The following is a 57671-nucleotide window of genomic DNA, read 5'->3' as shown; positions in this document are numbered from 1 at the left end:
GGATTACCCGTAAGAACCTTCACATCCTTTTCCCACGCTGCCAATGAGGCTGCAATAAGTAGATTATATGGTGGAATTCATTACCGTTCAGCCGTAGAAAATGGTATTATTCAGGGAAGAAATCTTGGCAACCACGTGGTAGAAAACCTCAACATTAAACCCCTCACCTACTAATTTAATGTTCAAAAAATTCTGGCTACTGCTTGTTACTGGCTTACCTGTGCTCTTTCTGCTATGGTATTTCGTAATTAAAAATGATGATTACTCTATTAAGTTCGAGGCGAAGGCGCTTCCCGGGGAAATAGTTTACAGGATAGATGCTCCTATTTTCGATCAAATGGAGGTGAAAAATTCTGAAATTAAATCTGATTTATCGCAGGTCATACAGGAAGCAGAGTTAAATTCAGAAAACTATGAACTCAATTGGATTATTAAACCACAGAATGATTCTGTCACACATGTAAATGTAGAAATTACTAATAAAAATAATTCTTTTGAAGACCGTTTCTTGTTACTGATAGGCCAAAACGATTTTCAGAAAGAAATGAAAGCTGAAATCGCCTATTTTAAAAAAGCTTTAACCACCAATCGCGAATTATACACACTAAAAATTGAAGGGGAAACTGTATCTCCTGAAAATACCTGTGCCTGTATTACAACCGATAGTAAAGTAGATCAAAAAGCTTTTGAAATGATGAAGACCATAGATATACTTTCAAATTATATCCTGGAGAACAGTTTAGAGACCCTGGGCAGGCCTAGAATCCTTATTAATTCCTGGGATAAAACCACTAAAAATATCAACTTCAGTTTTTGTTTTCCTATTGCAGAAACGAAAACCTACCCGAAGGATTTATTAATTAATATTCAAACAATTCCTTCAGAAAAAGCTTTAAAAGCAAGTTTCCACGGCAACTATATGTTTTCACATAATGCGTGGTTTCATTTACTGGATTATGCCGAAAAGAATAATATTGAGGTAAAATCTGAAAATATGCTGGAGGTCTTCAAAAATAATCCCCAAATGGGGGGTGATGAATCTCTATGGGAAGCTGAAATATATTTGCCTATAGTAGAATAAACTCCAGATTATTTTTAAAAATTTAAAATTATAAAACCTCACAGGTTTTAAAAACCTGTGAGGTTTTATAATTATCCTAATACTACCTAAAACTTAAAGCGACATAGCCTTGCCGCCGCCCAGTTCGTCTAAGGGGCCACAAGGAATGTACTCCCCTGGAATTGGATCGTACCACATTACTTCTTCCCCTATTTGTTCACTGGTTTTGTAAGCCCAAATTCCCATACTTCTCACTTCTTCTAAATAAGCTAAAGTACCTGCATCAGCATCTAAAGTCACTTCCTGATCTTTATCCTGCGGATCCTGGGTTTCTGTATTTCGTTTAGCTATTTCATCTCTTTCTGAAGGTGTTGCTCTAAGGTATTTTGCTACAATTTGCTCATATTCTTCCGCACTACCTTCACCTTCGTCTTTATCAAATTCATTTTTGAAAGCCCTGGAAAAAGCATCGGCCGATTGTTTGAATTTCTCCTGTCTGTCTTCAGGAGCAACCTCTTCCATATAAGAATCTATAAATTCGGCTATATTTAAATCCTCTGCACCCGGAGTATCAGTTGTTGGAATAATAACTTCTAAAACCTGTTTTAACGCAAATCCGTTAGAAGCGCTTAAAAAAGTGGGTTCCCAGTTATAAGAAGGATCATTTTTACAGCTTTGCAAAAGGCTTAATGTACTGGGACCTACAATAATAGCCCCCGCTCCAAGTCCTATGTTTCTTAATGCCTGTCTTCTATTCATAATCCTGATAATTAAGCGTTAGATTTTTTAAAGTTTTTAGAAGCGTGGTCCGCTGCCCTCGCAGTCATTGCCATATAAGTTAAAGACGGGTTCTGGCACCCTGCAGAGGTCATAAAAGAACCATCGGTAACATATACATTAGGAACAGCGTGCACCTGGTTGTTTCCGTTTAAAACCGAAGTTTTAGGATCCCTACCCATTCTGGCAGTTCCCATTTCGTGAATTCCAAGTCCCGGTGCGCCAATATCATCATAACCTTGCACATCTTTAAATCCGCCTTTTTCCAACATTTCTACCGCCTGGTCTACCATATCCTTTCTCATTTGAAGTTCATTTTCCTTAAACTCTGCATCAAAAGTTATTGTTGGCAAGCCCCATTCATCGGTTTTATCGTAATCAAGGGTCATTTTATTCTCGTGGTAAGGCAGAGTTTCACCAAAGCCCATCAAGCCCATAGTCCAGCCTCCCGGCTTTACGATTGCTTCTTTTAATTCTTTCCCATAGGAAGCTTCAGCAATGCCTTCGCTCCAGTCTCCACGGCTCGCACCACCCTGGTAGCCATAACCACGGGTAAATCCTAAATTATCGCTTCCATTTATATTCCTAAAACGTGGTAAATAGATTCCGTTAGGCTTTCTTCCTTTATAATATTGATCTTCAAAACCATCATATTTTCCTGATGCTCCGGCTTTAAAATGGTGATCCATTACATTATGGCCAAGTTCTCCACTATCGTTCCCCAAACCTTCCTCAAATCTATCAGATTTTGATTGCATCAGGATGCTTGTAGAAGCAATTGCAGAAGCGCAAAGAAAAATAACGTTGGCTTTAAATTCTATTTCCTCTTTAGTTTCGGTATCTATAACTTTTACGCCTGTAGCCAATTTGGTTTCAGGATCGTAGATTACCTGATTTACCACAGAATTAGGCCTTAAAGTCATATTGCCGGTTCGCTCTGCCGCCGGTAATGTAGAAGAGTTACTGCTAAAATAAGCTCCGTAAGGACAACCCCTAATACAACGGTTTCTAAACTGACAACTGGAACGACCTTCAAATTCTTTATCACCCGTAATATGCGCAACCCTACCTGCAGTTAACACCCGGCCGTCACTAAAATTCTCGGCCATGCTTTTTTTAAGGTGATCTTCAACGCAATTTAGCGGCATTTGGGGAAGAAACTTTCCATCAGGTAATTGACTTAATCCTAGGTTTTCACCACTAACACCAATATACGATTCAACATAATCATACCAGGGTGCAATATCTTTATAACGAATTGGCCAGTCTACACCGTACCCATCTTCTTTATTTGCAGTAAAATCTAAATCACTTAAACGGTAGCTGTGACGTCCCCACATAATAGATCTACCACCAACGTGATAACCACGCATCCAGTCAAATCTTTTTACTTCATTATAAGGATGCTTAACATCGTCTACAAACCAATGTGCGCTTGCTTTATTAGTGGTATAACCGGTACGTGCTTGTTTTTGCTGGCGTTTTTCTTCTTTCCGGGTTAATTGTCCTTTATATTTATAATCCCAGGGATCATCATTCATCGTTGGATAATCTTCAATATGTTTTACCATACGTCCACGTTCAAGCACAAGGGTTTTAAATCCTTTTTCACTAAGCTCTTTTGCAGCCCAACCACCGCTAATTCCTGTACCTACGACTATTGCATCATAAGTGTCTTTTTCATAATAATTGCTCACTGTACTATAATTAATTAATAATTTAGTTAATCGAATGCCTCCAAATATATAAATTTATGGTTATAATTTTGCTTCTTTAAAAAAAAGTATACTTTTAAGATCTTAAACTATCAGTAAAATCACATTCCAGTAACTCTTAAACGTATTTTATGAACCTAAGACCAACCAAACTTTCTTACTATTTTTTATTCCTTTTTATCTCCTTCGGATTTTTTTCCTGTAAAGATCAAAAAGCTGAAAAAGACAACGCAACAACTGCTGAAGTTAAAATCGAAAAAAATGCTGAGCCATTTTTTAAACTTTCTCTCGCACAATGGTCTCTTAATGAACCCATTTTTGCCGGTGAATTAGATCCAATGGATTTTGCTGAAAAAGCAAACCAAATGGGTTTTGAGGGTATCGAATATGTTAGCAGTTTTTATGGCCAACGCATAAGCGAAGCCAATAATCCTGAAGAAGCAATGAAAAAAATGCTGGATACTTTAAAAGCAAAAAGCGAAGAATTTAATGTAGAGAATGTTCTCATTATGGTTGATGGTGAAGGCGAATTAGCCAGTCCAAACCAGGCAGAACGAAAAAAAGCCGTTGAAAATCATAAAAAATGGGTAGATGCTGCTAACTTTTTAGGCGCCCACTCTATAAGAGTTAATCTTTTTGGAAGTGAAGAACCTGATGAATGGAAAGCTTCAGCTGCCAAAGGTTTAAAAGAACTTAGCGAATATGCTGCTGAAAAAAATATAAATGTTTTAGTGGAAAATCACGGTTATCTTTCTTCTGACGCTGCGCTACTTGTAGAAGTAATTGAAGATGTAAATATGGAAAATTGCGGTACCCTACCCGATTTTGGTAATTTTTGCCTTAAAAGAGAAGGCGGAGAACGCTGGGAAGCAAAATGTGTAGAAGAATACCCAAAATACCAGGGGATAGAAGAAATGATGCCCCATGCAAAAGCGGTTAGCGCAAAATCTTATGACTTTAATGAAGAAGGTGAAGAAACCAGCCTTGATTATGAAAGAATATTAAAAATTGTTCAGGATGCGGGTTACACCGGTTTTATTGGGGTAGAATATGAAGGCGAAAATTTATCACCAGAAGAAGGTATTAAAGCCACTAAAGAACTTTTAATAGAAGTCGGCCGCAAATTAAACAGCAACAATAATTAAGAGAAGCTACAGAAGATAATGAAAAGTTTAACCAGATTTCAGCTATCAACCATGATGTTCCTCGAATTCTTTATTTGGGGTGGGTGGTTTGTAACTTTAGGTACATTTTTACCACAAAATTTAGATGCCTCGGGCGCACAAACGGCTATGGCTTTTTCTACTCAATCCTGGGGAGCAATTGTAGCTCCCTTTATTATTGGGCTAATTGCCGACCGGTTTTTTAATGCCGAACGAATCCTTGGAGTGCTACACCTAATTGGTGCCTTGTTGCTCTATATGATGTTTCAGGCAGAAGATTTCAGCAATTTTTATCCTTATGTTTTAGGGTATATGATTATCTATATGCCAACCCTTGCTTTGGTAAATTCTATTTCATTTTTTCAAATGTCAGATCCATCCAAACAATTTTCCAGTATTCGTGTATTTGGAACCATGGGTTGGATTATCTCAGGACTAATAATAAGTTTTGTTTTTGCCTGGGATTCAGCTGAAGGTCGTTCTGAGGGAATGCTACGTTACACATTTTTAATGGCTGCAGTAGCATCTGCTGTCTTGGGTTTATTTAGCTTTAGCTTACCTAAAACCCCACCAAGCAGCAAAGGTGAAAAAGTTTCTATTTCAGATATCTTAGGACTGGAAGCTATTAGTTTACTTAAAGGAAAAAACTTCTTGATTTTCTTTATTTCTTCCATTTTAATATCCATTCCGTTGGCATTTTATTATCAAAACGCGAACCCGTTCCTTTCTGAAATAGGAATGGAAGATCCTACTGGAAAAATGACTATTGGCCAGGTATCTGAAGCTTTATTCCTATTGCTTATTCCTTACTTCTTTAAAAAATTCGGATTTAAAATAACAATACTCGCGGGAATGCTGGCCTGGACGGTTAGATATTTGCTCTTTGCCTACGGTGATACCGGGGAGCTTGCTTTTATGTTAATAATAGGAATTGCACTTCACGGAATTTGCTATGACTTTTTCTTTGTTTCCGGACAAATTTATACCGATTCCAAAGCGGGGCCAAAAATTAAAAGTGCGGCACAGGGCTTAATTACTTTGGCCACTTATGGTGTGGGGATGCTTATTGGTTTCTGGGTAGCCGGGCAGGTAAGCGATATGTACTTAAACGCCGATGGCAGCCATAGTTGGGAAGAAATTTGGATTTTCCCGGCAGCATTTGCATTTGTAGTTCTTATATTATTTGCTATTTTCTTTAAAGATGAAAAAATAGCCAAAAAAGATATTGAAATATAACCAATCAAAAAATTACTTAAATATGGGTAAAAAAATAAAATTAGGAGTATTAGGCGGCGGTGGAGATTCCCTTATCGGGGTGCTACATCGTGTAGCATCTTCTATGTATGATAAATTTGAATTTGTAGGCGGAGTTTTTAATGCAGAATTAAAAGAAAGTCAGGAGTTTGCCGAAGAACTTGGCATTGGAACCGATAGGGTTTATAAAGACCTGGACCATTTAATTGCGGAAGAGGCAAAATTGCCGGAAGAGGACCGTATAAAAGCAGTTTCTATTCTTACTCCGAACTTCTTGCATTTTCCAATGGCAAAACAACTTTTGGAGAACGGTTTTCACGTAATCTGTGAAAAGCCAATGACCACTACTTACGAAGAAGCCAAAATCCTTGAAGAGACCCTCACAAAATCTAAAACGGTTTTTGCGGTAACCTACACCTATACCGGTTACCCCATGATTCGGCAAATGAAAGAAATGATCGCTGCCGGGGAGCTTGGCGAAATTCAAAAGATAGACGTTCAATATTACCAAGGCTGGATAAATCCAATAATTCACAATAAGGAAGAAAGAAACAGTATTTGGCGTCTTGATCCCGAGAAAGCTGGTATAAGTTGTTGTATTGGAGATATTGGCACTCACGCTTTTGATATGATTGAATATGTAACCGGCCTGGAGTTAAAAGAACTTTTAGCCGACTTGAATTATGTATATTCAGATAATAAACTGGATGTGGACGGTACCGTGCTTCTACGTTTTTCAGAATTTGTAAAAGGAGTGCTTAGATCAAGCCAGATCGCTACCGGGGAGGAAAATAACTTTGCCGTAAAGATCTACGGAAAGAAAGCCGGCTTAAAATGGGAACAGGAAAACCCAAATTATCTTTATAAATTAGAAGACGGGCAACCTATGAAGGTTTTAAAACCCGGTCACGATTATAATTCGGCGCTGTCTTTGGACGGTACTAAACTGCCTCCGGGACATCCTGAAGGAATCTTTGATTCCATGGGAAACATTTACAAAGGAGTTGCTCGCGCAATTAATGGTGAAAAATATCATCCCGCGGAATTCCCTACAATGAAAGACGGTATACGCGGAATGAACTTTATAGAAAAAGTAGTAGAGTCTCACGCTAAAGGAAATGTTTGGATAAAAATAGACGCATAAAAATTTAACAAGATGAAAACAGTAAAAGGACCTGCGGTTTATTTAGCTCAATTTATGGACACCAAAGCACCATTCAACAGTTTAGATGGATTATGCAAATGGGCGGCAGATTTAGGATATAAAGGAATTCAAATCCCAACCTGGGAAACGGCCTTAATAGATTTAACCAAAGCCGGGGAAAGCAAAGATTATTGTGACGAAATTAAAGGTAAAGTAGAATCCTACGGTCTGGAAATCACCGAGCTTTGTACCCATTTACAGGGACAACTTGTGGCGGTTCATTCGGCTTACGATACCATGTTCGATAATTTTGCGCCAGATGAAGTTAAAGGCAATCCAAAAGCCAGGACCGAATGGGCCGTAGAACAAATGAAGAGTGCCGCCCGTGCAAGCCGTAATTTCGGACTTGATGTGCATGGTACATTTAGCGGTTCTCTGTTGTGGCATACCGCTCACCCCTGGCCGCAAAGACCGGAAGGTTTGGTTGAAATGGGATTCCAGGAGCTTGCAAAACGCTGGATGCCTATTCTAAATGAATTTGATGAACAAAACGTAGATGTTTGTTACGAAGTTCATCCCGGAGAAGACCTTCATGACGGAATTACTTTTGAACGATTCCTGGAAGCGACCAATAATCACAAGCGGGTTAATTTATTGTACGATCCCAGCCATTTTGTGCTGCAGCAATTAGATTATATTTCATATATAGATCATTATCATGAATTTATTAAAATGTTCCACGTAAAAGATGCCGAATTTAATCCTACCGGAAAAAAAGGTTCTTTTGGTGGTTATGGTGATTGGATAGATAGAGCGGGCAGATATAGACATCCCGGAGATGGCCAGGTAGATTTTAAAACCATTTTTTCTAAATTAACCGAATATGGTTGTGATGTTTGGGCGGTTCTGGAATGGGAATGCTGTATTAAATCGCCAGATCAGGGCGCTCGAGAGGGAGCTCCCTTTATTCAAAGTCATATTATTGAAGCTACCCAAAAGAAATTTGACGATTTCGCGGGAAGCGAAATTGACCAACAGAAATTAAAACGAATCTTAGGAATTAATTAATCATATAGATATAGAATGAAGAAAATAAGTTTAATTTTAGTATCGGCTGCAGTTATGGCCAGCGCCTGTAAATCTGATAATAAGTCTGATAGAGAAGCTCAGGAGGCAAAAGAGGCCTATGAAGCTGATGCAGCAAATGACACTACAGCAATGCCTAATAACGATGAAAATTATACCGAACTGTTTAATGGGCACAATCTTGATGGTTGGAAAGCCTTTAACGCCGATTCAATTTCAAACCAGTGGCAGGTAGAAGATGGTGTACTTGCTTTTACTCCTGCTGAAGGAGAACGTGAAGGTTCTGAGAATCTAATTTCAGAAAAAACCTATACTAATTTTGAACTTTCCCTGGAATGGAAAATTTCAGAAGGAGGAAATAGCGGAGTTATGTGGGGCGTTCAGGAAAGTGAAGAATTTTCTGAACCTTATTTAACCGGTCCTGAAATTCAGGTTTTGGATAATGACTTGCACCCTGATGCCAAGAATGGTGAAGTTAGACAGGCAGGTGCTCTTTACGATATGATGCCCCCTAGCGAAGACAAAACCAAAAATGCAGGGGAATGGAACAAAACCGTTCTTAGAATTAATCACAAAACCAACAAAGGCTCAGTTAGATTAAACGAAACTTTGGTCAATGAATTCCCGGTTCACGGCGAAGAATGGAGTAAAATGGTAGAAAATTCAAAATTTAAAGACTGGGAGAATTTTGGAAAAGATAGAGAAGGCCATATTGCTTTGCAGGACCACGGTGATAAAGTGTGGTTTAGAAACATAAAAATAAGGGAACTGGAATAAGCAGTAATCTCTCTTTATTAAAAAGCTGATTGAATTTTCAAAGAATTGATTTTTGAATTTCAATCAGCTTTTTTGTTTCAGCCGTTGCCAAACAATTTGTACCTTGAATAAAAACTTATAGATGAAAACTGAAAAAGTGAACTTTAAGAATAAAAATGGAGACGATTTATCCGGTTATTTAGAACTGCCGTTTAACCAGGATCCTCATAATTTTGTGCTTTTCGCCCATTGCTTCACCTGTAATAAAAATTTTTTTGCTGCAAAAAATATCAGTCGAACTCTGGCGCAAAACGGTTATGGGGTTTTACGTTTCGATTTTACAGGACTGGGAGAAAGCGAAGGAGAATTCTCAGAAAGTAATTTTTCAGGGAATATTCAGGATCTTCTGGCTGCTGCAACTTATTTAGAGCAGGAATTTAAAGTACCCAGCCTTTTAATTGGACATTCGTTGGGCGGTGCGGCCGTTTTATTTGCAGCAAAGCAATTGAAATCGGTTAAAGCGGTTACCACCATAGCAGCACCTTCAACCACCGCCCACGTTCAGCATTTAATTCAAAATAATGTAGAAGAAATTGAGAAAAACGGCGAAGCACAGGTAAATATTGGCGGAAGGCCTTTTAAGATTAAAAAACAGTTCCTTGACGATATCGCAAAACACGAATTAAAACCTTACCTGGCAGATCTTAAAAAATCAATTCTAATAATGCATTCTCCCCAGGATACAATTGTGAGTATTAAAAATGCAGAAGAACTTTATATTGCTGCAAGGCATCCTAAAAGTTTTATATCCCTGGACGGATCTGAACATTTACTTTCCAGTAAAGAAGATGCATTTTACGCCGGAAATGTAATTGCTTCCTGGGCCTCCAGATATTTAGAAATGCCGAAGAAAGAAATTCCCGAATCTGAAGCCGATGTTGTGGCAGGATTAGAGAAAGAAGATGCTTTTACCACCCAAATGAAAGCTGGAAACCATACTTTCCTGGCCGATGAACCCATAAAAGCCGGTGGTAAAGATTATGGCCCCACGCCTTATCAATTTCTATCTTCGGGATTGGCTTCCTGTACTTCTATGACGCTTCAAATGTATGCCAAACGAAAAAAATGGCCTTTAGAAGACGTAGAAACCCACGTATTTTATTCCCGGGAACATAGTACAGATTGCAAAAATTGCGAAGAGAAAACTTCAAAAATAGATACTTTTAGAAGGGAAATTAAACTAATTGGCGATTTAGATGAAAAACAAAAACAGCGACTTTTAGAAATAGCTGACCGTTGCCCGGTGCACCGAAGTTTAACTTCAGAAACCAATATTACTACCAAACTTATTTAAAAAATTGGTAAATGAGTTTGTTAACCTATCCTTAAAACTTTGGCTAAGCCTTGGGATAGGCTTAATTTAGTACTGTTTAATCTAAAAACCAATCGATAGATTATGAAAAGAATAAGTTTATCATTAGTATTTTGCGCCTCTTTATTTATAATTGGCTGTAAAAACGACAAAAAAGACAATGACGCTGAAAACGCTGCCGAAACAGAAATGAATTCTGAAATGGAAGCACAGCAAGAAGAGGAAGAAGTTAAAGAAATAACTGTACCTCTGGAGCCTAAAAGCGGAAGCGAGTTAGGTGGTGAAGTAACTTTTACCCAGGAAAATGGAGAAGTGACTATGGAAGCTACCATAACAGGTTTAGCTGAAGGCCAACACGCAATCCATATACATCAGGAAGCAGACTGCTCTGCTGAAGATGGAACTTCTGCCGGTGGCCACTGGAACCCAACTAACGAACAACACGGGAAATGGGGCGATGCTGAAGGTTACCACAAAGGAGATATCGGAAACTTTGAAGTTGATGCCAACGGAGAAGGAACGGTTAGTATGACCACAGATGAATGGTGTATTGATTGTGATGACGATAATAAGAATATTGTTGGAAAAGCAATCATAGTACACGACGGAGTTGATGATTTCACCTCTCAACCTTCTGGAGCTGCAGGCACCAGAGTTGGATGTGGAGTGATAAAAATGTAAGTCTTTTCACATAAGAATTAATAAAAAGCGGCAATTGGCCGCTTTTTATTTTTTTACACGGGAGTTTATCATATTTTTACCCTGCAAGTCATTATCTATTTATGCAACAAGATGCTTTAATTTTAGAACTCCAAAAGGGTAACGAACGTGCCTTTGAGCGTATTTACCATTTGTATTCTGAAAGTACTTACGGAATTATTTTCACCATAATTAGGGACGAAAAAGTTGCTGAAGAAGTCTTGCAAGATGTGTTTTTAAAAATCTGGGAAAAAGCTCCCAGTTATAATTCAGATAAAGGCCGGTTTTTCACATGGATCCTTAACATTGCCAGAAATGCCTCTATAGACAAAATACGCTCTAAAGATTTTAAAAACGATCAACAAAACCTTAAGACTGATAACTTCGTAGATATATTAGAAGCAAAAACTAATTTCTCTGAAGCTGTAGACTCTATTGGACTTAAAAAGTACATAGACGCATTAAAACCGGTTTGTAAAAAATTAATAGATTATTTATTTTTTAAAGGCTACACTCAAAAAGAAACTTCAGAAGAATTAGATATGCCACTGGGAACGGTTAAAACCCGAAACCGCGTTTGTATAGATAAACTTAGAGCAATGGTTGTTACATAATGGATATTCAAAAATACATATCGTCTGGAATTCTGGAACTGTATGTTTACGGCGCTCTTTCTGAAAAAGAAAGTCGGGAGGTTAGTCGTGTCCTAAAAGAATATCCTGAAGTTAGAACGGAAGTTGAAGAAATAGAAAAAGCTTTACTAAGTCTTTCTTCTGCAGCGGCTCCTAATAATGCTGAATATTTAATTTCCTCTATTAAAGAGAAGTTAACCAAATCTTCCTCAGCGCCAACGCCTGTAGCAACTCCGGTTAGATCTATTAATTGGATTACCTATTCCGGTTGGGCAGCAAGTTTATTATTACTTATTGGCCTATTTGTGTTCTTTAACCGAACCAACGAGTTAAGAGAACAATTAAGTGCAGAACGCGCCAGAAATGTCCAAATGGAAGAACAGATTGCCAACGCACGTAATGATGCTGAAAAAGCTGAAGAACTTCTAGCCGTTATTAGAGATAGAAACGTAGAACGAGTGCCTTTAAAGGGCCAGGACGCAGCTCCTGAAGCCTTTGCTTCTGTTTACTGGAACACGCAGGAAAACACCGCTTATATTGATGCAAAAGAATTACCCGAACCACCCCGTGGAAAAGTTTACCAGGTTTGGTCACTTACCATGCAACCACTAACCCCAACCAGTTTAGGCCTGCTGGATGATTTTGAAACTGATGATAATAAAGTTTTCAGCCTTGAAAACCCAAACCAATCTGAAGCTTTTGGAATCACTTTAGAACCTGAAGGTGGTAGCGAAACTCCAACCATGGAACAACTTTATGTTCTGGGCACTGTAGCCGCACCTTAATTTTCAGAATAAAATATTTTAATTGGGTCTGAATTATTACAAAAAATGAAGGTCTCCCATATTTTATAAAGCAAACATTCACATAACCAACCAAAAAAATAGAAATAGAAAACCGGAAGAAAACAAAGTTGTTTTTAAAATCCAGTCTTCATAAATATTTACGTAGAAATAGTTGGTAAAGTTTTAATTTCGTGAATTTTAACATTTTAAGGCTAAGAGATCCAGTTTTTAAAGTCTTTAACCCTTTCCCGACTTACAATTAATTGAAATTCAGTAAAGGCCTTTAGCTTCACTTCTAAACGACTGTTGGTGTAGCTAATAATATCTTCTATACAATCGATATTCAGAATTGATTTTCTGTTAATTCTGAAGAATTTTCCAGGATCCAGGTCTTTTTCCAGATTTTCAAGGGAAACATCTACAGGATAATTTCTTCCGGAAGTTGTTGTGAGATAAGTAGCTTTATTTTCAGAATAAAAACAGCAAATTTCGTTCGTTGAAATAATTTTTAAATGCTGCCCAACCTGAATGGTAAAACGGGTTTTATATTCTGGCTTACTGCCGGTTTCAAGAATTCTTCTAAAAGCATTAAAATCAATCTGCGGATTGTTCTTCTGGTAATTTTCCCTGAATTTATTTACGGCATTTTCCAATTCTTCTACATCTATTGGCTTCAGCAGGTAATCTACACTATTCAGTTTAAAAGCTTTAAGGGCATATTCATCGTAAGCCGTGGTAAAAATAACTGCGCTGTTAATTTTCACCTTTTCAAATATTTCAAAAGAAATGCCGTCACTAAGTTGAATATCAAGAAAAACAAGATTGGGTTCAGGGTTTTCTTTAAACCAGGCGATCCCTTCTTTTACTGAATGCAACATGGTATTCACTTCTAAATCGAGCTTTTTCAGCATTCTTTGCAAACGGCGGGCGGCAGGCTTTTCGTCTTCAACAATTACTATTTCCATTATTCCCAGCGTTGTTTTTCTTCTTTTTCCATATACTCTCTAATTTTTCGCTCTTCCCAGCGCTTATCGAACATTGGGTTCAATCTAAAAGCTTTTAAAGCATCAAATGCCAAACCTATTCCCCAACCGCCTACAACCCATAAAAACCAGGGATATTCCCATTGATTTGAATAGTAATTGATTCCGGCTAAAAACAAATTCACTAAAATATAGGAGAATAAATGATTGTAGAATTCACGTAATTCTTTAACCCGTTCCCGGGCTTTTAAATATTTATCTTCTGAAGTTTCCATAATTAGTTGATTTTATCTTTTTGCATTAATTCTTTAATTTTTCGCTCTTCCCAATTCTTACCCAGCAAGAGATTATAATTGAAAACGGATAGGCCGTGAAAAAACACGCCTATTCCCCAGCCAATCGCCGGAAAAATAGCCCAAACAAAACCGCGGTAGGTGAGATAATTAAACAAGGCCAGCACAGGAATTATAATTAAGTAAGAAGTTAAATTTGCATAGAACTCGCGTTCTGCTTTTACTTGTTTTTTTGCGCGCAAATAAGCGTCCTGTTCGGCATACACCGGTGGTTTCTCTTCCATTTTTACAATCTTGGTTAATAGCGGTAATTTTACGCTGAAAATGTTATTTGAATTATCTATTTGAACTTTCCTGTCGGTTAGTAAATTATAGCGCTGTTTAATATTTGAAAGCCCTACTCCACTGCCCCGCTTAAGAATTGCTTTGGGCTGAAGATTATTTTTTACCACCAAATTTCTATCTTCTTCTACAATGCTAATCTCTAATGGATTTTCAGAATTTACCGTGTTGTGTTTTATAGTGTTTTCTAACAGCAACTGAAGCGAAAGCGGGACAACTTTAGATTCGGGGTTTTTTAAAGCTGAAGGAAAATTGAAAACAATGGCATCTTCAAAACGCATTTTCAACAAATCCATATAGGTTTTAGCGAATTTTAATTCTTCCTCTAGATCAACCAGTTCTTTGTTTTTTTGTTCTAAAACATAGCGGTAAACCTTAGAAAGCGCACTGGTAAACTTTTGTGCCTGTTCCGGGTTTTCATCAATTAAAGCACTTAAAACATTTAAACTATTAAATAAGAAATGCGGATCTAACTGATTTTTAAGCGCATCAAATTTAGCCGAAGCTGTACCGGCGATTATCTTTTGCTCCTTTACTTTCTTTTCCTGTAAAGCTTTGTAGAAATAAATAAGATGAAAAAACAGGGAAATAATAGTGGTAAAAAGCAAAGGAAAAAGATAAAAAGACATTCTTTCGTTGCTCAAAAATTCCTGAAATGGGACTCCATCATAAACTACGTGATGCAATAAGCGACAAAAAAAGAAACCTATTAAGGTTAGAACCACAGAGCCAAAAGAGCCTAAAAGTACTTTTTTTAAGGTTGCATTTTCCCAGCTAATTTTCGCTCCAAACCACCAGAAATAACTTGCATTTATAAAGGTGAGAATAAAACTGTAGGAAAAATATAGCAGCCAGGTTTCCAGCTCCAGGAAAATTTCAAGATTAAATTCGCTAAAAAGTATTTCAAGAAAAACCACCATGGCGGTTATCACCAAACTAATCTTTAATATTTTCAGGAATAGTTTCATCAATTTTTATTTACAGGACGAAGATGCGAGAAAGTCATTTTTTTTACTAATTATAATTTCTGAATTGTAGAAAACTTAAACTGAATTGTAATTTTTTCTTTAGAACCGATTTAAACTATAAAGAAAACGCACGATTTTATTTTCGTTAACTTATAAATCTATAATTTCGATACAAAACCGATACTAAATTATGAATATTTTTGAAGCATTACGCCAGGAACACGAAATACAACGTGATCTCGTTGCAAAATTGGTAGAAACCCACGGCGATACCGAAGAAAGAAAAAAGATCTTTGAACAGTTAAAACACGAATTAAAAATTCACGCTGATGCCGAAGAAAGGCATTTTTATATTCCATTAATCAAGAAAGATCTTACCCAGGAAAAAGCCAGGCACAGTGTAGCTGAACATCACGAAATGGATGAACTTATAGAAGAATTAGAAGATACAGAAATGGACGCTTCTAATTGGCTAAAAATAGCCAAAGAGCTCGAGCATAAGGTGACTCATCATTTAGATGAAGAAGAGCAGGAAGTTTTTCAAATGGCAGGAAAAGCTCTAACCGAGAATCAGAAAACGAGCCTTGGAGAAGATTATAATAAAGCAATAAAGAAAATGAGGTAATGACCTGCCTGAAGGGACGGGCAGGTTCAAGTTGACAATTCTAATTTAAAATGCAGTTAAGTGACAATTTTCACTTAACTGCATTTTAAATTTATATTTCTTCTTTGTCTACTTTCATTTGTTTTTCATAACCTTTAAATGGCCTGATAATTAACCGTGCGGCTTTATCATAATTCCAATAGTTATAAAGCCAGTTAAAGAAAGTTACCAGTCGGTTTCTGAAGCCAATAAGAAACCAAAGATGAACAAACATCCAGATAAACCAGGCGAAAAATCCGCCGAAGGAGCCTTGTTCCAAATCTACAACCGCACGGTTTCTACCCACAGTGGCCATAGTACCTTTATCTTTATATTTAAAGGCTTCCAGTTTTTTACCATCCAGAATATTCATAATATTTTTAGCCAAATGTTTCCCCTGCTGAATAGCCGGTTGAGCTACCATAGGATGTCCTTTTGGATAAGCTTCAGTTTGCATTAAAGCGATATCTCCTATTGCAAAAATATTTTCATATCCTTTAACCTGGTTAAAGGCATTCACTTCATATCTATTCGCTTTTTCTACCATGGCTTCGGCTTTTAAGCCTTTAACCGGCGCACCGGTTACCCCGGCAGCCCAAATAAAAGTTTCGGTTTTAAGGGAGAGGTCTGTGTTGGTGGTTACTAAATGCCCGTCATATTCTTCTACCATAGTATTTAAATGAACTTTTACACCAAGCTCTTCCAAAAATGCGTGGGCTTTTCTAGAAGCTTTTTCGCTCATAGGCGGTAAAACCCTGTCCAGTCCTTCCAAAAGATGAATATTCATCTCGTTAGGATTAATATCGGGATAATCATTGGGAACTATATGATTCTTTAATTCAGCAATTGCGCCACTAAGCTCTACACCCGTGGGTCCCGCTCCTACTAAAACGAAGTTAAGCAGTGCTTTTCGTTTCTCAGGATCATCGGTAATTACGGCCTGTTCTAAATTTTCCAGAATTAAACTTCTAATATTCAATGCCTGCGGAACGGTTTTCATCCACATCCCATTCTTTTCGATACTTTCATTACCGAAGAAATTAGTTTTAGAACCGGTAGCTATCACGAGGTAATCATAAATTAAATCGCCAATAGTAGTTTCAATATAACTTTTTTCGGTATTTATAGATTTTACCTCGGCCATCCTAAAAATACATTTCTTACTATTTCGTGTAATTTTACGCATAGGATAGGCAATAGAATCTGGCTCTAAACCAGAAGTAGAAACCTGGTATAGCAAAGGCTGAAAAGTATGATAGTTATGACGGTCTAAAATCACGGTTTGTACGTCTTCACCAATTAATTTTCTTACCATTGCCATTCCAGCAAAACCGCCACCAATAATAACGACTCTGGGTAAATTTGTTCTTGGAATATTCATAAAGTTGGTTTTACTCGATAATCGAGATTTAAATTACCCCCTTTTACGGAGGTAGTGCACTCAAATTTAAGTTTTCTCTTGCTTTGGCTGAAAAAATACGGCTGCATTAACTATACTTTATACTTTTTTGTAACATTGCAGCCTCTTATACTACATATAAGAGCTAACCAATTATTGTGGATAAGGAATTAGAACATCAGTTTGTAAAAAACCTGGAGAAACACCAGAATATTGCGCATAAAATTTGCCGCATTTATACTAATGATCAGGATTCCCACAACGACCTATTTCAGGAAATTACCATTCAACTGTGGAAAGCTTACCCCAAGTTTAGGGGTGAAGCAAAATTTAGCACCTGGATGTACAGGGTTGCCTTAAATACTGCCATCACTTTATACCGAAAGAAAAAAAGAAGTATAAAAACGCAGGATTTTGATAGCGTAGATTTTAAAATTAAAGCCGAAGAATATGACGATGAGACCGAGCAACAATTAAAAGTAATGTATGCTGCAATTCAGGAGTTAAACGATATTGAAAAAGCACTCGTATTTTTATATCTCGAAGATAAAAATTACAGGGACATATCAGAAACCCTTGGGATTACTGAAGTTAATGCAAGAGTGAAGATGAACAGGGTGAAAACTAAGTTAAAAAATATTTTAAATCCGTAGAGAATAATGGATGGACTGGATTTATTAAAAAAAGACTGGAAAAAACGGGAAGGTAATATTCCCCAGCTTTCCTACGACGAAATTTATAAGATGCTGTGGAAGCGCTCATCTTCAATTGTAAAATGGATTTTTGTAATTAGTATTCTTGAATTTCTATTCTGGGCACTTATTACAATTTTCTGGGCAGATCACGAATATTGGGCAGAAATGGAGCGTATTCATTTAAAAGAGTTTACTGTAGTAACTTACGTGATTAATTATGGAATCTCCTTTTTCTTTATCTATTGCTTTTATAAGAATTACCGAAGAATATCTTCTACAGATAATGTGGCGAAATTGATTAAAAACATTTTACGCACAAGAAAAACAGTAAAATACTATATAGGTTATATATTAATTTCCACAGCCCTAATTACACTTATTTATACTTACTTTTTTATGAATTATCACGCGTCTACTACCGTGGTTGAAGATGTTGAAAAGTATAGTTTTACACCGCTACAATGGTTAATGTTTGCCGGAATAATTTTAGGTGGTTTAGCAGTTTTCCTCGGATTTATATGGTTATTCTACCGGGTTATCTACGGAATTCTCCTAAGACGCTTAAATAAAAATTACAAAGAATTGAAAAAATTGGAGATTTAAATAAATCATCCTGAACTGATGTCAGGGTCGATTTTAGCTTAGATTCTGAAACCAGTTCAGAATGACGCCCTTTACCACGAGAAAGTAGTAATTAATAATATGATCTTAAACTTCAGACTATAATAGAAAATGGCTGTTCGATATTGAAATCAAACAGCCATTTTTCTAAAATCTTAATTCAAAAATTATACGTGTAGCGCCCGATTATCGGTTGCAGCCAGGGCAGCTTCCTTAACGGCTTCAGCATAAGTTGGGTGAGCGTGGCTCATTCTGGCGATATCTTCGGCAGAAGCACGGTATTCCATTGCGACTACAGCTTCAGCGATTAAATCGGCAGTACGAGCGCCAATCATATGTACACCTAAAACCTCATCGGTTTTCTCGTCGGCAAGTATTTTTACAAATCCGTCTGTATCTCCACTCGCTCTGGAACGTCCAAGAGCACGCATTGGAAATTTCCCTTCTTTGTATTTTACACCTTCTTCTTTAAGTTCTTCTTCGGTTTTACCTACTGCGGCAACTTCAGGCCAGGTATAAACCACGCCCGGAATAAGGTTATAATCTATATGTGGCTTTTGTCCAGAGATAGTTTCAGCAACAAAAGTTCCTTCTTCTTCGGCTTTATGAGCCAGCATTGCGCCACGAACAACGTCCCCAATAGCGTAGATATTATCTACGTTGGTTTGTAAATGTTCGTTTACCTCAATCATTCCTTTATCGGTCACTTTAACTCCTGCAGCATCTGCATTTAACCCATCAGTAAAAGGTTTACGCCCTACGGAAACTAAGCAGTAATCTCCTTTAAATTCTACTTCCTTATCCTTTTTATCGTCAGCTTTAATGATAATTTCGTCTCCCTTACGCTCTACAGATTTCACTTTGGTAGAAGTATGGAATTTAACGCCTTGTTTCTTAAGTACTTTTTGTAATTCTTTAGAAAGAGCGCTATCCATAGTAGGAATAATTCGGTCTAAAAATTCAACAACAGTAACTTCAGCTCCCAAACGACGATAAACCTGACCTAATTCCAGGCCAATTACTCCACCTCCAATCACGATCATGTGCTTAGGGATTTCCTTAAGTTTTAAAGCTTCGGTAGAAGTGATAATTCTTTCTTTATCAAGTTCGATAAACGGCAGATTAGCCGGTTTTGAACCGGTAGCGATAATAGTTTTCGCAGCTTCAATGGTTTCAGTTTCACCATCGTTCTTTTCAATATTGATGTGAGTTTTATCTTTAAAAGAACCAACCCCTTCAAAAACATCAATTTTATTTTTATCCATCAGGAACTTCACCCCGTCGCAAGTTTGACTTACAACCGAAGATTTACGTTCCATCATTTTTTCAAGATTAATTTTTACTTCGCCTGGAATTTCAATCCCATGTTCTTCAAAATGTTTTACGGCATCATGGTAATGATGCGTGGAATCCAACAAAGCTTTACTTGGGATACAACCTACATTTAGGCAGGTGCCTCCCAAAGTTGAATATTTTTCTATGATAGCAGTTTTCATTCCCAGTTGCGCGCAGCGTATAGCGGCCACATATCCTCCGGGGCCAGAACCTATAACTGCAACATCATATTTACTCATAATTCTATGTTTTATGTTGATTTTTTAACAAAGTGAACACAAAAGTACAACTATTCGGGGCAATGACCAATGCTGATAAAAGTATGATTTAGGCTTTAACATAAACTGTTTTCTTATTAACAAACTCCATCATTCCTTCTTTTGCTAATTCCCGACCGTAGCCGGAACGCTTGGTTCCTCCAAAGGGAAGTCGGGGATTAGATTTTACCAGTTCATTTACAAAGTAAGCGCCATCACTTACACTACCGGCCATTTCCATAGCTTTTTCGATATTTTTGGTAAAAACTGTGGTGCCCAAACCAAATGTTGATTTTTCTGAAAGCTCAAAAGCTTCCTCTATGTTCTGTGCTTTAATAATTGCCGCGAGAGTGCCAAAGGTTTCTTCGTCAAAAGCGGCCATTCCCGGCTTAACATTTCCAAGAATGGTTGGCTGATGAAAACAATTATTCTGTTCGCCGCCAAGTAATAGTTCAGCTCCCTGTTCTAAAGATCTTTTTACCTGCCTTTGAAGTTGATCTGCCAGATCTTTTCTCGCAAGCGCTCCTACCTGCGTGCTATCGTCCATAGTGTCTCCGGGTTTTAATTCGTTCACTGCAGTCTTAAATTTTGAAATAAATTCATCGTAAATTCCTTCCAGCAGAATAAAACGCTTCGCCGCGATACAGCTTTGTCCGCAGTTTAACATCCTGGCGGAAACTGCTGTTTTAACGGCGCGATCTATATCTGCATCTTCCCAAACAATAAATGAATTATTACCGCCTAATTCCAGTAGACTCTTTTTTATATATTTTCCCGAAAGTTCTGCCACCGCCGATCCTGCAGCTTCACTTCCGGTTAAAGTAACCGCCTGGACTGCATCGTGTGCAATGATCATTTCGGTTTGATCGTGATGCACAATTAAATTCTGAAAAACGCCTTTGGGATATCCTGCTTTTTCAAAAACCTCTTCTATCTTCAAGGCACAGCCAAATACATTAGGGGCGTGCTTTAATATCCCGGTATTTCCGGCGGTAAGCGTCGGTGCTGCAAATCTAAAAACCTGCCAGAATGGAAAATTCCACGGCATAATAGCAAAAACACTCCCTATTGGGTCGTGCCTAACATAACTATGGGTAGCATCTGTTTTTATCTCTGCCGAAGCGAGAAATTCATCAGCATTCTCAGCATAATAATCACATACCCAGGCGCATTTATTAACCTCAGCCCTGGATTCAGAAATTGGTTTCCCCATTTCCTGAGTAATCATTTTCGCATACTCCTCTACATTATCCCTTAAAACCTGCCCGGCTTTCTGCAAAAGTTCAGTGCGGTAAGAAAGTGGTGTTTTTTTCCATTCTCTAAAGGCTTTTCCTGAATTATTTAATACAACCGTGGTTTCCTCTTTAGTTTGAGCCGTATATTTTCCAACTTGTTTCCCATTGTAGGGGTTTGTGCTATAAAATTCCATTGTATTTTATTTTTTATGGAGTATTAAATTAGAATTACTTCTAAGAATTTTTAACTAAAAAACCTGGTGAAATAAATAGGAGATAATCCATTATTTATAGCACCAGGTCCTTAAGAAAATTATTTAAAAGAAATGCCTAACTCCTCCAGGAATCGGCATAACCTGTTCCCATTTTACTCCAGAAACCGGCTACTGCCTGCCAGGACACTTCTCCTTTATTAATTATTTTTCCTCTTAATTTTTCAAGTTCTCGCTCATTTGTGGATGGATGAGCCTGAGCCATGGCATTTACCATAATTTCGGTAACAGTTTCCTGCCAATCTACATTTTCAGCGTATTGCTCTTCAAACGGATCTTCTACTGTTCGAGCCACTTCTACGGCATCCTGGTTCCACCATTCAGTTGCAACCTGAGCCGGTTCGTAATTTATGAGCTTATAAACCTCCTGAAAGTTTTCAAAACTTTGTTGAACCGAAGTTTCAGGCCAGCGAAGTTCTACTTTTCCTTCTAAGGGTCGATAAACCGAGGTAAATAAAGTTCCAAAACCTTCCTTAAATTTAGTATTATAAAGCGGCGCCTTTAGAAAAGCATCGGCCACCTTAGTGGAATTCACTCCTTTGACTGACAACATTTTATTCAGAAAAGAAGAGCGTTCCCGGGTTTTATTAAAAGCCGCATTTTCGGGCCAGTCTATTGTTCCCTGATGGTTTGTTGTAAAAGCCGCATCAGTAACCAGTGGTGTTTTATCCGGTGCCAGTTGTACGGTTTTAAATTTTCCGGTTTTATCCACAACGGTTACGTTGTAAGACATATGCGAAGGAATCCTGATTAAAGCTGCAACAGCTTCTTCAACATCACTACAAAATTCTAAAACATAACGCAAAATAAATGGAATCCCAAAACCTACTCCTACCTCTTTTCGTCCTCCAAAAGTAAGCGAAATGGCCAGGCCATCTTCGTTCATTCCGTCTACAACCCCAATAAGGCAATCGCTGGTAGCAATTACTTTTTTGCCATTCCATGAGGTTAGCAATTGCGTTCCTTCCATTAAATCTGGATGGAAATCGTAATTTCTAACCAACTGAATATCTTCTCCTGTAGTAACTGCTTGTGAGCAGCCACTTATATAAGCAGGAGGCTGAAAGCCTGTTAAAAAACGTGCCGCTACCTTATCTCCTTTTGCAAGTTTGCATAAACGCTGGTAGGTAGGCCAAACCTCTGGCATATACTTTTTAAGTGCTTCTTGCGATGTTTTAAGATCTGGGTAATTGGTTGTTCCTTTTGAATTAAGCCAGCTTTTATAAGCGGGCCAGTGAGTATTATATAATTTTTGCCATTTGGAACCCGGTTTTCCGGGTTCAGAAATAGCATTAAAGTGTAACTGCATTTAGAATGGTTTTTAAAATAATATTGATTTATTAATGTGGCAAAATAGTTTTAATTCCTATTACTCCCACAAATCCCAACATATTATTTAGTTAAAGTTCCTGATAATTTTGGCTTTTTCTTGTCCTCAACTATTTCAGAAGTGTATTGGCCCCTAATGGCTTTTATCCAATGTTTAGCCCTGTTATTTAGCCTAAAATCATCTGTCATCATACGTCCGCGGCTTACCAGAATTCCCATATCTGCTCCTTCATATAAATAATCTCCTTTCCTGGTTATTCGTAAGAAAAAGGCTTCATTTTCATTTTCAACGGCCCTACGGTGAGTATCCATCCTGTCAAACTGAATATGGCCGGTATCATACATTCTGTAAATACCAGAGTTTGGTGCATTTGTCACATATTCTATGGTGTCTTCGGTATGTTTTATAATAAGCTGGCTCCAACCATCTATATTCTCCTGGCGGGCCCATCGATTATTTATGGCTTCAATATCAAGATCATAATCAATATCCATCCATTCCAGAATATGAAAAACAAATAATGGTGCATCTGCAAGCGCAAATACAGCGTGATTGGTGATAGAACTGGCTCCTGTTACCCTCGGATTCAATTCCCCTAAATAGATCTCACCATTATCCTGATCTATTAAGAAATCGAGTTCAAAATATCCCTTATAACCTTCTTCCCGCAACTGATTCCCGAATAACTGGGTATATTCTATTGCTTTCTCCCTTAACTCGGGTGTAAAGGCATTGGGATAAATCTCGTTACCACACCAACCACCTTCATAAGGAGTAAGTTCTTTAAAACCTACCAATTCTGTCATAAGCGGCGCCACAATTGTTCCATGTCTTGTCACACAAGCTTCTATGGCAGAGCCTCGGCAACGAATACGCTTCATTACCTTAACTTCTTCTTCTTTTTCAATCTCTTCGGAGTGTTTTTCATACTCTTCCTCATTTGAAATAAAGAAAGTAGTATGTCCAGAATCACCAAAAGGAGTTTGGATAACCAGCTCGTTTCCAAGATGATTAGAAACCTCCCTTAAATGCTCATAATTATTTACTTTGGTAAGTACATAAGGCACGCAGGCCACCCCGGCTTTTTCTGCAATTCGGTTCGTATTTACTTTGTTATCCAGAAAAGTTCGCATTTCGGCTTTTGGAAACATGATTTCCAGGCCGAGTTTTTCTGCAAGCTCCTCGGTTTTCTCATTAAACATAAGGAACATCGCTTTCCCTGCCCTTCCGTCTACAGATCTTGTTTTTAGATAATCCTGAACCTCGGGATGTTGTAATAAATAATTATTTATGTCTTCAATTCCTTCAAAATCATCGTGAGGAATTTCGGTTTTAGGTGAAAAAACATTGGGATGAAGACCATCAAAACATTCGATATGGCAAATAAATTTAAATCCTTTAATCCACTCATCAGCACCTAAAAGGTTGAAGTTGGTTGCACTTATAAAATATAAAGGTTCTTCGTTCTTGTGAAAAGATCTTCTAATGTCTGAAACTCCATCCAGCGTATTCTTACTTTTCGATTTTGCGGGAACTTTAGCTACTGATTTATCGACTTTCACCTGTTTGGCTCCAACCACTTTTTTGCTTTTTGCAGGTTTCTTTTTAGCGCCGGAAGCTGTAGTAGCTTTTTTCTTTTTAGTAGTGGAAGAAGCCGGAGCTTTGCCTTGCTGCGCCGTAGAATCTAAAGGCACAGATTTCTTCCCCTTTAGGGGCTTTTCTTCGGTAACCTTTAATTTTCTGTCTTTTTTAGCGCTGCGTTCCGGGGATACCGGTTCTTTTTTAGGCGTGGTTTTTTTTGTATTAGTTGCTCCTTTTTTATTGGAAGCTTTTGGTTTCTTAGATTCCATAATTTTAATTTTTTAAGTTAGTGATCTTTTTCTTCGAATTGTTCCCCATAGAGCCCATAGAACTCACCGTTTTCTGGCGATTCAAGACGTTATCTTTAAAAATTCTTAGTCCGAGGTCTGCCCGGTAGCCGTGAATTTCAGATACATCTAATGCAGTAAGAAATCTTATTATTTCTTTACTTACTACCTGTCCGGGAACAAGCACCGGAAATCCCGGTGGATAAGGTATTATAAAAGATGAAGCTACCAGGATCCGGTTTTCTTCCATCGCCGGTAAGCAACCTGTAAGCGCCATATATTCATAATTCTCTTCGTTGTAAGCGAGGAAAAATGCCTCTCTAATATTCCCACCTGGAACTCCGGGAACTGCCTGAAAAGAATGATGGAAATAACTAAAATCTGGCAATGGCGGAAAATCTTCAGTTAAAGATTTAATTCTATCTCTACGATTATTCCCCTCTTCCTGGCTCAGGGTTTTAAATTCCTGGTCCAGTTCATCGGCTATTTTTAATAATGCATTGGTTAAATAGGTTACACTCCCTCTTGTAGTTCCAATATTGGTCATAAACAAAACCGTATTTCTGGAAGTTTTATTAATCTGAATATTAAATTTATCCATTAAATAACGGTTCTTAAAAGTATCTCCGTCTACACCGGTTCTACCAATGTGTAGGGTAATTTTGGTTGGATCTAAAACAAACTCATCCTGTTCCCAGGCGGTTTCCATCCTATTCCAACCTTCCTTTGAATTGTAATATTCTTTTATGCCCGATTTGCGGTGTTGCTTTGGAATAAAATTTCCTATAGTTAGAACATCAAAATATTTCTTCAATTTAGGATGGTCGTTCACCTTGGCCCTTAACACCATAGCCAGCTCTATACTCTTTTCTACCAGCTCATAGCCTTCAAATTGTACCTGTCTTCTTCCCACATCCAGCGAAGCGAGCATTTGGTAATTAGGAGAAGTTGAAGTATGCGTCATGTAAGCCTCCATAAAAGTATTTTCACTTTTTTTACGGAAATCTTCGTCCCAAATATGAATCATAGAACCCTGCCTGAAGCTACTTAGCGTTTTATGGGTACTTTGCGTAGAATAAACCCTGATCCGCACTTCATCCGGATTTGGGAGGCCCGGAATCTCATTCTTTTTAAGGTTTTTAATATGCGCATTGTATTCTTCCCGGTAACTATCGCTTTGGTATTTATTAAACAATTTCTGCGCAACAAACATTCCGGTTCTTTGTTTATAATTATAGGTGAAACCGGCAAATGCAAACCAGGCTTCATCCCATAGAAAAACCATATCTGGTTTAATGGCCAGTATTTCCTGCATTACTTTTTCTACGTTATACACGAGTCCGTCAAAAGTACAATTGGTTAACAAAAGCATTTTAACCAGGCTTAACCTTCCGGCTTTTTTTAACTGAAGTAATTTTTCCTTTATCTGTTCCAGCGGCACTGCACCATACATAGAATATTCTTCAATAGGATAAGAATCCAGATAAACCGGATAAGCTCCTGCCAATACCAAACCATAATGATGCGATTTATGGCAGTCCCTGTCTATTAAAATTACATCTCCCGGTTTCACTAAAGCCTGCACTACTATTTTATTGGCGGTAGAAGTACCATTGGTTACAAAATATGTATTTCGTGAGCCGTAAGCATCACTGGCCTTTTGCTGCGCTTTTTTCAATGAACCGGTTGGTTGCAATAAAGAATCTAACCCCCCGGTGGTAGAAGATGTTTCTGCCAGGAACATATTCCTGCCGTAGAAATTACCAAAATCGTTGATCCATCTGGATTTAAAAACCGAATTTCCTCGCGAAATTGGCATCGCGTGAAAAATTCCGGTTGGTTTTTTACTATAGTCTTTTAATGCCGAAAAAAATGGAGTCTCATAGCGTTCGCTTATTCCTCTAATTACGGTAAGGTGTAATTCCTGTAAATCTTCAGTTCTATAAAAAATCCTTCTAAAGGTTTTTAAAGTGCTATCCTTTAAATTACCTAAAGCCGTATCGGTAACATAATAGGTATCCAGTTCTGGCCTGAATTTTTTTACCATGGTTCCTAAAATCGGGCCTAACTCGGTAGGTGGTTTGGAACCAAACTTCAGTTTTAAAATATTCTGAATAAATGGTTTAATTACCGGAGTAATCTTTTTAGAATGGTAAGGAGGCGCATAACGAATTACAACCGCCTGAATATTAAAATTAAACTGAAGCGCAATTAAAGCATCTTCAAAAGAACGCTGTACCACAATTCCATAAGCGAATTGTTCGTTAGAAAGGCGCATTTCTTTGAGATCGTGCCTGAGTTTATTTTCTTCTGCCTGAGAAATATCTTCTACAAACATCACTTCAAAATAATTTTTTTTGGCTACTTCTGTATATTCTCCTTTATCCGTCAGCTCGGCTCCGGGATCTTCATCTTCTAAAAAATCAGGATTACTTCTATACCGGTCACTTACCAGGTTTTTGGTGATTTCTGCAATTTTATGGGAAAGAGCGGTATGTTCCTGTCTTCTTAACATTTCCCTTAGGTTCTCAATACAGGACAAACCCGGAAATGCAAAAAAGCATTCTACACCCTCCAATTCCTTAAAAAGCTGTTGAAGATTTTTCTTGTAGTTTTTTTCGTCTTCCGAGCCCCGGGCCGAAGAATGAAGTTTAGTCGACTCACTTTTTAAGGTGTTCCAGGATTCTACTCTTAGTTGAGCGATATTATAATAATGTGCACTATCTAATTTTTTTTCTGGCATAATTAATCTTTTGAGTGTAAAGCGAGTTTATTTCCTTCAGAATCAATAAAAATTGCGAAATAACCAGATTCAGGATTAATCAGGGTTTTGGTCATCACAATTCTTCCTCCGGCTCCTTCAACTCTATTTAAAATGCGGTTAAGGTCTTTGCCGGCATTAAGGTATAGCAACGGACCTATTATTCCCGGAATGGAATTTGGGCCTGTAACAATAGCGCCACCAATACCTTTTGCCGCGGGAAAAAATGCCATCGCATAATTCCCGTCAAATTGAGTTTCCATATCCATTTTAAAAATGCGGTTATAAAAATCTACCGCTTGCTGGAAATTAATTGCAGGAATTTCAAACCAGCTAATAAAATCTTTTACGGTTTCTTCCTGTTTTTCCTTTTTCTTCTTTTGTGATGCTCCTCCCATAGTTTTGTTTTTTAATTATGCTCCAAATCCTTTATATCCTGTAGGATTTTCGGGTGGCTCATATTCGTGTTCTTTCATTTTTAACTTGGCAAGATTATCTAACCTGGTAGGCTTAATAAGTGGCCCCAGCGAATTGAGGTAAGGCAATTGAGTATCTTTTTGATAAATATTGAAATCACCTATATGATCTCTAAAGCTTTTTAATGGTTGTCCCAAACGTAAAACTCCGAGTTCCCTACTTCTTCTCACCCTGTTAATATTAAGCTCTAGCGGAAAAATTTCCTCATTTCCTTCGGCCTGGTATATCACGCGGCCATCGGGACCACAAACCAGCGACCTTCCATTACCGCCAGATTCCAAACCATTTACATCAAAGAAGTAACACTGATTCACCGCGGCCATAGCTCTAACAATGGATAATTCTATATCCCTGTCTATAGTACCGGTCATGGTAGGGTGTAAAATTACTTCTGCTCCCATAACGGCGAGGGTACGCACAGTTTCCGGAAACCACATATCATAACAAATAGAAACTCCAAATTTTGCGATTCCCGGCACATCGAAAACACAAAAATTAGAGCCAGGAGTTACTCCCACTTCATAAGGATAAAAAGGAAACATTTTCCTGTAACGCGTTACGATTTCTCCCTGTGGATTAATTACTGTAGCGGTATTATAGATTTTATCTTCGCTCTTTTCGAAAATAGAACCCGGTAATAGCCAAACCCCATGTTTCTTAGCCGCGGCCTGCATCTCCCTTTCAAAATCTCCAGGAATTTCCTGTGCATTATGGGTTAAAGGGCCGTAGCCGCATAATTCACTAAAAACCACCATATCTACCCAAGGGTAAAGACTCATGGTGATATCAAGTTTCAACTTCATCATTTCAACATTCGAAGCGACTGCGGAAACCTTCATTTGTATTCCTGCTATTGCAAATGGATTCATATTTTTTTTATTTCTTATTATCCGTAGAAAATATTTTCTCGGGTTTATATATTCGACTTACTCGATAATCGAGTTTTAAATGCTCCGAGGCTTACCGCGGAATTAACCAATGCTTCTCAATGAATGACCCGTGAGCTTGCTCTTACGTACTTTACTATCATATACCTGCCAATTAGTTTTAGTTAAAAATGAGCACACTTATTCAATGGATTTTCTTTATAGAAAATTCAACGTGAAAAATTTAAGTATGCATTCTTATTTGGTTTTCCAGAATATCTAGCGCCCTATAAAGTTGATCATCGGTTATAACAAGCGGGCATAATATTCTTAGTACATTTTTAAACGTACCGGCGCTTATAAGGATTAAACCATCTTCTGCGCATCCTTTTACAATCCTGGCGCAAAGTTCTGTATGAGGTTTTCCTGGGTCGTTATCCTCAATAAACTCTATTCCAATCATAGCCCCTAATCCTCTTACATCACCAATTTCGGGACATCCTTTCCTGAAGTTTTCCATTCTTTCTGTGATGAGTTTACCTATATAAACTGCTCGCTCGTTAAGGTTTTCATCTTTCATTAGTTGAATGGTAGCGAGGGCCGCGGCGCAACAAACTGGGCTACCTATATAAGTACCGCCAATAGTGCCCGGTTGGGCAGCATCCATAATTTCTCCTCTACCAAGTACAGCGGCAATCGGAAGCCCGGAACCCATAGATTTCGCATAAGTGCTAATATCAGGTTGCACCCCGAAATGCTGCCAGCTGGCCCAATGGCCCGTACGGCAAAAACCACTTTGAATTTCATCCAAAATCAATAAAACCCCGTGTTCGTCACAAAAGGTACGCAGTCCTTCAAGGTATTTTTGAGGAATTGGGTTAAACCCACCTTCTCCCTGAATTGGCTCAACAATAATAGCTGCAACGCTATTTATATCTACCATACTATGGGCGCTTTCCCTAAGCCTATTTAGCTCAGTTTCCACAAATTCTTCCCTACTTTGCGTACCGTGATATTTATAAAAATTCGGAAAAGGAATTCGGTAAACTTCCGGAGCAAATGGCCCCGAAGAAAATTTGTAGTTAACTTTACTGGTTAGACTCATTCCCATAAGCGTACGACCGTGATATGCCTCGGTAAAACAAATTACAGCTGGTCTTTTTGTGGCCTGGCGGGCAATTTTAATAGCATTTTCTACGGCTTCTGCGCCGGTGCTAATAAGCATCGCTTTGGTATTCTCCCCATGCGGAAGAATTTCTGCAAGTTCTTCACAGAGCTGAATATAAGGTTCATAAGTGACTACGTTAAAACTTGTATGTAAGTACTTTTCAGCCTGTTCCTGTATAGCTTTCACAACAGGTTCGGGACAATGGCCTGCGTTTACCACACCAATCCCGCCGGCAAAATCTATATGTTCTTTCCCGTCTACATCGGTAATTATTGCACCTTTTGCTTTTTTAACGGTGGCTGTATTGAAAACACCAACTCCGTTGGCGACAATGTTTATTCTCCTATCAAGGAGCTGCTGAGATTTAGTTTGCTCTTCAGTCATAAAATATCTGGTTGTTCAATTGAATGGTTAATCTAAAAACTTGTAAAAGCCGGGAAGTAATAAATAAAAAGCCCCACCTTCTTTCGGTGCTTGTTAATATACAATAATATTTTCTTACTTCACACGGCTTTCTTACTGACAACCAATCAGAAAGAGCTTCTGACACTGATTTAAGGAGAGAAAATTTGAAGAATTCTTACTTTAAAACAAAAGCTTAAAAACCTTTTATCTCATTAATAGTCAATAAATTATAGATTCACGGGAAGCGCTAATGCAAATCGTTCAATTAAATTTTAATACAAATACTTTATGAAAAAATAATTGTGATTTTCTTAATATTTTAATAATAATTTAACCGAATGATTAAAGAGGGACGGCCGTGGTGCTTTTAACCGGACTTATAATAAAAGTACTTTGCGTACTGCCAATATGATCTAAATTAGTGAGTTTAGTCACCATGAATTCCCGGTAAGCTTCCATATCTTTTACAATAACTTTTAAGATATAGTCATATTCGCCACTTACGTGATAGCATTCTAAAACTTCAGTGAGTTTTGTTACTTCACTTTCAAATTTCGTTAAATAAGACCGGGAATGCTGAATAAGTTTTATCTGGCAAAAAACCATAAAATTCTTTTCTACTTTATCTGGAGAAACAAGTGCCACATATCTAGAAATTACTCTTTCTCGTTCCAGGCGTTTAATTCTTTCAAAAACAGCTGTAACTGAAAGTTTCAACTTGTTGGAAATCTCCTTATTCGTCATTTTACTATCCTGCTGAAGATGTTTTAAGATTTGCAGATCTTTTTGGTCTAATTTCATAATGAAAATTTTTCTAGGATGAATTACGAAAATAAGCATTTAGAGATTATAAATCTATTATATGCTGTTTATATAGTTTTATTTACTGAATTAAGAATCAATCATTGATTATAATTCTATTAACATGTAAGTTTGAATGAACTATAAATTTGATAAAGATGAAATATAAACCGGCAGATAATATCCAGGACCTTCAGTATTTTGGTGAATTCGGGGGAGTAAATCCTTCAATCTCCGATTCCTCTACTTATACTTTCCTTTCGGCAAAAACCATGTTCGATACTTTTGAAGGAAATTCAGAGGGTTGCTACCTTTACTCCAGGCATTCTTCACCTTCAAATTTATATTTGGGCGAAGCGCTTGCCGCAATGGAAGGTACCGAAACTGCCAATGTGGCCGCCAGTGGGATGGGCGCCATCACTTCTGCCCTGCTTCAGCTTTGCAAGGCCGGTGATCATATTATTTCCAGCCGCACAGTTTATGGTGGAACCTATGCTTTTATGAAGAATTTTATTCCGAAATTCAATATTAAAACATCTTTTGTAGATATCACTAATCTTAAAAGCGTTGAAGCGGCGATCACAAAGGAAACCAAAGTTCTTTATTGTGAATCGGTTAGTAATCCGTTGTTGGAAGTTGCCGATATTGAAGCGCTGGCTAAAATCGCCAAAAAGCATCAACTTACTTTCGTGGTAGATAATACGTTTTCCCCACTTTCAATTAGTCCGAAAGAATGGGGTGCAGATGTGGTAATTCATAGCTTAACTAAATTCATCAATGGCAGCAGCGATACCGTCGGCGGCGTTACCTGCGGAAGCCAGGATTTCATCAACGCACTTCGTAGCGTCAACGATGGCGCCAATATGCTGTTGGGACCAACGATGGATAGTATGCGGGCAGCTTCGGTTTTAAAGAATTTGAGAACGCTGCATATTAGAATAAAACAGCACAGCCATAATGCGATGTTTTTAGCTGAAAAATTCCAGGAAGACGGTTTAAGAACGGTTTACCCTGGATTAAAAAAACATTCGGGCCACGAAACCTTTAAAAGGATGATGAATGAAGATTATGGTTTTGGCGGCTTATTAACTGTAGATGTTGGGAGCCTGGATAAAGCCAATGCGCTAATGGAATTAATGCAGGAAAAAAACCTGGGTTACCTCGCCGTAAGTTTAGGTTTCTATAAAACCCTGTTTAGCGCTCCTGGAAGCTCCACTTCTTCTGAAATTCCAATTGAAGAACAGGAAGAAATGGGCTTAAGTAACGGTTTAATTCGCTTCTCAATAGGTTTGGATAATGATATTGAACGAACTTATAAAATGATGAAATCCTGTATGACAGAAGTTGGGATATTGGGATATTAGATGAGGAGATAGTTTAGAAGAAAAGGATGTCCGAAGATCAAATCGTTAAAGGGTGAAAACATTTTCGGACTTTTCATTTTTTGTATATTCACAAAAAATAAAATTTTGAAAAAACTATTACTTCCCTTATTTATTACATTTTTTAGCCTTAGCGCTTTTTCTCAAACCCAGAATGAGGTTAGGCTGTATTACGGATTTACGAACAGCGATTTATTGAGAGGCGAAGACCTTGATGGCGCTGCTAGTACCGATATTGAAAACTCCTACGAATTGGGATTTCGATATTTACTTGCGGTGACCGATAATCTTTCCCTGGAAACCGGACTGAATTACTGGCGGGGAGATGTATTGATAACTTCGGTACCAATGCCGGAACAAACTACACGCTCTGAAGAATTGCAAACCACTTCTATTCCTATTTTTGCCAATTATAATTTCCTGGACTATTTCTTTGTAAATGGAGGTCCTGTAATGGATTTTCAGAGTTCAGAAAGTGAATCTGTAGATCCACAGGCCGGAATTGGGGTTGGTTTTGGGCTTGGCGCTCAATACGCGTTTAATAACTTCAACGTTTACATAAATCCTAATTTTAGAAGGTATGCAGTAATTCCGTTTGAAGAGAAAAACTTTCATCAAAAACTTACCACCTTTGGAATTCAACTTGGAGTAGGATATAAATTTTAATCAATTTATAGTTTTATAGAAAACTTGCTCATTTTCCTGTAAAATCGTAAAATTACAGGCGAATAGAAAAATTTGATTAAAATAAATTCAACCGAAAGCCTTTTTAGTAAAGTTTCAAACATATACTCCAAGCCTGAATGGAAAACCAAAACCCGTCTCAATCTGAACAAATTCCTACGAATAAAGAACTTGGTATCTGGCCTGCATTAATTCCTGTTTTCGCGCTAATCGCAATGCTGGCTTTTAATGTTTTTGTTTTTGGAGACGATTCATTAAATGGTTCTAACCAGTTTGTATTATTGCTTGGTGGTGCTGTTGCAGCTATTGTGGGATATTTCCATAATGTGGAGTATGATAAAATGATAGACGAAGTTGCCGGCAATATTCAAAGTACGGCAGGTGCCATTCTTATTTTATTAATGGTTGGAGCTTTGGCGGGAACCTGGCTTATTTCAGGAATTATTCCCACAATGATATATTACGGATTACAAATCTTAAATCCTACGATTTTCCTGGCGGCCTGTGTAATTATTTGTGCGGTGATTTCGGTAGCTACAGGAAGTAGCTGGACAACTTCAGCAACCGTAGGTATTGCTTTAATAGGAATTGCTGAAGCTTTAGGAATTTCGGTAGGTATGACAGCGGGGGCAATTCTTTCCGGAGCTTATTTTGGAGATAAATTATCACCTTTAAGCGATACCACCAACCTTGCACCGGCAATGGCCGGAACCGATTTGTTTACGCATATTCGGTATATGACCCTTACCACGGTTCCCACGGTAACCATAACGCTTATTATTTTTGTGATTATCGGCCTGAATTTAGATACTTCAGGAACTACAGATACTTCTGCTATTCTTGCTTCCATAGAAAATTCATTTAGAATATCCCCCTGGTTATTCTTAGTACCCATAATTGTAATCGCATTAATCATAAAAAAGACTTCCCCATTAATTGCTCTATTGTTGGGAACCCTTCTTGGTGCTGCCGCTGCCCTATTCTTTCAACCCGGAATTGTAGCGCAAATTGCGGGAACTACAAACCTGGATTTTGTTAGTGGCTACCGGGGCGTTATGCAGGCAATAACTGTGGAAACCGCGGTTGAAACGGATAATGAAAATTTAAACGATTTATTTTCTGCCGGGGGAATGGCAGGAATGCTGGGAACAATCTGGTTAATTATTTGTGCGATGGTTTTTGGCGGAATTATGGAAGCCATTGGCGCCCTGGCCCGAATAAGCCGAGCTTTATTAAACTTATTCCACACTACCTTTGGTCTATTTGCCAGTACGGTATTTAGCTGTTTGGCTTTAAACGCAACGGCATCAGACCAGTATTTAGCCATTGTGGTGCCTGGAAAAATGTTTGCAAAAGCATACCGCGATAAAGGCCTGGCTCCTGAAAATTTAAGTAGAACCCTGGAAGATTCCGGAACAGTGACTTCTGTTTTAATTCCGTGGAATACATGCGGGGCATATCATAGTGGTGTTCTGGGCGTTCCAACGCTTAGTTATGTCGGTTATGCTTTCTTCAATTATTTGAGTCCGTTTATGACCCTGCTTTTTGCAGCTTTCAGCATAAAAATCAAGGAATTAAGCGATTCTTCTAAAACTCAAACTGCTTAAACTGCCTGTTTTTACTGATAAAACAATTCCTAAATAAAACTTATCTATTTAGTTTCATAAAAGCAATAAGCAAAACTTATTATTGTATAGTATTTTAAAATTTCAATAACTTTTTTAAGGGGAAACTTTCCTTAAATTTGCATCAGAATTACAATGTAAGTTAAACCAATAAAAAACAGAATTAATATGTCATTAGTAGGAAAAAAATTTCCAAATTTAAGCGTAAACGCAATGGATGAAATGGGTGATACCTTTCAACTAAATATTTTGGAAGAAGCTCAGAAAAACAAGAAAAAAGTATTGTTATTCTGGTACCCTAAAGATTTCACCTTTGTTTGCCCTACAGAATTACACGCTTTCCAAAAAGCAGCAGAAGAATTTGAAAAAAGAAATGTAATGGTAGTTGGAGCTTCTTGTGATACTCCAGAAGTACATTTCGCCTGGCTAAGTACTCCAAAAGATAATGGAGGCATTGAAGGCGTTAAATACCCAATCCTTGCAGATTCTAACAGGAACCTAAGTTCTCGTCTTGGAATTTTAGACATTACCGGAGAGTCTTATGACGAAGAAACCGGAGATGTTACTTTAGAAGGAGACAACGTTACTTACCGTGCAACTTACCTTATTGACGAAGATGGAAAAATCTTCCACGAAGGAGTAAACGATATGCCACTAGGTAGAAATGTAGCAGAATTCTTAAGACTTGTTGATGCTTATACTCACGTACAGGAAAAAGGTGAGGTTTGTCCTGCAAACTGGGAAGAAGGTAAAGATGCAATGAGTGCCGATAGAGACGGGGTTGCTTCTTACCTAAGCTTAAACTAAGAAAAAGGGAAAAAGATTGTTATGATAAAAGAATTAGAACAGGATAATTTAAACGAGATAGTTTCAGAAAACGAAACCGTTGTGGTACAGTATATGGCCGGATGGTGTGGTAACTGCCGATTAATGAAGCCTAAATTCAAAAAATTGGCTTCAGAAAATGAGAACGCTACGTTCTTGTTGGTAGATGCTGAAAAATATCCGGAATCCAGAAAACTGGCTAAGGTAGATAACCTGCCAACTTTTGCCACTTTTAAAAACGGAAGTCTCGTAAACCAGGTACAAACTAATAAATTTGAACCTTTAAAAGACCTAGTAAATGAAGTTACCAGTAATTAAACATTTAGCACGCGAGAACGAAGTTCAAAAGCTGGAACATACCATAGAAGTACTTGAAAGTTATACTGAACACCGTTCAGTTAAAGACGAGGAAATGGATGTGATAGGTGAATTAATCTCGAACTTATGCGGCGCTGTAGAAGTAAAACATTCTATTGATGGAGGAACTCCTGAAAAAGATGCCTGCAATAACTTTATGCAAAAAGTAGTTGGTTCTATAGACCGTTAAGAATCGCGTTTTGATTATAATTTAAAAAGGGCTGTCTTATATTAAGGCAGCCCTTTGTTTTTATGATAATTTTAGTAAATCCCTAAAAGAGATGTTCTAAATTTATCAATCCAATTTTAATAGAAAAAACATCCATGTCGCAAATAACATTAAAAGGTGAAAAAATTAACACCTATGGCAACCTTCCAGAAAAAGGAGAGAGAGCACCCCATTTCGCTCTCATTAAATCAGATCTTAGTACCGCAACTTTAAACGATTTTAAAGGAAAGCGCGTAATTCTTAATATTTTTCCCAGCATAGATACCGGGGTTTGTGCTACTTCAGTTAGAAAATTCAACGAACGTGCTACAGAGCTTGAAAATACTGTCGTACTTTGCATTTCCCGTGATCTACCATTTGCTCAAAAACGTTTTGTAAACGATGAAGGTTTGGAAAATGTAATTAACCTGTCAGATTTTAGAGATAGAAACTTTGGAAAAGATTACGGACTGGAAATTATGGACGGTCCATTTGAGGCTTTGCTTTCCCGCGTTGTAATCGTATTAGATGAAAACGGAAATGTAATCCACAGCCAGCAAGTTCCTGAAATTGGGGAAGAACCAGATTATCTCGCTGCCCTTAAAACCCTGTTATAATGCGGGATAGTTTCCTCGGAAAAAGAATTAGAGGAGGCGGCTATGCCATTAAAGGTGCCTGGTTGTTACTAAAACACGAGCAGAGCATACAAGTGCAATTTGTGCTGGCCATTATTATGTGTATTACCGGTTATTTCTTTGGTATTACCAAAACCGAATGGATGTTTCAGTTTGTAGCAATAGGGCTTGTGATGACTGCAGAAGGTCTAAACTCAGGAATTGAAGCAATGGCAGATTTTGTGCATCCAGACTTTCACAGTAAAATCGGCCATATAAAAGATATTGCTGCCGGTTCAGTGTTTATCGCCGCAGTAACCGCGGTTATTATTGGCGTGTTTATTTACTTCCCTTATATTTTCTGAAATTATCTTCAGTAGGTTTCACAAGCTTAGGCTTTTAAATTCTGCATATTTGTAAGCGCTACTTCTCAAAAAATAATTGCTTAGATTTGAACGTTTAAGCATACAAGACAGCGCCCGATAAACTGAAAGCAATTTTCTTTATTTTAGACGGGGCTAATTTGTATTTTTGCTCAAAATCCTACAAATCATCTATGGCCAAAAAGAAAACCAGGACTAAAACAAGCACCGGGAAAAAGTCGACTAAATTTTCCTTTAAACTTAACCGGCAACAAAAGGTAGTTTTAGGCAGTTTCTTAATGTTATTTGGCCTAGCGCTAAGCGTTGCATTCATTTCCTTTCTATTCAACTGGCAGGTAGACCAGAGTACGCTTGGTGAATTCTCAAACCGGGAAATAGAAACCAAAAACTGGCTAAGTAAATTTGGCGCCGCGGTAAGCGACTTTTTTATGTACCAGGGTTTTGGCATTGCCGCGTTTATCTTTTCAATTTTGGTAAGCTACACCGGTTTTCATCTTTTTCTTGACGTAAAATCTACAAAACTTAGAGAATCCTGGTTTTGGGGCATTTTAATTATGCTTTGGCTGGCTATTTTCTTCGGATTTTTCGCTGCAGAAAATCCGCTTCTGGGTGGTAGAATTGGGTTTGAAATGAACGATTTTCTTCAGGACTATTTAGGTTTCTTCGGAACGATTTTATTAATGCTATTCCTCTTCACTGCTTATTTAACTTTAAGACTGAATCTTACTCCCGAATTAATAGGAGGATTTCTGAAGTCTAAAAAAGACAGTCTAAACAAAGAATTTCAATCGAATAAAGAAGAACTTTCAGCTACAGAAGAAGAAACCGACTGGAAAGAAAAATCAATCCCAAAAACTGAAAAACCCGCTGAAAAATCTTCAGCAGAAATAAAACTGGATACCACGCCGCCAAAAGAAGAAAAACCGGCTCCTACTCCAAAACCCAGACCGGTTGAGCCTGAAGAGGTAGAAATGGAAGTAGAAACGGCCCAGGAAGAAGAGTTGGATGAGGATAAAATCAGTAATAAAATTGTAAAAGATTTTGGGGAATTTGATCCCACTTTAGAACTGAGTAATTATAAATTCCCAACCCTGGATTTGCTTCAGGAATATGGTGGCGGCATTACGGTAGACCAGGAAGAGCTTGAAGAACACAAAAACCGAATTGTAGACACGCTTAAAAACTACAAAATTGAGATTGCTCAAATTAAAGCTACGGTTGGCCCAACGGTAACACTATACGAAATTGTGCCGGAGGCAGGAATTAGGATTTCAAAAATCAAAAACCTGGAAGACGATATTGCGCTTTCTCTCTCAGCCTTGGGAATTCGAATTATTGCGCCAATTCCCGGTAAAGGAACTATTGGTATTGAAGTTCCCAATAAAAACGCGACTATTGTCTCTATGCGTTCGGTAATCGCTTCACCAAAATTTCAGAATGCAGAAATGGAATTACCAATGGCACTGGGAAAAACCATTTCTAACGAAACTTTTGTGGTAGACCTGGCAAAAATGCCACATATGCTTATGGCCGGTGCTACAGGCCAGGGTAAATCGGTTGGCTTGAATGCTATTCTTACTTCCCTACTCTACAGCAAACATCCTGCTGAAGTAAAATTTGTGCTGGTAGATCCTAAAAAAGTAGAACTCACGCTTTTCAATAAAATTGAAAGACATTATCTCGCTAAATTACCGGATTCGGGAGATGCGATTATTACCGATAACACAAAGGTGATCAATACGCTAAATTCTTTATGTATTGAAATGGATAATCGTTACGAGCTGCTTAAAGACGCTATGGTTCGTAATATTAAAGAATACAACGTTAAGTTTAAAGCCAGAAAATTAAATCCCGAGAACGGCCATAAATTCCTTCCATATATCGTATTGGTAGTAGATGAATTTGCCGATTTAATAATGACCGCCGGGAAAGAAGTAGAAACCCCAATTGCCCGTTTAGCACAGCTGGCCCGTGCGATTGGAATACACTTAATAATTGCTACACAAAGACCATCGGTAAATGTAATTACGGGGATTATAAAAGCAAACTTCCCGGCAAGGATCGCATTCAGGGTAACTTCAAAAATAGATTCCAGGACGATTTTAGACGGCCAGGGGGCAGATCAGCTAATTGGGCGTGGAGATATGCTCTTCACCCAGGGGAATGAATTAAGGCGTTTACAGTGTGCTTTTGTAGATACTCCTGAAGTTGATAAAATAACCGAATTTATCGGCTCTCAAAAAGCATATCCCGAGGCGCATCAACTTCCGGCTTACGAAGCCGACGATAGTGGCACAGGTGTTGATATAGATGTTAGCGAAAGAGATAAACTCTTTAGGGAAGCCGCCGAGGTGATCGTTACCGCTCAACAAGGCTCCGCTTCTTTGCTGCAACGTAAACTAAAATTAGGGTACAATCGCGCCGGCAGGATCATAGATCAATTAGAAGCAGCCGGCATTGTAGGACCTTTTGAAGGAAGTAAAGCCCGACAGGTTTTAGTGACCGATCTTGCAGCCTTAGATCAATTATTAAATGAAGAATAATACCCTATTACTAAAATGAAAAATTTAATTTTTATTACGCTCGCTGTTTTCACCATTAGCTTAAATGCCCAGAATTCTCAAAAAGCCGAAAATCTTTTAAACGAAGTTTCTTCGAAGGTTAAAAGCTATGACAATATGGTGATAGACTTTAAATACACCCTACAAAATAATGCTGCGAATGTAAACCAGGAAACGCGTGGGGATGTAAGTATTAAAGGGGAAAAATATGTACTGAATCTAATGGGGACTACCCAAATGTTTGATGGAGAGAAGATTTACACCATTATTCCTGAAGATGAAGAGATAAATATTTCTACCTATGTTGAAGAGGAAGAAAATAATATTACTCCGTCAAAAATGTTTACTTTTTATGAAGAAGGTTATACCTATGAGATGGACGCCGCTCAAAATTTAAATGGTCGTAAAATTCAGTATGTAAAATTAACGCCAAAAGATAGTGATGCCGAGGTTAAGAATATCCTATTGGGAATAGATAGCCAAACCAAACATATTTATAATCTTATCCAAACCCAGGATAATAATACCAAGATAACTATTACCGTAAAAAGCTTTAAAACCGACCAGGAACTGGCACAAAACCTTTTTACCTTTGAAGAAGATCGTTACGAAGATTTTTACATCAATAGATTAGACTAAATTGAAAATATTAGACCGGTACATACTCACCAGTTACCTAAAAACGTTTTTTACAGTTTTTATCATCCTAATGTTCATCTTTGTACTCCAAACCATTTGGTTGTACATAGGTGAACTGGCAGGAAAAGATTTGGATACCGAAATAATTTTCAAATTCCTTCTTTATTTTTCTCCTAAACTGGTGCCACTGGTTTTACCTCTTACCATTCTGCTTACTTCCATAATGACTTTTGGTAATTTTGCTGAAAATTATGAGTTTGCAGCAATGAAATCTTCCGGGATTTCACTTCAAAGAGCGATGCGTAGCTTAACTTTCTTCATTCTACTAGTGAGTGTTACCGCTTTCTTTTTTGCAAATAATGTAATCCCCGCCGCTGAATATAAATCTATAAACCTCAGAAAGAATATTGCCAAATTAAAACCGGCAATGGCCATTACCGAAGGTGTTTTTAACGATTTAGGAACTATAAATATTAAAGTAGATGATAAAAGTGGTGATAATGGTGAATATCTAACCGATGTTATTATCCATAAAAAAACAGCCCGCAGCGGAAACTTTACTGTGATGAAAGCTAAGGAAGGGGAATTAATGGGTAGCACAGATTCTGATGTACTTTCCCTAATTCTAAAAGACGGTAATTATTACGACGAAATTCAACCATCAGATTATTCAAAAAGAAGGAATAAACCCTTTGCCAAGAGTTATTTTGAAGAATATACCATAAACCTGGATCTTTCAGATTTTAATAACGTAGACCTGGAAGATGAAAGTTACAGTAACACCCAGGGAATGCTTAATATTTCTGAACTCAAGCAGAGTATAGATTCATTTTCTACTTCCCATAACGAAAAGAAAAGAAATCTTAGTGAAAATATGTACCGCCGTACAGATTTTGATAAAATTGAAGTAAATCTTAATCCGTCAGATTCCATAAAAGAGATAGAAAGTACTATTCTAGAAGAATACGATATCTACCAGGCTGTTCAAATTGTTAATCTATCCCTTGGGTCTATAAATGGCGCTCTTTCGCATCTAAATATTAAAAAATCTGAATTAAAGAATTCTACCAAACAACTTAATAAATTTGAAATAGCCCTACACGAAAAGTACGTACTGGCAGCAGCCTGTATTATTTTATTTTTTGTAGGTGCACCTTTAGGTGCCATAATTAGAAAAGGAGGAATGGGTTTACCTATGGTTGTAGCAATTTTACTTTTTCTTACCTACCACTTTATTGGCATATTTGCTAAAAACAGTGCTGAAGATGGTAGTGTAAGTCCGTTCTTGGCCACCTGGCTTTCTACATTAATTATGCTGCCGTTGGGAATTTACCTTACCTATAGGGCTACTACAGACCAGGGTCTTTTTGCTTTTGATAATATTACTGAACCTATCCGCAAAGCTCTTAAAAAAGCTGGTATTATTAAGCCGAAAAGAAAAATAGATTAAATATCTTTGCAGCCCAAAATAACACACAACATGGCTCAGGAAACCACTACCCAAACTCCCCTTAAACTTCACAGCATCCAGGAAGCAATAGACGATATTCGTGAAGGGAAGGTAATTATTGTGGTAGATGATGAAGACAGGGAGAATGAAGGAGATTTTGTTGCAGCCGCAGAAAAGGTGACTCCGGAAATGATTAACTTTATGGCTACTCACGGCCGCGGACTCATTTGCGCACCAATTACCGAAGAACGTTGCAAAAACCTGAAACTGGAAATGATGGTGAGCAACAATACCGATCCTATGGAAACCGGTTTTACCATTTCGGTAGATTTGCGAGGAAAAGGTGTGACCACGGGAATTTCAGCTTCAGACAGGGCTAAAACCATTCAATCTTTAATAGATCCAGAAACCAAACCTATAGACCTTAACCGTCCCGGGCATATATTTCCGCTTAAAGCGAAAGAAGGCGGTGTATTACGAAGAACAGGACATACCGAAGCTGCAATAGATTTTGCCAGGCTCGCCGGTTTTGAACCTGCAGGAGTTATTGTTGAGATAATGAACGAAGATGGGTCAATGGCCAGGCTTCCGGAGTTAGTGGAAGTTGCGCAAAAATTCGATCTTAAAATAGTTTCAATTGAAGATTTAGTAGCTTATAGAATGCAACATGATTCTTTAATTGAAAAGAAGGAAGATTTTGATCTGGATACCCGTTTTGGAAAATTTAGATTAAGAGCTTATCGCCAGACTACAAATAACCAGGTTCATTTGGCACTTACAAAAGGTAGCTGGAAAAATAATGAAGAAATTCTGGTTAGGGTAAATTCTACCTTGATTAATAACGACATTCTAGGAACACTAACCAATGACGCCGACAAGAAACTGGATAATATGTTCAGGGCTATTAACGAAGAAGGCCGCGGAGCAATTGTTTTTATAAATCCTGCCTTACAATCTTTAAATTTATTGCCACGCCTTGCAGAGCTAAAAGAACGACAGAAAAAAGGCGAAGTTAAAGCTCCGCCAATTAATATGGATAATAAAGATTTTGGAATCGGTGCCCAGATTCTGCACGACCTGGAAATTCATAAAATCAAGTTGCTTTCTAATTCCCAACAAACCAAGCGTGTTGGTATGATTGGCTACGGACTTGAAATTACCCGGTACGTTAATTATTAATTTACTTCAATAATTACATCATCTAAAGGTCTTCTCACCTTTTTAAATTCAGAAAACATATCGTCTTCTGCGCGATAACCTACCGGTAAAACCAATACCGACCTTAAATTATGATCGCTTAATTTAAGGAGTTCATCATATTTATCGGGTTTAAAACCCTCCATTGGGCAGGCATCTATTTCCTCGGTAGCACAAACGGTTAAAAGTGTTCCTAAAGTTAAATAAGCCTGATTTATAGCCCAGGCGTGCACTTCTTCTTCCGCCTTAGATTCAAAACTTTCAACCAGAGATCTTTTAAAAGGATCTAAAATATCATCTGGAGTTTCGCGTATATGTTTTACCCTTTTGAAGTATTTTTCAATAAAATTTTTATCTACTTTTTTTTCAATACAAATCACTAAAACATGAGAAGCAGTATTTAACTGTTGCTGTTCCCAGGAGGCGGTTTTTAATTGTTCCTGCAATTCTTTATTGCGAACAACAACCATTTTTAAAGGTTGTAAGCCATAAGATGTGGCAGTTAAATTAAAAGCTTCTTTAAGAATGTTTATTTTCTCTATAGAGAGTATTTTTTCAGGATCGAACTTTTTTGTAGCATAACGCCATTGTAAAGCTTTTATATTGCTCATGTTTCAAGTATTCTTTTTAAGAATTTCAAAGGTAATCAATCACTTTTTATACATAAAGTTTCCTCTATAAATTAAACACATAGGTAAACTATAATTCTTTATCTTCGTTTTATAATTGGCGCCGCCCTATGAAGTTGTTTAGAAAATTAATTCTTGCTTTTGCACTTTTTGTTATTATAAGCATCCTAATAATTTTTGGATTAGAAGCCTATGTGCAAAAAGAGACTTCAAACCTAATTTATTCTGAAATTACCGAAATTCCTTCAGCTAAAACAGGGATAATTCTTGGCGCAAGTGTACATTCTGATGGAAAATTATCCCCAATTCTTGAAGACCGGGTAGAAACTGCTTATCAACTTTACAAACTTAATAAGATTGAAAATTTCCTGGTAAGCGGCGATCATAGGACTGATGATTATGATGAAGTAAATGCTATTAAAAATCATTTAGTGAAAAAAGGCGTTTCTCCCGAAGATATTATTTTAGATCACTCGGGGTTTGACACTTACGATAGTATGTTTAGAGCAAAATCGGTTTTTGATATTGAAGACGCCATAGTAATAACGCAGAAATTTCACCTACCCAGAAGCCTTTATATTGCTAAAAACCTGGATGCTGAATATAAAGGTCTAGAAGCCGCGCCCGTTGCATATACTTCTTCAGAAACAATCAAGCGCCGGGAACAACTTGCTAATTTTAAAGCTATTTGGGAAATTATTACCAATCAGGAACCTACCACGCTGGAAAAACAACCTAAATAAAATAGCTTTCAGCTTTTGGCTATTTTTTTCTATCTTTAAATAACCTAACCAAAACATTTAAGACTATGCTGCAATGGATAGTACATATTGTTATAGACGCCCTGGTTTTACTCGCCGCGGCTAATATGATGCCTAAAGTGAAACTGGATGGTTTCAAAACTGCTATTATTGTAGCTTTAATTATTGGGGTGCTGAGTTTTTTATTAAGTTGGGTGCTCACTTTATTGCTAAACGTAGCCACCTTCGGGCTTTTTTATTTCCTGGGATTAGGATTTATCACAAGGGTAATTGCATACGCGATTATTATTGAAATTGCCGACCAATTTAGTGACGATTTTAAAACAGAAGGTTTTCTTCCTTCGTTATGGCTAGCCGTTTTTATTGCTATTGTAGGCGGTATTGTAGACTGGATACTTTTTTAAGCTTTTTGCTTGTTTTTTTTATTTTTTCGTCCAAACCAGATCATAAATCCGCTTAGGGGAAGTGCGGCTACAAACAAGCTTAAAAAGAAGGCTATAATTTTTCCGGGTAAATCAAAATACTGCCCGGTATGTAACCCAAAAGTCATTTCCTGCAATTTCATCCCGGCACTTTTGCTGGAATATTCGTGATTTTTTAATAATTCGCCTGTTTCAGGATGAAAGTAAAAGTTGGATTGATGATCATAATCCATCGCCTCGGGATAAGAACCTGTTGTTATTGGCGCTCTTCCACCCTGCTCCCAAACAAAGAACATTTCATCTTCAGGCCTTTGTCTTAAGGTTTTAGCTACGGCGATATCCAATGCATTTTCAGAATACTCGGCATCTTCAAACTGAATATTTAATTCATCCTCCGGTTTTTCCTGCCATAAATTGGCAAGGTCATAAAGCCCGTGGTTCATCCATTCATAAGAAAAACTAAGTCCCATAATAGCTATAAACAAAGCCAGAAGCGAAATATATAATCCGGTTATGCTATGCCAGTCGTAATTTACACGGCGCCATTTTGCATTCCATCTAATTTGGAGTCGTTTCTTTAGGTTTTTACGCTTTTTCGGCCACCATAGTACTATTCCTGAAATAAGCATAAAAACAAAGATAAGCGTGGAAATCCCCACCACCTGTTTTCCTATTTTCTCCGGAAGCCAAAGATGCATATGCAAATCTTCTACAATAAGAAAAAAGTCATCTCCCAGGTTTTCTCTCTGAAGGAATTCTGCAGAATAAGGATTGAAGTAAATGTGATGCGGCACCTCATCTATCACAGAATAAACAAAAGCCGAGCGCTCTTTGCCCTGGTACACAACCATTCCCGGTTGGCTTTGAGGAAAAAGCTCTTTTGTTTTATTCTGAAGTTTTGAGGGCGCTACAAATGCTGAAGCCTGGGGAGTAACTTTGCGATAATCGCGGGTAATGTCTTTAATCTCGTCGTGAAAAACAAAAATGCAGCCGGTAACAGCCACTATAAAAACAATAAGACCGGAACCAAGTCCCAGCCACAGGTGAAGTTTAGCAATCCACTTTTTTATACCTTTATTTTTTGTCTTTTTCTGCATATAAACAGGCCACCACCAAAACTCAAAACAATTTTGATGGTGACCATATTATTTAAATTTTATTAGAAATTATAAGTTAAACTCGCCGCAAAATTTCTTGGTCTTTGTGGGTTAATCGTAGACCACCCGGTATAATATTCTTCGTTGGTAAGATTATTCAACTTCAGGTTGATTCCAAATTTATCTACATTATAAAATAAAGAAGCGTTTAAAATCGTGTAAGAAGGTAGGGTAAAAACTCCGGCGGTTTGACGGTTAAAGATCATATTCTCGCTGGCATAGTTTCCACCGAAACCAATTCCGAAACCTTCAAGATCTCCCACTACAAAACGGTAGCTCGCCCAGAAATTAGCCAGGGTTTCAGGTCCCGCTGATTCCGGTCTTCTTCCAAGAAAATCAGTTTGATCAGATTCGGTTAACTCACTGTCATTATGACTAAAGCCTGCGATTAAATTTAAACCTTCAAAAGGGCTGGCGGTAATACTGGCTTCAAATCCGCGGCTGTACTGCTCTCCATCCTGAACAAGATTAAAAGGATTTTCAACATCCTGCATTACCATATTAGAAACCTGGATATCGTAATAACTTAAGGTCGCAGAAAGATGATTTTTAAGCAGGTTTAATTTAGTTCCCACTTCAAACTGTTTTGCTCTTTCAGGATCAAAAACTATAGTCCTTGTTTCTCCGGTTTCCAGATTATCTACCTGTCGTGGACCTACATTGCTAAATCCGTCCATATAATTTGCGAAAAGCGCCACTTTATCTACAACCGGCTGATAAACCAATCCGAATTTTGGTGAAAGTGCCGTCTGACTGTTAGTTTCAGTTTCGAACTGGTCTAATCTTAAGCTCGTCATTAAAGCAAGCTGTGGAGTAAAATTAAGCACGTTAGAAATATAGGCACTGTAAATATCTTCTTCAGCTATATTATTATTTCTATTAACGTTTTCCAATAAACCGGCTACTCCTTCTTTACTCAGAATTCCGCTATCGTAACTCGTGATATAATTTTCCGGCTCGTAAATATCATAAACACTTTCGTTTACATTTTGAAGGCTGGCATTACCAATATAAACTTCGCCATTTCCTACATATCCGCTATTGTTGTCTATCACTTTTCTATTGAAGTAATCTAAACCAACAACGGTGCGGTTTCGCATTCCTGCGATTTCGAAATCCCCGATAAAGTTCTGCTGAATATCATTACTTATCGTGGTAGAATTTTGATTACTTATATATCGCGTAAAAACAAGTCCTTCGTCTAAGTTTGTTACATCTCCCGAAACTTCTTCTCTACCCTGGTTAAACTGGGTGGTTTCATATAAATATGAATAGTTCCCTAGTGCTTTTGCAGAACCTGTAGAAACCGCGGTTTGGGAAGTCCAACTATCAGAAAGTTCGTAATTCATTTGTGCTTGCAGGCTAAACGTGGGATTTTCTACCGTAAGATCGTTACTGGTGTAAGAAAGCTCGTTATTATAGCCTAATTCTGCAATATTAGTAGCTTTAAGCGGCGCACCTCTATCTACAAACAGCATCAAAGGATTTGTACTTTCTGAATCATAAAATTCAGTATTTACAAAAAACGAAAGTTTGTCATTTACTTTATAGCTTAACGAAGGCGCAACAAATAAAGATTTATTAAAGCCGGCATCCTGGAAGCTGTTTTCTGTATGGTAAGCCGTGTTTACTCTTAAAGCAACATCACCGGTTTCATCCAACGGAGTATTTACATCGGCAGTTACACGGTTAAGTCCGAAGCTACCAAGTGTGTAAGAAACATTCCCTCCAAAATAATTATAAGGTTTTTTGGTGGTGATATTGATCAATCCACCGTAAGAAACAAGGCTACTTCCGTAGAGCGTTCCAGATGGACCTTTTATTACTTCTATATTTTCCATATTTGCCGGATCGGGGCTACCATTGGTTAAGGCCGGCAAACCGTTAACCAGGGTTGGTTGCACGGGAAATCCTCTTAGGGAAAAATATCCTGCTCCGTCGTTTCCACGGCCTGTAGATTCCCAAAGTTTGGTAAGACCTGAAGCGTTTTTAATCGCATCATCAAAATTGGTAATTACCTGTTCCTGTAAAAGTTCAGCAGTGATATTATTGTAAACCTGCGGATTTTCGATCTTTTTAAGTGGCATTTTTGCTACGCTTACGCTGGTATTCCGGGTAAACTTATTCCCGTTCCCATTTCCCCTTACAACAACGGTTCCTAATTCTTCTTCTTTTCCCAATAAAACAATAGAAGGAAGATTAGTAGTAGCGCCGGATTGTACGCTAACTTTTAAATTCTGGGTTTCGTAACCTACATAAGAAATTTGCAAGGTGTAATTTCCTTCCGGAATATTTCTTAAAATAAATTCTCCCCTATTATTGGTTTCGTCGCCAATTTGAAGACCTTTAACTTCAACATTCACATTAGACAGCGGGTTTGCTGCATTATTTACCACGTTTCCTTCTATTGCACCGGTATTTTGGGCAATGCTAATTTGAATAGCAAAAAGGAAGAACATAACCAGGCTACTTTTAAGCTTCATTTCTATTATCTTTATTTAGATTGGTTTTAAATATGAGGCAAATGTAAAAACCAAATCTCTTTTTTAAAAGCTTATTTATAATTATTTTAAATAAAAATAATGGTAGAGATTACAGATTTATGTGTGTCAAACACATACATCAAAAAATTCTATTTAGTTAAAAGTACATTTGATGCTTTCTTAACTTCTACCCCATTCTAATCTTTTATATTTGCAGCTTAATTTTACGCTATGATAAAATTGATTGTGACTGATATGGATGGAACTTTGTTGAATGATCAGCATGAGATACATCCGGATTTTTGGGAAATAGAAGAATTACTTAATGATAAAGGAATAATGTTCGCTGTGGCCAGCGGACGGCAGTTTTACAATCTTGAGAGCAAATTTGACAGGATTAAAGACCGAATGATGTTTTTTGCTGAAAATGGCACCCACGTTGTTCATAAAGGAAAAGACCTTTACGTAAACCCTTTAGACAAAGCAGCCGCAATGGATTTTGTAAGAAAAGGCAGGGAACTTTCCCATACTCATTTGGTACTTTGCGGGAAAAATTCGGCGTACATAGAAAGTAAAGATGATAGTTTCTTTAACGAGATCAATAAATTTTACAAAAAGATAGAAAAAGTAGACGATCTAACTCAAGTAGAGGATACCTTTTTAAAAGTGACTTTTTGCAATTTTAATGGGGTAGAAGAAAACACCTACCCAAATTTAGAAGAATTTGTAAATGATTATAAAGTGGCAATTGCTGCGCACGTGTTTATAGATATTACTTCAATTACTGCAAATAAAGGAAATGCTATTAGCGGTATCCAGGAAGAGTTAAATATTTCTCCTGAAGAAACCCTGGTTTTTGGAGATTACCTCAACGACCTGGAAATGATGCAAAACGCAAAATACAGCTACGCGATGAAAAACGCGCATCCCGAAATTATTAAAGCAAGTAAGTATTTAACCAATTTTGATAATAACGAAAACGGGGTTTTAAAAACCATAGAAGAACTTGGCTTGCTTAAAAAGGAGTATGCGGTAAAAAGTTAAATCTTACTGTCGTTCACCTCAATCCAGTACCCATCGGGATCCTGAAAATAAATTTGCTTAACCCCATCAGGACGGTTTGTAATCGTATTTTTTTCTCCTTTCCAGTTTTCAAAAGGAATATTTTTAAACCGTAAGAACTCCATAAATTCAGATAATTTATCGGTATTAAAAGCGGTATGCACACCCTTGTTTTTTTCTACTACTTCTTCGCTTTCTACAAGGTGCAACTGCACACCGTTGTTTAGCTGAAGCCATTTTATGTGATCTCCTAATCCGCCGTTGGAAATTTGTTCCAGACCTAAAATACTACCATAGAAATCTACAGAAGTTTTTAAGTCTTTAACCCTAATGGTATCGTGATCTTTTCTAAAATTAAAATCTTTTGAAGCCGTAGTAGCTGAAAATAAGATTATTGTTGGAAGATTTTTATTTTTCATAATGAGTTGATTTTTTCTTTAAAATAGTGATAAACCCCACTTTTTGCAAAAAACGGGCTATCAGAAGGTTTTCAGCGAAAATTACGTAAATTTAGATTAACTAAATTACTGACTATCTAACTACATAACCAACCAAAACTTATAATTATGAAATATATTGTTTACTTACTGGCGTTTTGCAGCCTTCCAGTATTTGCACAGGAAACCCGGCAACCAGAAGATTATACTATTGAACAGTTTTATGAAAACACCCGCATAGGCGGAGGTTACTTTTCTCCTGACGAAGATAAATTACTAGTAAGTTCAGATAAAAGCGGAATTTTTAATTTGTATGAAATTGTTATTTCTTCCGAAGAAATGAAACAAATTACTTCGTCTGAAGAGGACTCTTATTTCGCTATTGATTATGTACCAGATTCTGAGAATATTCTTTATTCGGCAGATAAAGGCGGAAATGAAATCAGTCATATTTACCTGCTGGAGGAAAATGGAACTTCTACCGATTTAACACCGGGAGAAAATGAAAAGGCACAATTTGCTGGCTGGGATAAGGAGAAAACCGGCTTCTACTATCTTTCAAATAAAAGGAATCCACAATTTTTTGATCTGTATAAAATGGATATGGAAAACAAGGAAAGTGAGTTAATTTATAAAAATGAAGAAAACCTTTCTTTTGAAGATATCTCCCACCACGGGAAATTAATTGCTCTTACCAAAGCCATTACCACCAGTGAGAATAAACTTTATATATACAATTTAGAAACCGAAGAAATGACTGAACTTTCAGAAAAATCTGCTGAATATTCGGCTTCCGGTTTTGATAAAAATGATGGATATTTCTATTATATCACCAACGAGGGACGGGAATTTAAAAGTTTAATAGAATATAATCTTGAAACTAAAGAAAGCAGCAATTTATTTGAGACAGACTGGGATGTAATGTACAGTTATCTTAGTGAAAATGATAAGTACAGGGTGATAGGAATTAATGAAGATGGAAAAAACAGTTTGATTATTGAAAATAACGACACCGGGGAAGAAGTAGACCTTCCAGATATGGAAAATGAAGATATTGTGGCCGTAAATATTTCAGATAGTGAAGAACTGATGCGGCTTACCATTGGAACAGCAAAAGCACCTAACAATCTGTACGTTTATAATTTTTCATCGGGAGAATTAAAAAAATTAACCAATACTTTAAATCCCGAAATCAATCCAGAAGACTTGGTTTCAGCTGAAATAGTTCGTTACGAATCTTTTGATGGGTTGGAAATTCCAGCTATTTATTATAAACCTCATCAAGCTACAGAAAACAACAAAGTTCCCGCCCTGGTGTGGGTTCACGGCGGCCCGGGAGGCCAATCGCGGGTTGGTTATTCTGCTTTAATTCAATATTTAGTAAATCAGGGTTATGCAATATTGGCGGTAAATAATCGTGGTAGTAGCGGCTATGGAAAGACATTCTTTAAAATGGACGATAAAAAACACGGAGAGGAAGATTTAAAAGACTGTATTTGGGGTAAAAAATGGCTTCAGGAGCAGGAATACATAGAATCAGAAAAAATAGGAATTATTGGGGGCAGCTATGGCGGTTATATGACGATGGCGGCAATGACTTTTACCCCTGATGAATTTAAAGCCGGAGTAAACATTTTTGGTGTAACCAACTGGTTGCGTACCTTAAAATCTATTCCTCCCTACTGGGAAGCCTTCCGCGAAGCGCTTTACGAAGAAATGGGGGATCCAGTAAAAGATTCGGTTGCTCTATATAATAAATCACCGCTTTTTCACGCTGAACAGGTTAAAAATCCGGTAATGGTTTTACAGGGTGCTAACGACCCGAGGGTACTTCAGGTAGAATCAGATGAAATTGTTGCTGCATTAAAAGAAAATAATGTTCCTGTAGAGTATGTAGTTTTTGAAGATGAAGGTCATGGGTTTATTAAAAAAGAAAATGAAATTGAAGGCTACAGGCAAATAAGACAATTTTTAGATAAATACTTAAAAGAAGAAGAATAACTCGTGCTGTTCTTAGGGAGAACTCAAAAACTCAGGTTAAACTTTTAGTGCCGGTTTCAAAAAGCCTTATCTTGGCGGTGCAATCGCAATAAAAAACTATGCTGTATATTTTACATCATCCTGATGATAGGGAAACTGTGGAAAATGATATTTTTCCTCTATTAGAAAATACCGAAAAACAAACCATAGATTACCCCGAAACCGAATTTGAAGCAGGAAAAAACGATATAGTAATTACTTATTTAAGCGATGAGTTCCTAAGAGAATTTTTACCAAAAGCTGCGAAGCAAAATCAAAAAGTTGGAATTCTCCCTCACCCCGAGAATACGTATACCACCAAAGGTTTGGGAATTGCCAATGACCCGAAGGAAGTTATAAAAGAAATTCTTGAAAATGAAGAAGCACATACTTTAGATATGCTCTATTGTAATGATATTCCCATATTCCAGTCGGTTAATATTGGGAATGTTTTTATTTTTACTGAAGATCACCAAAACAACAACTTTGTAAGAGAAGTTTATACCTTTTTCAAGAATATACGGCATTTATCTTCCCTTTCACATAACTCCTATGTTATAAGCTCAGAAGGTGAAAAAATAATTCATACCTCAGCCCTGGGAATAATTGTAGTGGAACATGCTTTAAGCTCGGTTGTGGCCAGGAGACTCGTTTCAGAAAGTTCTTTGAACGACGGGATGTTTACTGCACTTATAATATCGCCTACTAATTTATTACAGTTAATATGGTTTTTATTGCGCAGTTTACTTCCCGGCGGAAAACAATTAGATAAAACGCCTCCTTTTATTGGAAGAATAAAAATTGCCAACCTGGAAATTAAAAATTCTTCTGATATTGAATTCACCATAGATGGAGAAAAAGAGAAGGCCAAAGAAATATCACTTAGGGTAGAACCAGAATCGCTTTGCCTGGCGCAGGCCAGTAAATATTGCACCGAGAAAGATGAAGCTAATTTAAAAAAGAGTAACAAGACCGATACTCTGCCCACCGGCGAAAAACGTGAGGAATTAACCAAACGTACCATACCAATTCTACCCCGCGCCACAACCGAAGAATTTCAGGAATTATTTAAGGTTTTGCGAGAAAACTCAAAATCCAGTTCTATTTATGTGGTAATGATGATTCTTTCAACTCTTATCGCCACTTTTGGATTGTTCGCTGATTCGTCACCGGTAATAATAGGGGCGATGATTTTGGCCCCTATTATTTCTCCTATCGTTTCTTTCGCGATGGGAATGGTACGTTACGATACCAATATGCTGAAAAGAGGAATAATCACCATTTTAATTGGAACCGGGGTTTCGCTTTTATTCTCGTCGGGTGTTACCCTTATAATTCCAATAAAATTAATTACTTCTGAAATTGATGCGCGTCTATCGCCCACGCTTTTAGATATGGGAATTGCAGTAGCCTCCGGAGTTGCTGCAGCTTACGCGCATGCCAAAGAAGGAATTGCAAAAAGCCTCGCGGGAGTAGCCATTGCGGTTGCCCTGGTACCGCCATTGGCAGTTGCCGGAATTGGAATTGGCTGGTGGGACTGGCAGGTATTTTCGGGAGCATTTTTATTGTATTTAACCAACCTTGCCGGAATTATTATGTTTGCCGGTATCACCTTTCTCATCCTTGGTTTTGCTCCATTTAAAAGGGCAAAACTCGGTTTGGTCTATACTTTAATTCTAATCGGGATGGTGATGGTGCCTCTTTCCCTTTCTTTTAACCGAATTAAAAAAGAAGCCAGTATTACCCGCGAATTAGAAGGTTCTACGGTAAACGAATTGGTAATTAGGGATGTAAAAGTTAGGTTTGGAGATCCCTTGCGGGTTTCCCTAACCCTGGTTGGCCCTGAAAATCTGACTGGGGATCAAATTAGGGATATTAAAAAACAGTTAGAAGAAGATATTGGAGAATCTATTAATCTGGAAGTGATTTCTGCTCGCGGATTCTAACACCTGTGAAGTATATCAACACATTTGTAGAATTTTTGGCAGAAAACTCGGCAAGTGTCTTATTCCCGGTGTTAATCTTATTAATTAATCCCGTGATTGTTTAAAAGCATTATTTTTAATAAACACCTATTTGTCAGCGGCTTGAATGCTTATACATAAAACCAGTTTATTTTTAAATTCTTAGATTCTAATAAAAACGCCAAACTTTAGTCATATTATTTCAGTTGGCGTAAAACTTGAGTAGTTCAGGCTGGATAAAAATTTCCTTTAAACCAGTCCTAAATATGAAGAGACCTGTACTCCTACTCTTTTTAATTAACCTTATTTGCACCGGTGTTTCTGGACAAAATTATTCTTACGATAGTATTTACCAACCCATTCCGGGAATTACAGGAAAAGCTCAGTTTACTTACAAATTAGCAAACGAGGATGAGAAAATAAAAGATGGTGAATTCTCTTTTTTAAGAGAGAATAAAGATAGCCTGGCTGAAACTTCTGCTACCTATAATTTTTGGGAAGGAAAATATGAAAATAACCAAAAAGTTGATGATTGGAGCTATGAAGTTAAGCATCACATTGTAAAAATCAATGAGATTTCCGATGTGGAATTAGATTACGATATTCTTACAGAGGATGAGATTATGGAAGTCACCTACCGCGATGGTTACCCTGCCGGGGATCTCCTTATGGAAACTATATTATACGTGGATGGGAATCGGGTGAAAACGCTGGAATATCTGAAAACCCAGTTTCAGAACCAAAGAATGACCGGGAAGTTCGATTATATTATTGCCAACCGGGAGAACGATAGTGTTTCGGTGATAGGAAATATGGTGAACGGATTAATGGATGGAATTTGGGAGTTTAATTATTTCACCGAAGATATCCAGGAAATTCGCACTTACGACAGGGGAATTTTATTAAGCCTGGAACGCAATGAAAATGGAAGAACTATTGAAGAAATAAAATATCCATTAAGTGAAGGGCTCCAAGCTGCCCTGGCGAATGAGCAAACCGATGTGGAACTCGTAAATCGCCCATTAAGCTTAACTTTTAGTGATGGTTATCCCCGTAATTCCAAATACATTAAGGCGCAGAAGAAAGGCGAAAAGCTTATTCAGAATATTTTCAAGGCAATTTTTAAATACGATCCACAAATAGAGCCTATGGAGCAACTTCCGTTAGGTACTAACAGGGCTTTTTACCCTCTAAAGAGCGAAGAAGAAAACGCCCTTGAGGAATGGAAGGAAATTGAGAATAAGTATCGAAAAAATATAGATAGTATCACCAACCTGGAAATTGAAAACCTAAACCTGGTTGAAAATGCTGATATTCAAAAAGCGTTAAAATGGAAGCAAAAACAAGATTCTCTAAATGAATATATAAAACCCTGGAACGATATTTTTTATAAAGAACAGTTGCCATTTTACAATCGTGAGGGACTGTTGGTGAATTATGCTAAAGAATTGTTAGCCCAGGACACCCTTATGGTGCAGGGAGAAAAGCTTATTTATGATTACCGCAGTGAAGAAGAATCAAATAATTTCTTACTCTATGTTACAGAGAATTTTAAGAAGAGAAATGAACTTGCAGACAGTTTAATTATTAGTCTTACCTCAGCCATAGAAGACTTACGCTTAGATAAAGAAATTGGCCGGTTAAATGACGAGGTTTCACGCACCCGAAGAAATATAGAAGAACTTTACAGCAACCAACTTAATGATGAGGCTCTGGATGAAATTGTAAAACAAACCAAGAATAATTTTTACCAGGACAGCCTTCCGCAATTAGTCAATAATTTCCTGGAAGATACCGAAGATGATGCGATACAAATAGAGCGGGGAAATTCCATTTTAAGACAATTAGAACTTCTGGAAACTATTTGGGAAACCGGGGAGAGAATAACAGAATTAGAAGGTGAAATAGATACTTTATACACCGAATACACTTTTGACCCTTTTACTTACAGCGATCAGGTTCCGGCGAGAAAAAAGAAAACCTTATACAACGAAATTAATAATACTATTATTGAGGGTTTAAAAAACCAGGCCCGCGCAGCATATCGTGACCCGGAAGAAGTCCTTAAAAAGTTTAATTCAATACAAAGAATGCAGGACAGGTTAATTTTTATGGAAGATAAGAATACAAAAAACCTGGAGAGAAAATTACGTAGAACCGACTCCTTTAACGAGAAATTAGAACTACTTAGAAGCCTGTAATGAAGAAAATATTTTCGCTATTCGTTGTATGTTTAATTTCATTTTCTTCATTAGCACAGGAAGAAAATGAACCTTCGATTTTAAATAATAACTACGATAAAGAATTTACCCATACCACCGGGTTATGGACGGGACTTTATACAAAATATAGACTTAATGAAAAACTATTCTATTATGGAGAATACCATTTTAGACGTAGAAATAATTTTGTGAACGATATGGCTCAAATCTATCTTAGGTTTGGTCTTACCTATTTAATAAACCCCAAGGTAGAACTTACCGCCGGGGTTGTTACGCCTTTCTACTGGGCTCCGGAGCAGAATTTAGCAAATCAGGATAACGTAGTACCGCAATACAGGTTATGGCAGCAAATTGTTTTGTTCAGCCATTTGAAAGATTAAAGTTGAATCATCAATTTAGATTTGAGCAGCGCTGGAAAAGGGATTATATAGAAGATTCTCCATTTAAATTAAGCCATAGATTTCGGTATAAATTAACTGCATATTATCCTCTAAACAATTATAAGCTAATCAACAATACATTATTCCTTTCTTTTTATGAAGAAATTTTTGTTCAAGCCGGTAAATCTATTACTTACGATTATTTAGAAGATAACCGAATGTTCCTTGGCCTTGGTTATATTTTAAATGAAAACATTCAAGTACAGGTAGGATATATGTGGACCTTTAGGTATAAAGAAGGGCCCAATAGTTTTGAGCATAGACATATACCAAGAGTTAGCGTGTACCATAATTTAGATTTTCACCGTAGAAGGATTGAAAAGCAAAAAGAAAAAATACAGGTTTTAGAGAACGAATTTTAACAATTTTCCTGTTTTCAGTTAACTTTCTCTAAAAAAATAAAACAAATTACGGATATTTTTTGTGTCCCAATATGATCTTTTTAGATTGCGTTTCATTAAAAACTTTAAACAAAGATTATGATTAAATCAAAAAAGATTGCAGGTTTATTATTTGCTTTTGCCTTATTAGGATCAGCAAGTGTATTTGCCCAAACTCAACAACTGCCACAGCAACAACAGCAAGCTGTAGAAGTAGATGTTAGTGACGAGGAGCTTTCTAAATTTGCTGATGCTTACCAAAAAATTAGAATGGTAAACCAGCAGGCGCAACAGGAGATGGCGAAGAAAGTAGAAGATAGCGGATTTGACATTCAGCGTTTTAATGAAATTCACCAGGCCTCTTTAGACCCAAATACCGAGGTTGATGCTACTGAAGAAGAAATGACAAAGCACAAAGAAGTTGTTACTGAAATTGAAGGTATGCAAGGCGAATTCCAGAAAGAAATGGAAAGTGCTATTTCAGAGGAAGGTCTTGATGTTGCACGTTACGAGAAAATCGCAATGGCACTTCAAACCGATACTGAACTACAACAGAGATTACAGCAGTTAATGCAAGGATAATTTCTAAAGAAGTTTTAGAAATATTG

General features: G+C 37.4%; 52 protein-coding genes and 1 pseudogene (1 of these 53 running past the window's edge). 34 read left to right on the top strand and 19 right to left on the bottom strand.

Going from position 1 to position 57671, the window contains the following annotated elements:
* Both B5X53_RS13010 and B5X53_RS13005 read left to right on the top strand, forming a co-directional pair.
* Window positions 1–174: the 3' portion of a vanadium-dependent haloperoxidase gene (locus B5X53_RS13010; RefSeq protein ID WP_079713657.1), read on the top strand. The gene continues 1161 nt to the left of window position 1, outside the view; only the last 174 of its 1335 coding nucleotides appear in the window; its start codon lies off the left edge, out of view; it ends in the stop codon at window positions 172–174.
* Between the two features lie 4 nt (window positions 175–178).
* Window positions 179–1081, top strand: coding sequence for a GyrI-like domain-containing protein (locus tag B5X53_RS13005; RefSeq protein WP_079713656.1), 903 nt, complete (start codon window positions 179–181; stop codon window positions 1079–1081).
* Between the two features lie 93 nt (window positions 1082–1174).
* Here the strand turns inward: B5X53_RS13005 and B5X53_RS13000 are convergent, their stop codons facing one another.
* Complete coding sequence (locus B5X53_RS13000) at window positions 1175–1819, bottom strand: gluconate 2-dehydrogenase subunit 3 family protein (RefSeq protein ID WP_079713655.1); 645 nt, start codon at window positions 1817–1819, stop codon at window positions 1175–1177.
* Window positions 1820–1830: 11 nt separating this feature from the next.
* The gene (locus B5X53_RS12995; protein WP_079713654.1) at window positions 1831–3534 is read right to left on the bottom strand and encodes a GMC oxidoreductase; all 1704 of its coding nucleotides are present in this window, start codon (window positions 3532–3534) and stop codon (window positions 1831–1833) included.
* 149 nt (window positions 3535–3683) lie between these two features.
* Between B5X53_RS12995 and B5X53_RS12990 the strand changes: the two genes are divergently transcribed.
* The 9 genes from B5X53_RS12990 to B5X53_RS12950 all read left to right on the top strand — a co-directional run bounded on the left by B5X53_RS12990 (window position 3684) and on the right by B5X53_RS12950 (window position 12443).
* Window positions 3684–4697, top strand: a complete 1014-nt coding sequence (locus B5X53_RS12990) for a sugar phosphate isomerase/epimerase family protein (protein ID WP_079713653.1) — start codon at window positions 3684–3686, stop codon at window positions 4695–4697.
* A gap of 18 nt (window positions 4698–4715) precedes the next feature.
* Window positions 4716–5951, top strand: coding sequence for a nucleoside permease (locus B5X53_RS12985; protein ID WP_079713652.1), 1236 nt, complete (start codon window positions 4716–4718; stop codon window positions 5949–5951).
* A 22-nt stretch (window positions 5952–5973) separates the two neighbouring features.
* Complete coding sequence (locus B5X53_RS12980) at window positions 5974–7113, top strand: Gfo/Idh/MocA family protein (RefSeq protein ID WP_079713695.1); 1140 nt, start codon at window positions 5974–5976, stop codon at window positions 7111–7113.
* Window positions 7114–7125: 12 nt separating this feature from the next.
* The gene (locus B5X53_RS12975; RefSeq protein WP_079713651.1) at window positions 7126–8181 is read left to right on the top strand and encodes a sugar phosphate isomerase/epimerase family protein; all 1056 of its coding nucleotides are present in this window, start codon (window positions 7126–7128) and stop codon (window positions 8179–8181) included.
* Window positions 8182–8196: 15 nt separating this feature from the next.
* Window positions 8197–8976, top strand: coding sequence for a 3-keto-disaccharide hydrolase (locus B5X53_RS12970; RefSeq protein ID WP_079713650.1), 780 nt, complete (start codon window positions 8197–8199; stop codon window positions 8974–8976).
* Between the two features lie 121 nt (window positions 8977–9097).
* The gene (locus tag B5X53_RS12965; protein ID WP_079713649.1) at window positions 9098–10309 is read left to right on the top strand and encodes a bifunctional alpha/beta hydrolase/OsmC family protein; all 1212 of its coding nucleotides are present in this window, start codon (window positions 9098–9100) and stop codon (window positions 10307–10309) included.
* 102 nt (window positions 10310–10411) lie between these two features.
* Complete coding sequence (locus B5X53_RS12960; protein ID WP_079713648.1) at window positions 10412–11008, top strand: superoxide dismutase family protein; 597 nt, start codon at window positions 10412–10414, stop codon at window positions 11006–11008.
* A 101-nt stretch (window positions 11009–11109) separates the two neighbouring features.
* The gene (locus B5X53_RS12955; RefSeq protein ID WP_079713647.1) at window positions 11110–11640 is read left to right on the top strand and encodes an RNA polymerase sigma factor; all 531 of its coding nucleotides are present in this window, start codon (window positions 11110–11112) and stop codon (window positions 11638–11640) included.
* Window positions 11640–12443, top strand: a complete 804-nt coding sequence (locus B5X53_RS12950; RefSeq protein ID WP_079713646.1) for an anti-sigma factor — start codon at window positions 11640–11642, stop codon at window positions 12441–12443. Before B5X53_RS12955 ends, B5X53_RS12950 begins: the two co-directional genes overlap by 1 nt.
* Before the next feature lie 212 nt (window positions 12444–12655).
* Here B5X53_RS12950 and B5X53_RS12945 read toward each other — a convergent pair whose 3' ends face one another.
* The 3 genes from B5X53_RS12945 to B5X53_RS12935 are packed head-to-tail and all read right to left on the bottom strand — an operon-like array spanning window position 12656 to window position 15029.
* Window positions 12656–13408, bottom strand: a complete 753-nt coding sequence (locus B5X53_RS12945; RefSeq protein ID WP_079713645.1) for a LytR/AlgR family response regulator transcription factor — start codon at window positions 13406–13408, stop codon at window positions 12656–12658.
* A complete protein-coding gene (locus B5X53_RS12940; protein WP_079713644.1) occupies window positions 13408–13701 on the bottom strand; it encodes a 2TM domain-containing protein in 294 nt (97 codons plus the stop codon). Before B5X53_RS12940 ends, B5X53_RS12945 begins: the two co-directional genes overlap by 1 nt.
* Before the next feature lie 2 nt (window positions 13702–13703).
* Window positions 13704–15029 carry a histidine kinase gene (locus B5X53_RS12935; protein ID WP_079713643.1) on the bottom strand — a complete coding sequence of 442 codons (1326 nt, stop codon included), beginning with the start codon at window positions 15027–15029 and terminating at the stop codon, window positions 13704–13706.
* A gap of 190 nt (window positions 15030–15219) precedes the next feature.
* On the opposite strand from B5X53_RS12935, the gene B5X53_RS12930 reads away from it, so the two are divergent.
* On the top strand, window positions 15220–15654 hold the full coding sequence (locus B5X53_RS12930; protein ID WP_079713642.1) for a hemerythrin domain-containing protein: 435 nt from the start codon (window positions 15220–15222) through the stop codon (window positions 15652–15654).
* Window positions 15655–15745: 91 nt separating this feature from the next.
* Here the strand turns inward: B5X53_RS12930 and B5X53_RS12925 are convergent, their stop codons facing one another.
* Window positions 15746–17053 carry an NAD(P)/FAD-dependent oxidoreductase gene (locus B5X53_RS12925; protein WP_079713641.1) on the bottom strand — a complete coding sequence of 436 codons (1308 nt, stop codon included), beginning with the start codon at window positions 17051–17053 and terminating at the stop codon, window positions 15746–15748.
* 176 nt (window positions 17054–17229) lie between these two features.
* Between B5X53_RS12925 and B5X53_RS12920 the strand changes: the two genes are divergently transcribed.
* Together B5X53_RS12920 and B5X53_RS12915 are read left to right on the top strand one after the other, a co-directional pair.
* Window positions 17230–17724, top strand: a complete 495-nt coding sequence (locus B5X53_RS12920; RefSeq protein ID WP_079713640.1) for an RNA polymerase sigma factor — start codon at window positions 17230–17232, stop codon at window positions 17722–17724.
* A 6-nt stretch (window positions 17725–17730) separates the two neighbouring features.
* Window positions 17731–18369, top strand: coding sequence for a hypothetical protein (locus tag B5X53_RS12915; protein ID WP_079713639.1), 639 nt, complete (start codon window positions 17731–17733; stop codon window positions 18367–18369).
* A 185-nt stretch (window positions 18370–18554) separates the two neighbouring features.
* On the opposite strand, the gene lpdA is transcribed toward B5X53_RS12915, so the two are convergent.
* From lpdA to B5X53_RS12870, 9 genes are all read right to left on the bottom strand, one after another.
* Window positions 18555–19961 carry a dihydrolipoyl dehydrogenase gene (gene lpdA / locus B5X53_RS12910; RefSeq protein WP_079713638.1) on the bottom strand — a complete coding sequence of 469 codons (1407 nt, stop codon included), beginning with the start codon at window positions 19959–19961 and terminating at the stop codon, window positions 18555–18557.
* 88 nt (window positions 19962–20049) lie between these two features.
* Window positions 20050–21408: an NAD-dependent succinate-semialdehyde dehydrogenase gene (locus tag B5X53_RS12905; protein ID WP_079713637.1), complete on the bottom strand. Its 1359-nt coding sequence runs from the start codon at window positions 21406–21408 to the stop codon at window positions 20050–20052.
* A gap of 136 nt (window positions 21409–21544) precedes the next feature.
* The gene (locus B5X53_RS12900; protein WP_079713636.1) at window positions 21545–22795 is read right to left on the bottom strand and encodes a C45 family autoproteolytic acyltransferase/hydrolase; all 1251 of its coding nucleotides are present in this window, start codon (window positions 22793–22795) and stop codon (window positions 21545–21547) included.
* Between the two features lie 83 nt (window positions 22796–22878).
* On the bottom strand, window positions 22879–24666 hold the full coding sequence (locus B5X53_RS12895) for a biotin carboxylase (protein WP_079713635.1): 1788 nt from the start codon (window positions 24664–24666) through the stop codon (window positions 22879–22881).
* A gap of 4 nt (window positions 24667–24670) precedes the next feature.
* Complete coding sequence (locus tag B5X53_RS12890) at window positions 24671–27427, bottom strand: aminotransferase class I/II-fold pyridoxal phosphate-dependent enzyme (protein ID WP_079713634.1); 2757 nt, start codon at window positions 27425–27427, stop codon at window positions 24671–24673.
* Window positions 27428–27429: 2 nt separating this feature from the next.
* Window positions 27430–27843, bottom strand: a complete 414-nt coding sequence (locus tag B5X53_RS12885) for a VOC family protein (RefSeq protein ID WP_079713633.1) — start codon at window positions 27841–27843, stop codon at window positions 27430–27432.
* Between the two features lie 15 nt (window positions 27844–27858).
* Entirely contained in the window at window positions 27859–28791 is a 933-nt protein-coding gene (locus tag B5X53_RS12880) for a carbon-nitrogen hydrolase family protein (protein WP_079713632.1), read from the bottom strand.
* A 241-nt stretch (window positions 28792–29032) separates the two neighbouring features.
* Entirely contained in the window at window positions 29033–30340 is a 1308-nt protein-coding gene (locus B5X53_RS12875) for an aspartate aminotransferase family protein (RefSeq protein ID WP_079713631.1), read from the bottom strand.
* Between the two features lie 363 nt (window positions 30341–30703).
* Window positions 30704–31162 (bottom strand): Lrp/AsnC family transcriptional regulator, encoded by a 459-nt coding sequence (locus B5X53_RS12870; protein WP_079713630.1) that lies wholly within the window; start codon window positions 31160–31162, stop codon window positions 30704–30706.
* 158 nt (window positions 31163–31320) lie between these two features.
* Between B5X53_RS12870 and B5X53_RS12865 the strand changes: the two genes are divergently transcribed.
* From B5X53_RS12865 to ribB, 12 genes are all read left to right on the top strand, one after another.
* Window positions 31321–32526, top strand: a complete 1206-nt coding sequence (locus B5X53_RS12865) for an aminotransferase class I/II-fold pyridoxal phosphate-dependent enzyme (protein ID WP_079713629.1) — start codon at window positions 31321–31323, stop codon at window positions 32524–32526.
* Between the two features lie 105 nt (window positions 32527–32631).
* Complete coding sequence (locus tag B5X53_RS12860) at window positions 32632–33210, top strand: outer membrane beta-barrel protein (RefSeq protein WP_157822074.1); 579 nt, start codon at window positions 32632–32634, stop codon at window positions 33208–33210.
* Window positions 33211–33347: 137 nt separating this feature from the next.
* A complete protein-coding gene (gene nhaC, locus B5X53_RS12855) occupies window positions 33348–34835 on the top strand; it encodes a Na+/H+ antiporter NhaC (protein ID WP_079713627.1) in 1488 nt (495 codons plus the stop codon).
* Window positions 34836–35021: 186 nt separating this feature from the next.
* Window positions 35022–35660 (top strand): peroxiredoxin, encoded by a 639-nt coding sequence (locus B5X53_RS12850; RefSeq protein WP_079713626.1) that lies wholly within the window; start codon window positions 35022–35024, stop codon window positions 35658–35660.
* Between the two features lie 21 nt (window positions 35661–35681).
* The gene (locus B5X53_RS12845) at window positions 35682–35996 is read left to right on the top strand and encodes a thioredoxin family protein (RefSeq protein ID WP_079713625.1); all 315 of its coding nucleotides are present in this window, start codon (window positions 35682–35684) and stop codon (window positions 35994–35996) included.
* A complete protein-coding gene (locus B5X53_RS12840; RefSeq protein ID WP_079713624.1) occupies window positions 35977–36225 on the top strand; it encodes a DUF6952 family protein in 249 nt (82 codons plus the stop codon). Before B5X53_RS12845 ends, B5X53_RS12840 begins: the two co-directional genes overlap by 20 nt.
* Window positions 36226–36359: 134 nt before the next feature.
* Complete coding sequence (gene tpx, locus B5X53_RS12835) at window positions 36360–36860, top strand: thiol peroxidase (protein ID WP_079713623.1); 501 nt, start codon at window positions 36360–36362, stop codon at window positions 36858–36860.
* Window positions 36860–37222 carry a diacylglycerol kinase gene (locus B5X53_RS12830; RefSeq protein WP_079713622.1) on the top strand — a complete coding sequence of 121 codons (363 nt, stop codon included), beginning with the start codon at window positions 36860–36862 and terminating at the stop codon, window positions 37220–37222. The genes tpx and B5X53_RS12830 overlap by 1 nt, the downstream gene beginning before the upstream one ends.
* 191 nt (window positions 37223–37413) lie before the next feature.
* Window positions 37414–39783, top strand: a complete 2370-nt coding sequence (locus B5X53_RS12825; RefSeq protein ID WP_079713621.1) for a DNA translocase FtsK — start codon at window positions 37414–37416, stop codon at window positions 39781–39783.
* Between the two features lie 15 nt (window positions 39784–39798).
* Window positions 39799–40440, top strand: coding sequence for an outer membrane lipoprotein periplasmic chaperone LolA1 (locus B5X53_RS12820; RefSeq protein WP_079713620.1), 642 nt, complete (start codon window positions 39799–39801; stop codon window positions 40438–40440).
* 1 nt (window position 40441) lies between these two features.
* Window positions 40442–41890 carry an LptF/LptG family permease gene (locus B5X53_RS12815; RefSeq protein ID WP_079713619.1) on the top strand — a complete coding sequence of 483 codons (1449 nt, stop codon included), beginning with the start codon at window positions 40442–40444 and terminating at the stop codon, window positions 41888–41890.
* A 30-nt stretch (window positions 41891–41920) separates the two neighbouring features.
* A complete protein-coding gene (gene ribB, locus B5X53_RS12810) occupies window positions 41921–43069 on the top strand; it encodes a 3,4-dihydroxy-2-butanone-4-phosphate synthase (protein WP_079713618.1) in 1149 nt (382 codons plus the stop codon).
* Here ribB and B5X53_RS12805 read toward each other — a convergent pair.
* Window positions 43066–43698 (bottom strand): NAD(P)H-dependent oxidoreductase, encoded by a 633-nt coding sequence (locus B5X53_RS12805; RefSeq protein ID WP_079713617.1) that lies wholly within the window; start codon window positions 43696–43698, stop codon window positions 43066–43068. The two genes, ribB and B5X53_RS12805, sit on opposite strands and share 4 nt — an antisense overlap.
* 128 nt (window positions 43699–43826) lie before the next feature.
* On the opposite strand from B5X53_RS12805, the gene B5X53_RS12800 reads away from it, so the two are divergent.
* Together B5X53_RS12800 and B5X53_RS12795 are read left to right on the top strand one after the other, a co-directional pair.
* Window positions 43827–44459: a SanA/YdcF family protein gene (locus tag B5X53_RS12800; protein ID WP_079713616.1), complete on the top strand. Its 633-nt coding sequence runs from the start codon at window positions 43827–43829 to the stop codon at window positions 44457–44459.
* Window positions 44460–44524: 65 nt separating this feature from the next.
* Window positions 44525–44881: a phage holin family protein gene (locus B5X53_RS12795; protein ID WP_079713615.1), complete on the top strand. Its 357-nt coding sequence runs from the start codon at window positions 44525–44527 to the stop codon at window positions 44879–44881.
* Here the strand turns inward: B5X53_RS12795 and B5X53_RS12790 are convergent.
* Window positions 44878–45996 carry a PepSY-associated TM helix domain-containing protein gene (locus B5X53_RS12790; protein WP_079713614.1) on the bottom strand — a complete coding sequence of 373 codons (1119 nt, stop codon included), beginning with the start codon at window positions 45994–45996 and terminating at the stop codon, window positions 44878–44880. The genes B5X53_RS12795 and B5X53_RS12790 overlap by 4 nt on opposite strands.
* A 62-nt stretch (window positions 45997–46058) precedes the next feature.
* Window positions 46059–48539 carry a TonB-dependent receptor gene (locus tag B5X53_RS12785; protein WP_079713613.1) on the bottom strand — a complete coding sequence of 827 codons (2481 nt, stop codon included), beginning with the start codon at window positions 48537–48539 and terminating at the stop codon, window positions 46059–46061.
* A gap of 231 nt (window positions 48540–48770) precedes the next feature.
* On the opposite strand from B5X53_RS12785, the gene B5X53_RS12780 reads away from it, so the two are divergent.
* Window positions 48771–49583, top strand: a complete 813-nt coding sequence (locus B5X53_RS12780) for an HAD family hydrolase (RefSeq protein ID WP_079713612.1) — start codon at window positions 48771–48773, stop codon at window positions 49581–49583.
* Here B5X53_RS12780 and B5X53_RS12775 read toward each other — a convergent pair.
* On the bottom strand, window positions 49580–50020 hold the full coding sequence (locus B5X53_RS12775) for a VOC family protein (protein WP_079713611.1): 441 nt from the start codon (window positions 50018–50020) through the stop codon (window positions 49580–49582). The genes B5X53_RS12780 and B5X53_RS12775 overlap by 4 nt on opposite strands.
* Before the next feature lie 147 nt (window positions 50021–50167).
* On the opposite strand from B5X53_RS12775, the gene B5X53_RS12770 reads away from it, so the two are divergent.
* The 5 genes and pseudogenes from B5X53_RS12770 (at window position 50168) to B5X53_RS12745 (ending at window position 57645) form a co-directional block, all read left to right on the top strand.
* Window positions 50168–52039: a S9 family peptidase gene (locus B5X53_RS12770; protein WP_079713610.1), complete on the top strand. Its 1872-nt coding sequence runs from the start codon at window positions 50168–50170 to the stop codon at window positions 52037–52039.
* Window positions 52040–52137: 98 nt separating this feature from the next.
* On the top strand, window positions 52138–54003 hold the full coding sequence (locus tag B5X53_RS12765; protein ID WP_079713609.1) for a DUF389 domain-containing protein: 1866 nt from the start codon (window positions 52138–52140) through the stop codon (window positions 54001–54003).
* Window positions 54004–54287: 284 nt separating this feature from the next.
* On the top strand, window positions 54288–56222 hold the full coding sequence (locus tag B5X53_RS12760; protein ID WP_079713608.1) for a hypothetical protein: 1935 nt from the start codon (window positions 54288–54290) through the stop codon (window positions 56220–56222).
* A pseudogene (locus B5X53_RS19655) lies at window positions 56222–57045 on the top strand (DUF2490 domain-containing protein). Before B5X53_RS12760 ends, B5X53_RS19655 begins: the two are co-directional and overlap by 1 nt.
* Before the next feature lie 117 nt (window positions 57046–57162).
* Window positions 57163–57645, top strand: coding sequence for a DUF4168 domain-containing protein (locus B5X53_RS12745; RefSeq protein ID WP_079713605.1), 483 nt, complete (start codon window positions 57163–57165; stop codon window positions 57643–57645).
* The last annotated feature ends 26 nt before the right edge of the window (window positions 57646–57671 follow it).

It is taken from the genome of Salegentibacter salinarum (assembly GCF_900168115.1).
Taxonomy (GTDB): Bacteria; Bacteroidota; Bacteroidia; order Flavobacteriales; family Flavobacteriaceae; genus Salegentibacter; species Salegentibacter salinarum.
Note: the sequence above shows the minus strand (reverse complement) of the source record. Positions and strands in the feature narration are given on the sequence as shown.

Excerpts from the sequence above, each read along its gene's own strand:
- B5X53_RS13005 (WP_079713656.1), top strand. The coding sequence starts at position 179 with ATGTTCAAAAAATTCTGGCTACTGCTTGTTACTGGCTTACCTGTGCTC.
- B5X53_RS13000 (WP_079713655.1), bottom strand. The coding sequence starts at position 1,819 with ATGAATAGAAGACAGGCATTAAGAAACATAGGACTTGGAGCGGGGGCT.
- B5X53_RS12990 (WP_079713653.1), top strand. The coding sequence starts at position 3,684 with ATGAACCTAAGACCAACCAAACTTTCTTACTATTTTTTATTCCTTTTT.
- B5X53_RS12985 (WP_079713652.1), top strand. The coding sequence starts at position 4,716 with ATGAAAAGTTTAACCAGATTTCAGCTATCAACCATGATGTTCCTCGAA.
- B5X53_RS12980 (WP_079713695.1), top strand. The coding sequence starts at position 5,974 with ATGGGTAAAAAAATAAAATTAGGAGTATTAGGCGGCGGTGGAGATTCC.
- B5X53_RS12975 (WP_079713651.1), top strand. The coding sequence starts at position 7,126 with ATGAAAACAGTAAAAGGACCTGCGGTTTATTTAGCTCAATTTATGGAC.
- B5X53_RS12970 (WP_079713650.1), top strand. The coding sequence starts at position 8,197 with ATGAAGAAAATAAGTTTAATTTTAGTATCGGCTGCAGTTATGGCCAGC.
- B5X53_RS12965 (WP_079713649.1), top strand. The coding sequence starts at position 9,098 with ATGAAAACTGAAAAAGTGAACTTTAAGAATAAAAATGGAGACGATTTA.
- B5X53_RS12960 (WP_079713648.1), top strand. The coding sequence starts at position 10,412 with ATGAAAAGAATAAGTTTATCATTAGTATTTTGCGCCTCTTTATTTATA.
- B5X53_RS12955 (WP_079713647.1), top strand. The coding sequence starts at position 11,110 with ATGCAACAAGATGCTTTAATTTTAGAACTCCAAAAGGGTAACGAACGT.
- B5X53_RS12950 (WP_079713646.1), top strand. The coding sequence starts at position 11,640 with ATGGATATTCAAAAATACATATCGTCTGGAATTCTGGAACTGTATGTT.
- B5X53_RS12945 (WP_079713645.1), bottom strand. The coding sequence starts at position 13,408 with ATGGAAATAGTAATTGTTGAAGACGAAAAGCCTGCCGCCCGCCGTTTG.
- B5X53_RS12940 (WP_079713644.1), bottom strand. The coding sequence starts at position 13,701 with ATGGAAACTTCAGAAGATAAATATTTAAAAGCCCGGGAACGGGTTAAA.
- B5X53_RS12935 (WP_079713643.1), bottom strand. The coding sequence starts at position 15,029 with ATGAAACTATTCCTGAAAATATTAAAGATTAGTTTGGTGATAACCGCC.
- B5X53_RS12930 (WP_079713642.1), top strand. The coding sequence starts at position 15,220 with ATGAATATTTTTGAAGCATTACGCCAGGAACACGAAATACAACGTGAT.
- B5X53_RS12925 (WP_079713641.1), bottom strand. The coding sequence starts at position 17,053 with ATGAATATTCCAAGAACAAATTTACCCAGAGTCGTTATTATTGGTGGC.
- B5X53_RS12915 (WP_079713639.1), top strand. The coding sequence starts at position 17,731 with ATGGATGGACTGGATTTATTAAAAAAAGACTGGAAAAAACGGGAAGGT.
- lpdA (WP_079713638.1), bottom strand. The coding sequence starts at position 19,961 with ATGAGTAAATATGATGTTGCAGTTATAGGTTCTGGCCCCGGAGGATAT.
- B5X53_RS12905 (WP_079713637.1), bottom strand. The coding sequence starts at position 21,408 with ATGGAATTTTATAGCACAAACCCCTACAATGGGAAACAAGTTGGAAAA.
- B5X53_RS12900 (WP_079713636.1), bottom strand. The coding sequence starts at position 22,795 with ATGCAGTTACACTTTAATGCTATTTCTGAACCCGGAAAACCGGGTTCC.
- B5X53_RS12895 (WP_079713635.1), bottom strand. The coding sequence starts at position 24,666 with ATGGAATCTAAGAAACCAAAAGCTTCCAATAAAAAAGGAGCAACTAAT.
- B5X53_RS12890 (WP_079713634.1), bottom strand. The coding sequence starts at position 27,427 with ATGCCAGAAAAAAAATTAGATAGTGCACATTATTATAATATCGCTCAA.
- B5X53_RS12885 (WP_079713633.1), bottom strand. The coding sequence starts at position 27,843 with ATGGGAGGAGCATCACAAAAGAAGAAAAAGGAAAAACAGGAAGAAACC.
- B5X53_RS12880 (WP_079713632.1), bottom strand. The coding sequence starts at position 28,791 with ATGAATCCATTTGCAATAGCAGGAATACAAATGAAGGTTTCCGCAGTC.
- B5X53_RS12875 (WP_079713631.1), bottom strand. The coding sequence starts at position 30,340 with ATGACTGAAGAGCAAACTAAATCTCAGCAGCTCCTTGATAGGAGAATA.
- B5X53_RS12870 (WP_079713630.1), bottom strand. The coding sequence starts at position 31,162 with ATGAAATTAGACCAAAAAGATCTGCAAATCTTAAAACATCTTCAGCAG.
- B5X53_RS12865 (WP_079713629.1), top strand. The coding sequence starts at position 31,321 with ATGAAATATAAACCGGCAGATAATATCCAGGACCTTCAGTATTTTGGT.
- nhaC (WP_079713627.1), top strand. The coding sequence starts at position 33,348 with ATGGAAAACCAAAACCCGTCTCAATCTGAACAAATTCCTACGAATAAA.
- B5X53_RS12850 (WP_079713626.1), top strand. The coding sequence starts at position 35,022 with ATGTCATTAGTAGGAAAAAAATTTCCAAATTTAAGCGTAAACGCAATG.
- B5X53_RS12845 (WP_079713625.1), top strand. The coding sequence starts at position 35,682 with ATGATAAAAGAATTAGAACAGGATAATTTAAACGAGATAGTTTCAGAA.
- B5X53_RS12840 (WP_079713624.1), top strand. The coding sequence starts at position 35,977 with ATGAAGTTACCAGTAATTAAACATTTAGCACGCGAGAACGAAGTTCAA.
- tpx (WP_079713623.1), top strand. The coding sequence starts at position 36,360 with ATGTCGCAAATAACATTAAAAGGTGAAAAAATTAACACCTATGGCAAC.
- B5X53_RS12830 (WP_079713622.1), top strand. The coding sequence starts at position 36,860 with ATGCGGGATAGTTTCCTCGGAAAAAGAATTAGAGGAGGCGGCTATGCC.
- B5X53_RS12825 (WP_079713621.1), top strand. The coding sequence starts at position 37,414 with ATGGCCAAAAAGAAAACCAGGACTAAAACAAGCACCGGGAAAAAGTCG.
- B5X53_RS12820 (WP_079713620.1), top strand. The coding sequence starts at position 39,799 with ATGAAAAATTTAATTTTTATTACGCTCGCTGTTTTCACCATTAGCTTA.
- ribB (WP_079713618.1), top strand. The coding sequence starts at position 41,921 with ATGGCTCAGGAAACCACTACCCAAACTCCCCTTAAACTTCACAGCATC.
- B5X53_RS12805 (WP_079713617.1), bottom strand. The coding sequence starts at position 43,698 with ATGAGCAATATAAAAGCTTTACAATGGCGTTATGCTACAAAAAAGTTC.
- B5X53_RS12800 (WP_079713616.1), top strand. The coding sequence starts at position 43,827 with ATGAAGTTGTTTAGAAAATTAATTCTTGCTTTTGCACTTTTTGTTATT.
- B5X53_RS12795 (WP_079713615.1), top strand. The coding sequence starts at position 44,525 with ATGCTGCAATGGATAGTACATATTGTTATAGACGCCCTGGTTTTACTC.
- B5X53_RS12790 (WP_079713614.1), bottom strand. The coding sequence starts at position 45,996 with ATGCAGAAAAAGACAAAAAATAAAGGTATAAAAAAGTGGATTGCTAAA.
- B5X53_RS12785 (WP_079713613.1), bottom strand. The coding sequence starts at position 48,539 with ATGAAGCTTAAAAGTAGCCTGGTTATGTTCTTCCTTTTTGCTATTCAA.
- B5X53_RS12780 (WP_079713612.1), top strand. The coding sequence starts at position 48,771 with ATGATAAAATTGATTGTGACTGATATGGATGGAACTTTGTTGAATGAT.
- B5X53_RS12775 (WP_079713611.1), bottom strand. The coding sequence starts at position 50,020 with ATGAAAAATAAAAATCTTCCAACAATAATCTTATTTTCAGCTACTACG.
- B5X53_RS12770 (WP_079713610.1), top strand. The coding sequence starts at position 50,168 with ATGAAATATATTGTTTACTTACTGGCGTTTTGCAGCCTTCCAGTATTT.
- B5X53_RS12765 (WP_079713609.1), top strand. The coding sequence starts at position 52,138 with ATGCTGTATATTTTACATCATCCTGATGATAGGGAAACTGTGGAAAAT.
- B5X53_RS12760 (WP_079713608.1), top strand. The coding sequence starts at position 54,288 with ATGAAGAGACCTGTACTCCTACTCTTTTTAATTAACCTTATTTGCACC.
- B5X53_RS12745 (WP_079713605.1), top strand. The coding sequence starts at position 57,163 with ATGATTAAATCAAAAAAGATTGCAGGTTTATTATTTGCTTTTGCCTTA.